Annotated in this window: 50 protein-coding genes (1 of these 50 cut by a window edge); 25 read left to right on the forward strand and 25 right to left on the reverse strand. The window is 70.0% G+C overall.

Annotated features, from left to right (window positions below; genetic code table 11):
- Positions 1-929: ATP-dependent metallopeptidase FtsH/Yme1/Tma family protein (locus HNQ07_RS21370; protein ID WP_184115613.1), on the forward strand; the 929-nt coding region annotated here is incomplete at its 5' end.
- A gap of 76 nt (positions 930-1,005) precedes the next feature.
- Here the strand turns inward: HNQ07_RS21370 and HNQ07_RS21375 are convergent.
- The 4 genes from HNQ07_RS21375 to HNQ07_RS21390 form a co-directional block, all read right to left on the reverse strand.
- On the reverse strand, positions 1,006-1,761 hold the full coding sequence (locus tag HNQ07_RS21375) for a DsbA family oxidoreductase (RefSeq protein WP_184115615.1): 756 nt from the start codon (positions 1,759-1,761) through the stop codon (positions 1,006-1,008).
- A 71-nt stretch (positions 1,762-1,832) separates the two neighbouring features.
- On the reverse strand, positions 1,833-2,222 hold the full coding sequence (locus tag HNQ07_RS21380) for an SH3 domain-containing protein (protein ID WP_229832286.1): 390 nt from the start codon (positions 2,220-2,222) through the stop codon (positions 1,833-1,835).
- A 175-nt stretch (positions 2,223-2,397) separates the two neighbouring features.
- Complete coding sequence (locus HNQ07_RS21385; protein ID WP_184115619.1) at positions 2,398-5,004, reverse strand: S8 family serine peptidase; 2,607 nt, start codon at positions 5,002-5,004, stop codon at positions 2,398-2,400.
- 346 nt (positions 5,005-5,350) lie between these two features.
- The gene (locus HNQ07_RS21390; RefSeq protein ID WP_184115621.1) at positions 5,351-6,268 is read right to left on the reverse strand and encodes a magnesium transporter CorA family protein; all 918 of its coding nucleotides are present in this window, start codon (positions 6,266-6,268) and stop codon (positions 5,351-5,353) included.
- A 59-nt stretch (positions 6,269-6,327) separates the two neighbouring features.
- On the opposite strand from HNQ07_RS21390, the gene crcB reads away from it, so the two are divergent.
- Positions 6,328-6,702 carry a fluoride efflux transporter CrcB gene (crcB, locus tag HNQ07_RS21395; RefSeq protein ID WP_184115623.1) on the forward strand — a complete coding sequence of 125 codons (375 nt, stop codon included), beginning with the start codon at positions 6,328-6,330 and terminating at the stop codon, positions 6,700-6,702.
- Positions 6,699-7,904, forward strand: coding sequence for an exodeoxyribonuclease VII large subunit (gene xseA, locus HNQ07_RS21400; protein WP_184115625.1), 1,206 nt, complete (start codon positions 6,699-6,701; stop codon positions 7,902-7,904). The genes crcB and xseA overlap by 4 nt, the downstream gene beginning before the upstream one ends.
- A 6-nt stretch (positions 7,905-7,910) precedes the next feature.
- Here the strand turns inward: xseA and HNQ07_RS21405 are convergent, their stop codons facing one another.
- Both HNQ07_RS21405 and HNQ07_RS21410 read right to left on the reverse strand, forming a co-directional pair.
- Positions 7,911-8,387, reverse strand: coding sequence for a hypothetical protein (locus HNQ07_RS21405; protein WP_184115627.1), 477 nt, complete (start codon positions 8,385-8,387; stop codon positions 7,911-7,913).
- On the reverse strand, positions 8,384-9,244 hold the full coding sequence (locus tag HNQ07_RS21410) for a sulfurtransferase (protein ID WP_184115629.1): 861 nt from the start codon (positions 9,242-9,244) through the stop codon (positions 8,384-8,386). Before HNQ07_RS21410 ends, HNQ07_RS21405 begins: the two co-directional genes overlap by 4 nt.
- Before the next feature lie 622 nt (positions 9,245-9,866).
- Between HNQ07_RS21410 and der the strand changes: the two genes are divergently transcribed.
- Positions 9,867-11,192 (forward strand): ribosome biogenesis GTPase Der, encoded by a 1,326-nt coding sequence (der, locus tag HNQ07_RS21415; RefSeq protein ID WP_184115631.1) that lies wholly within the window; start codon positions 9,867-9,869, stop codon positions 11,190-11,192.
- Between the two features lie 200 nt (positions 11,193-11,392).
- Here der and HNQ07_RS21420 read toward each other — a convergent pair whose 3' ends face one another.
- Complete coding sequence (locus tag HNQ07_RS21420; protein ID WP_184115741.1) at positions 11,393-12,280, reverse strand: LysR family transcriptional regulator; 888 nt, start codon at positions 12,278-12,280, stop codon at positions 11,393-11,395.
- Positions 12,281-12,332: 52 nt separating this feature from the next.
- On the opposite strand from HNQ07_RS21420, the gene yedA reads away from it, so the two are divergent.
- From yedA to aceF, 3 genes are all read left to right on the forward strand, one after another.
- On the forward strand, positions 12,333-13,250 hold the full coding sequence (yedA, locus tag HNQ07_RS21425; RefSeq protein WP_229832287.1) for a drug/metabolite exporter YedA: 918 nt from the start codon (positions 12,333-12,335) through the stop codon (positions 13,248-13,250).
- Positions 13,251-13,321: 71 nt separating this feature from the next.
- Positions 13,322-16,051, forward strand: a complete 2,730-nt coding sequence (aceE, locus tag HNQ07_RS21430; RefSeq protein ID WP_184115633.1) for a pyruvate dehydrogenase (acetyl-transferring), homodimeric type — start codon at positions 13,322-13,324, stop codon at positions 16,049-16,051.
- A 105-nt stretch (positions 16,052-16,156) separates the two neighbouring features.
- Positions 16,157-17,878 carry a dihydrolipoyllysine-residue acetyltransferase gene (aceF, locus tag HNQ07_RS21435; RefSeq protein ID WP_184115634.1) on the forward strand — a complete coding sequence of 574 codons (1,722 nt, stop codon included), beginning with the start codon at positions 16,157-16,159 and terminating at the stop codon, positions 17,876-17,878.
- Between the two features lie 56 nt (positions 17,879-17,934).
- Here aceF and lepB read toward each other — a convergent pair whose 3' ends face one another.
- The 3 genes from lepB to HNQ07_RS21450 are packed head-to-tail and all read right to left on the reverse strand — an operon-like array spanning position 17,935 to position 19,288.
- Positions 17,935-18,642, reverse strand: coding sequence for a signal peptidase I (lepB, locus tag HNQ07_RS21440; RefSeq protein ID WP_184115635.1), 708 nt, complete (start codon positions 18,640-18,642; stop codon positions 17,935-17,937).
- Positions 18,639-18,974 carry a hypothetical protein gene (locus tag HNQ07_RS21445; RefSeq protein ID WP_184115636.1) on the reverse strand — a complete coding sequence of 112 codons (336 nt, stop codon included), beginning with the start codon at positions 18,972-18,974 and terminating at the stop codon, positions 18,639-18,641. The genes lepB and HNQ07_RS21445 overlap by 4 nt, the downstream gene beginning before the upstream one ends.
- On the reverse strand, positions 18,971-19,288 hold the full coding sequence (locus HNQ07_RS21450; RefSeq protein ID WP_184115637.1) for a PadR family transcriptional regulator: 318 nt from the start codon (positions 19,286-19,288) through the stop codon (positions 18,971-18,973). Before HNQ07_RS21450 ends, HNQ07_RS21445 begins: the two co-directional genes overlap by 4 nt.
- A 155-nt stretch (positions 19,289-19,443) precedes the next feature.
- Here HNQ07_RS21450 and HNQ07_RS21455 point away from each other — a divergent pair, with 155 nt between their 5' ends.
- The gene (locus HNQ07_RS21455; protein ID WP_184115639.1) at positions 19,444-20,001 is read left to right on the forward strand and encodes an RNA ligase 1 family protein; all 558 of its coding nucleotides are present in this window, start codon (positions 19,444-19,446) and stop codon (positions 19,999-20,001) included.
- Positions 20,002-20,038: 37 nt separating this feature from the next.
- Entirely contained in the window at positions 20,039-20,542 is a 504-nt protein-coding gene (locus tag HNQ07_RS21460; RefSeq protein ID WP_184115641.1) for a DinB family protein, read from the forward strand.
- Here the strand turns inward: HNQ07_RS21460 and HNQ07_RS21465 are convergent.
- Together HNQ07_RS21465 and HNQ07_RS21470 are read right to left on the reverse strand one after the other, a co-directional pair.
- Positions 20,523-20,693: a hypothetical protein gene (locus HNQ07_RS21465; protein ID WP_184115643.1), complete on the reverse strand. Its 171-nt coding sequence runs from the start codon at positions 20,691-20,693 to the stop codon at positions 20,523-20,525. The two genes, HNQ07_RS21460 and HNQ07_RS21465, sit on opposite strands and share 20 nt — an antisense overlap.
- Positions 20,694-20,748: 55 nt before the next feature.
- Entirely contained in the window at positions 20,749-21,966 is a 1,218-nt protein-coding gene (locus tag HNQ07_RS21470) for a S8 family serine peptidase (RefSeq protein ID WP_184115645.1), read from the reverse strand.
- Positions 21,967-22,031: 65 nt separating this feature from the next.
- Here HNQ07_RS21470 and HNQ07_RS21475 point away from each other — a divergent pair, with 65 nt between their 5' ends.
- Together HNQ07_RS21475 and HNQ07_RS21480 are read left to right on the forward strand one after the other, a co-directional pair.
- Positions 22,032-22,811, forward strand: coding sequence for an SDR family NAD(P)-dependent oxidoreductase (locus HNQ07_RS21475; protein WP_184115647.1), 780 nt, complete (start codon positions 22,032-22,034; stop codon positions 22,809-22,811).
- A gap of 46 nt (positions 22,812-22,857) precedes the next feature.
- On the forward strand, positions 22,858-23,946 hold the full coding sequence (locus HNQ07_RS21480; RefSeq protein ID WP_184115649.1) for an App1 family protein phosphatidate phosphatase: 1,089 nt from the start codon (positions 22,858-22,860) through the stop codon (positions 23,944-23,946).
- Between the two features lie 68 nt (positions 23,947-24,014).
- Here HNQ07_RS21480 and rnr read toward each other — a convergent pair whose 3' ends face one another.
- Both rnr and HNQ07_RS21490 read right to left on the reverse strand, forming a co-directional pair.
- Positions 24,015-27,839, reverse strand: a complete 3,825-nt coding sequence (gene rnr / locus HNQ07_RS21485) for a ribonuclease R (protein ID WP_184115651.1) — start codon at positions 27,837-27,839, stop codon at positions 24,015-24,017.
- Between the two features lie 406 nt (positions 27,840-28,245).
- The gene (locus HNQ07_RS21490) at positions 28,246-29,010 is read right to left on the reverse strand and encodes an exodeoxyribonuclease III (protein WP_184115653.1); all 765 of its coding nucleotides are present in this window, start codon (positions 29,008-29,010) and stop codon (positions 28,246-28,248) included.
- Between the two features lie 119 nt (positions 29,011-29,129).
- On the opposite strand from HNQ07_RS21490, the gene HNQ07_RS21495 reads away from it, so the two are divergent.
- The 7 genes from HNQ07_RS21495 to HNQ07_RS21525 all read left to right on the forward strand — a co-directional run bounded on the left by HNQ07_RS21495 (position 29,130) and on the right by HNQ07_RS21525 (position 37,734).
- Positions 29,130-29,438, forward strand: a complete 309-nt coding sequence (locus HNQ07_RS21495; RefSeq protein ID WP_184115655.1) for a hypothetical protein — start codon at positions 29,130-29,132, stop codon at positions 29,436-29,438.
- Between the two features lie 302 nt (positions 29,439-29,740).
- On the forward strand, positions 29,741-31,282 hold the full coding sequence (locus HNQ07_RS21500; protein WP_184115657.1) for a hypothetical protein: 1,542 nt from the start codon (positions 29,741-29,743) through the stop codon (positions 31,280-31,282).
- Positions 31,283-31,551: 269 nt separating this feature from the next.
- On the forward strand, positions 31,552-33,486 hold the full coding sequence (locus HNQ07_RS21505; protein ID WP_184115660.1) for an RCC1 domain-containing protein: 1,935 nt from the start codon (positions 31,552-31,554) through the stop codon (positions 33,484-33,486).
- 53 nt (positions 33,487-33,539) lie between these two features.
- A complete protein-coding gene (locus HNQ07_RS21510; RefSeq protein ID WP_184115662.1) occupies positions 33,540-34,664 on the forward strand; it encodes a hypothetical protein in 1,125 nt (374 codons plus the stop codon).
- Positions 34,665-34,721: 57 nt separating this feature from the next.
- On the forward strand, positions 34,722-35,867 hold the full coding sequence (locus HNQ07_RS21515; protein ID WP_184115664.1) for a hypothetical protein: 1,146 nt from the start codon (positions 34,722-34,724) through the stop codon (positions 35,865-35,867).
- On the forward strand, positions 35,867-36,334 hold the full coding sequence (locus HNQ07_RS21520) for a hypothetical protein (protein ID WP_184115666.1): 468 nt from the start codon (positions 35,867-35,869) through the stop codon (positions 36,332-36,334). Before HNQ07_RS21515 ends, HNQ07_RS21520 begins: the two co-directional genes overlap by 1 nt.
- Positions 36,331-37,734: an Ig-like domain-containing protein gene (locus HNQ07_RS21525; RefSeq protein WP_184115668.1), complete on the forward strand. Its 1,404-nt coding sequence runs from the start codon at positions 36,331-36,333 to the stop codon at positions 37,732-37,734. Before HNQ07_RS21520 ends, HNQ07_RS21525 begins: the two co-directional genes overlap by 4 nt.
- A 46-nt stretch (positions 37,735-37,780) precedes the next feature.
- On the opposite strand, the gene HNQ07_RS21530 is transcribed toward HNQ07_RS21525, so the two are convergent.
- The 4 genes from HNQ07_RS21530 to efp form a co-directional block, all read right to left on the reverse strand.
- Entirely contained in the window at positions 37,781-38,371 is a 591-nt protein-coding gene (locus tag HNQ07_RS21530; protein ID WP_184115670.1) for a class I SAM-dependent methyltransferase, read from the reverse strand.
- A 106-nt stretch (positions 38,372-38,477) separates the two neighbouring features.
- On the reverse strand, positions 38,478-39,824 hold the full coding sequence (gene accC / locus HNQ07_RS21535; RefSeq protein ID WP_184115672.1) for an acetyl-CoA carboxylase biotin carboxylase subunit: 1,347 nt from the start codon (positions 39,822-39,824) through the stop codon (positions 38,478-38,480).
- Between the two features lie 92 nt (positions 39,825-39,916).
- On the reverse strand, positions 39,917-40,432 hold the full coding sequence (accB, locus tag HNQ07_RS21540; protein WP_184115674.1) for an acetyl-CoA carboxylase biotin carboxyl carrier protein: 516 nt from the start codon (positions 40,430-40,432) through the stop codon (positions 39,917-39,919).
- Between the two features lie 183 nt (positions 40,433-40,615).
- Positions 40,616-41,173: an elongation factor P gene (gene efp / locus HNQ07_RS21545; RefSeq protein ID WP_184115676.1), complete on the reverse strand. Its 558-nt coding sequence runs from the start codon at positions 41,171-41,173 to the stop codon at positions 40,616-40,618.
- Positions 41,174-41,399: 226 nt separating this feature from the next.
- Here efp and HNQ07_RS21550 point away from each other — a divergent pair, with 226 nt between their 5' ends.
- A complete protein-coding gene (locus tag HNQ07_RS21550) occupies positions 41,400-42,104 on the forward strand; it encodes a 50S ribosomal protein L25/general stress protein Ctc (RefSeq protein ID WP_184115678.1) in 705 nt (234 codons plus the stop codon).
- 48 nt (positions 42,105-42,152) lie between these two features.
- Here the strand turns inward: HNQ07_RS21550 and HNQ07_RS21555 are convergent, their stop codons facing one another.
- Positions 42,153-43,217 carry an aminopeptidase gene (locus HNQ07_RS21555; RefSeq protein ID WP_184115680.1) on the reverse strand — a complete coding sequence of 355 codons (1,065 nt, stop codon included), beginning with the start codon at positions 43,215-43,217 and terminating at the stop codon, positions 42,153-42,155.
- Positions 43,218-43,299: 82 nt separating this feature from the next.
- Here HNQ07_RS21555 and sthA point away from each other — a divergent pair, with 82 nt between their 5' ends.
- A complete protein-coding gene (gene sthA, locus HNQ07_RS21560; protein WP_184115682.1) occupies positions 43,300-44,805 on the forward strand; it encodes a Si-specific NAD(P)(+) transhydrogenase in 1,506 nt (501 codons plus the stop codon).
- A gap of 62 nt (positions 44,806-44,867) precedes the next feature.
- On the opposite strand, the gene HNQ07_RS21565 is transcribed toward sthA, so the two are convergent.
- From HNQ07_RS21565 to HNQ07_RS21580, 4 genes are all read right to left on the reverse strand, one after another.
- On the reverse strand, positions 44,868-48,245 hold the full coding sequence (locus HNQ07_RS21565; RefSeq protein ID WP_184115684.1) for an efflux RND transporter permease subunit: 3,378 nt from the start codon (positions 48,243-48,245) through the stop codon (positions 44,868-44,870).
- Positions 48,242-49,843: an efflux RND transporter periplasmic adaptor subunit gene (locus HNQ07_RS21570; protein WP_184115686.1), complete on the reverse strand. Its 1,602-nt coding sequence runs from the start codon at positions 49,841-49,843 to the stop codon at positions 48,242-48,244. The genes HNQ07_RS21565 and HNQ07_RS21570 overlap by 4 nt, the downstream gene beginning before the upstream one ends.
- Positions 49,844-50,056: 213 nt before the next feature.
- Complete coding sequence (locus HNQ07_RS21575) at positions 50,057-50,968, reverse strand: hypothetical protein (RefSeq protein ID WP_184115688.1); 912 nt, start codon at positions 50,966-50,968, stop codon at positions 50,057-50,059.
- A gap of 424 nt (positions 50,969-51,392) precedes the next feature.
- The gene (locus HNQ07_RS21580; protein ID WP_221275276.1) at positions 51,393-51,995 is read right to left on the reverse strand and encodes a TMEM175 family protein; all 603 of its coding nucleotides are present in this window, start codon (positions 51,993-51,995) and stop codon (positions 51,393-51,395) included.
- 74 nt (positions 51,996-52,069) lie between these two features.
- Here HNQ07_RS21580 and HNQ07_RS21585 point away from each other — a divergent pair, with 74 nt between their 5' ends.
- The 4 genes from HNQ07_RS21585 to HNQ07_RS21600 all read left to right on the forward strand — a co-directional run bounded on the left by HNQ07_RS21585 (position 52,070) and on the right by HNQ07_RS21600 (position 56,083).
- The gene (locus tag HNQ07_RS21585; protein ID WP_184115690.1) at positions 52,070-52,528 is read left to right on the forward strand and encodes a cupin domain-containing protein; all 459 of its coding nucleotides are present in this window, start codon (positions 52,070-52,072) and stop codon (positions 52,526-52,528) included.
- Entirely contained in the window at positions 52,525-53,118 is a 594-nt protein-coding gene (locus HNQ07_RS21590) for an HD domain-containing protein (RefSeq protein WP_184115692.1), read from the forward strand. The genes HNQ07_RS21585 and HNQ07_RS21590 overlap by 4 nt, the downstream gene beginning before the upstream one ends.
- 86 nt (positions 53,119-53,204) lie before the next feature.
- Positions 53,205-55,049, forward strand: a complete 1,845-nt coding sequence (locus HNQ07_RS21595; RefSeq protein WP_184115694.1) for a 2-oxoacid:acceptor oxidoreductase subunit alpha — start codon at positions 53,205-53,207, stop codon at positions 55,047-55,049.
- Entirely contained in the window at positions 55,046-56,083 is a 1,038-nt protein-coding gene (locus HNQ07_RS21600; RefSeq protein ID WP_184115696.1) for a 2-oxoacid:ferredoxin oxidoreductase subunit beta, read from the forward strand. Before HNQ07_RS21595 ends, HNQ07_RS21600 begins: the two co-directional genes overlap by 4 nt.
- A gap of 6 nt (positions 56,084-56,089) precedes the next feature.
- Here HNQ07_RS21600 and HNQ07_RS21605 read toward each other — a convergent pair whose 3' ends face one another.
- Positions 56,090-56,443, reverse strand: coding sequence for a VOC family protein (locus tag HNQ07_RS21605; RefSeq protein ID WP_184115698.1), 354 nt, complete (start codon positions 56,441-56,443; stop codon positions 56,090-56,092).
- Positions 56,444-56,587: 144 nt separating this feature from the next.
- On the opposite strand from HNQ07_RS21605, the gene HNQ07_RS21610 reads away from it, so the two are divergent.
- Complete coding sequence (locus HNQ07_RS21610; RefSeq protein ID WP_184115700.1) at positions 56,588-57,004, forward strand: pyridoxamine 5'-phosphate oxidase family protein; 417 nt, start codon at positions 56,588-56,590, stop codon at positions 57,002-57,004.
- Between the two features lie 3 nt (positions 57,005-57,007).
- On the opposite strand, the gene HNQ07_RS21615 is transcribed toward HNQ07_RS21610, so the two are convergent.
- Positions 57,008-57,061: the 3' portion of an ATP-grasp domain-containing protein gene (locus tag HNQ07_RS21615; protein ID WP_184115702.1), read on the reverse strand. 735 nt of this gene lie beyond the right edge of the window; 54 of the gene's 789 nt are visible here — the last part of the coding sequence; the start codon falls outside the window, past its right edge; it ends in the stop codon at positions 57,008-57,010.

Genomic DNA, 57,061 nt, shown 5'->3' on the forward strand with positions numbered 1-57,061 from the left:
CGGGACGGTTTGACCGGCAGGTGGTGGTGGACGCCCCCGACGTGCGGGGGCGCGAGATGATCCTGCGCATCCACGCCCGCAAGAAGCCGCTCGACACCAGCGTCGACCTCGGGGTGGTGGCGAGACGTACCGCTGGGATGGTGGGGGCGGATCTGGAGAACCTGCTGAACGAAGCGGCGCTGCTGGCGGCGCGGTCGGGGCGCAGCCGGATCACGGCGCGGGATGTGGATGAGGCCAGAGACCGGGTGCTGATGGGACCGGAACGGCGCTCGATGGTGGTGCGCGAAGCCGACCGCAAGGTCACCGCCTACCACGAGGTCGGCCATGCCCTCGCCGCTCAACTGTTACCCCACGCGGACAAGGCGCACAAGCTGACCATCGTGCCGCGTGGCCGCAGCCTGGGCAGCGCGCTGTACACGCCGGAAGACCGCATGCACCACACCCGCAGCGCCCTGCTCGACCGGATCTGCGTGGCGCTCGCCGGGCATGCGGCCGAGCACGTCGCGACCGGCCAGGTGACCACCGGCGCCGCGAATGACTTCCAGCAGGCCACGAACATCGCCCGGCGCATGATCACCGAGTGGGGCATGAGCGAGGGCGTGGGGCAGCTCGCGCTCGCTCAGGACGGTGGGAACTACCTCGGGTACGGACCGCAGCAGGGGGCGTACAGCGACCACACCGCCGCGCAGATCGACTCGGAACTGGACCGCATCCTGAATGGGCAGTATGGGCGCGCCGTAGAGCTGCTCAGCGAGCACGCACATATCCTGCACCGCCTGACCGACGAGCTGGTCGCCCGCGAATCCCTGAGCGGCGACGACGTGCAGACGGTGCTCGCGGGCGGCACCCTGCCCCCCCTGGAGGGTGCGGCCCGCAGCCCCGATGACGGCCCGGCACCCACCGGACGCCTCACGCCCGACCCGGCCTGACCTCCAGCCGCACACGAACAGCCGGGCCGGACGACCCAGGAATCCCCTGAAGTGTCCGGCCCGGCTCTGCTGCGTATCAGCGCGTGGTGGGGGTGGGCACCTCGCACGCGCCGTCCTCGCAGCTCGCGGCGGCGGGGGTGTCCAGGCGCACCAGCGGCGCCGGATGGGTCTCGGCCCACACCTGCTCCAGCGCGCCGCGCAGCACGTCAGCGCCCTGAGCGCCGCTCACGCCGTACTTGCCGCCCAGCACGAAGAATGGCACGCCGCCAATGCCCAGCGCGCGGGCCTGCGCCTCGTCCTGCCGCACGGCCGCCGCGTGGGTGCCGGCCTCCAGCGACGCGCGCACCTCGTCGCCGTCCAGCCCGACCTCCTGCGCGAGGCGTACCAGGGTGCCGATCTGTCCCACGTGCTCGCCCTCGCTGAGGTGGGCGCTGAGCAGGCGCTCATTCATGGCGCCCTGCACGCCGTGTTCGGCGGCGAGGTGGATCAGCTGGTGGGCCAGGAAGGTGTTGGTGCGCTGCGCGCCGTTCAGGTCGTAGGCCAGGCCGTCGCCAGCGGCCGTGGCGGTCACCTGGTCGATCATGCCCTGTGCCTCGGCCTCACTGCGGCCGTACTTGCCGGCCAGCACCCGCACCATGCTCTGCGGGGCGTCCAGCGGCGCCTGGGGGTCAAGTTCGAAGGCGTGCCACACGACCTCGACCTGCGTGGCCTGCGGGAAGTCCGCGAGGGCCGACTCCAGGCGGCGTTTGCCGATGTAGCACCACGGGCACGCGACGTCCGACCAGATGTCCACGCGCAGCTTGTCCGGGGAGGTGGGGGTCAGAGCGGTCATGCCCCCATTCTGCCCTGCTTTAAAAAACGAAGTGAGGAGTGGCCCACCATCCCGCGGCGTGGGCGCACTGTCTAGCGGTCGCCCTCATCGCAGGCGACGGCGTTGCGGTTCGAGTCCAGCCCCGACCGGAAGCCGGGCTGGCCGAGCTTGATCGGCGCCTTGCCCTGGGCACGCATGGCCGCGCAGCTCGCGTAAAACACGCCGGAGACCGGCGCGCTGCGCGTGAAGGACCGCAGCACCGAGCGCGACACGTAGCCGCCGCGCCCCTGGTACGACGTCCGGCACCACTGGCCCACGCATGCCACCGTCAGCAGCGTGCCCCCGGGCACGACCCGCAGGACGGACGCGGCGGTGCTGGGGCCACGGCGCAGGTTGACCGCCGTGGTCGTGTACGCGGTCGCGGCGTCGGCCACGCCCAGCCCGAGGCCGAGCAGCGTCAGGGCCAGGACGCCCTTCCTCATGAAGACTCTCATGGGGTCAGGGTGACACGGCCACCCTCGCAGGCCATGAGCCGCGCCTGAGAACATCATGTCCTGCCGGTTGCGTGTGTGCGTGTCGTCCGTCCCGGTCTGCTCGCGCCAGCACGGCGGCGGCCGCCCGGGAAGGGCGGCCGCCGGATTAATTAAGGTGCACGCTTTACTTGCTGGCGTTCACCGTGATTACCGGCGAGGTCCAGCGTTCCACGTGGGCGGCGTTGGCCTCATCTCCGAGTGCCTTGAGCGCCGAGATCTTCACGACGTACTGGCCGTTCGGGACGGGTTTGCGCTTGTCATGCGTGTTGCCGATTCCGTTGAAGCCGCGGCTCCAGCTGACCTGCCCGTCCCACGCGAAGGAGAAGAAGCCAGTGGGCGTGGAGTTGCGCGGCAGGTACTGGTCGGTGCTGGCGTTGAAGAACTGCGAGTTCACCGGCTGGCCGGTCTTGGCGTCCACCACGTCCAGCTTGATCCAGCGGGCGAAGTGGTCGAGGTGCAGCAGGAACTGCGGGTAGTCGGTGCCCTGCATGGTGAAGGTCGTGGGCGCGTTGAGCACGTCGTACGCGGTGCCGGCCGCGTTCAGGCGGGCCATGGTCTTCAGGCCGCTCAGGACCGTCAGGCTCTGGTAGTCGCCCTGGAAGCCCGCGTACGGCACGCGCAGGGTGACGCCGCCGTTCCCCGGCGTGAACGTGACATACCCGCCGTACACCGTCTTCGCCGCGCCGGTGGGCGTGATCGTCACGGTGACGCTGGCGCTGCCGCCGGCGGGCACGGTCACGGTAGGGGCGCCGAAGGTGGCGGTCGCGCCGGGCAGCTGGAAGGCCACTGCGTAGTTCCCGGCAGTGCCCAGCGCGCCCTGGTGGCCCAGGGTGTACGTGACGGCGCTCTGGCCGCGGTTCGAGATGGTCAGCGTCTGCGTCTTGCCGCCGCTGCCCTCGTTCTCCCCGAGGCTAAGCTTGCTGGGCGTGACGGTCGCGGTGGTGGTCACGGCGTTCACGACGTTCGCCATGCCGGCCCCCTGACGGTGCACGACGTCCAGGTACCCGGCCGAGGGGTTGCCGCTCCACGGTTTGGGCTGCGCGGTGTTCTGCAGCAGGCCGCGCATGTCGCCTGCGGCGATGGGCGTGCCCGCCTCGCGCTTGGCCTGGATGACCAGCGCCGAGATGCCCGCCACGTGCGGCGAGGCCATCGACGTGCCGCTCAGGATGGCGTAGCCGCTGGGTTCCAGGCTCAGCGGGTACGTGGAGCGGATCAGGCCGCCGGGCGCGCCGATGTCGGGCTTCAGGCCCAGTTCGGCGTCCAGGCCGTAGGAGCTGGAGGAATCGAGCAGGTTGCCGGTGGGGTTGGCGTAGCTGCCGCTGCTGGCCGTCCACGTGAGGGTCTCGCCGGCAGCCGCACGGGGCGCGAGGACCGCGCCGAGTTCCTTGCTGACTGTGACCACGGGGATGGTGATCGCTGGTGCCCCGGCAACGGTGCCGGCAAAGGGCCCGGTCGCGTTGTTGTAGATGATCACGGCCGCCGCCCCGGCGTTCTGGGCGTTCAGGGCCTTGACGTAGAAGGTGCAGGTGCCACGCGAGATCAGCACGGCCTTGCCGTTCAGGCTGCCGGCGGCCATGGGATCGCAGCCCTGGAGCGTTGGGGCCGGGGCGAGCGGCAGGGTGCCGCTGGTCGGGGCGGCGGGCGCGGCCGTGGCGTTCTGGTACCCGACCTTCGTGCCGTCCGGCGAGACGGTGAATTCGTTCAGGTACACGTGGGTGTTCATGAAGTTCGCCACCCCGATGACCTTGTCGCCCACACCGGGCGCGCCGGCCGCCCACACGCCGCCCGTGCCGCTGTTCCCGATGGACGCGGCGACGACCATGCCGGCGTCCACGAGGTTGCTGGCTGCGACGGCGCTGGGGTACTCGGGCCAGGAGTTGAAGGCCGCGCCGATGCTCATGTTCAGGACGTCCATGCCGTCACTCAGCGCGCGTTCCATGGCGGCGATCATGACGTCGGTGTCGGTGCTGCCGGCGCAGCCGAACACGCGGTACACGCCCAGCGAGGCGTCGGGCGCCACGCCCTTGAGGGCGCCGTTCGCGGCGGCGATCCCGGCGACGTGTGTGCCGTGCCCGGCGCAGTCGTCCACGTCGTCCTGACCGGGCACCGGCACGTCATGGCCGGGGGTGGCGGCGTCGTACGCATCGCCCACGAAGTCGTAGCTGGCGATCACGCGGTTCTGGAAGGCCGGGTGCTGCAGGTCGAGCCCGGTGTCCATGATGGCGATCTTCACGCCCTTGCCTGTCAGCCCGAGTTCGTTCTGCGCGACGTCCGCGCCGGTCTGGGCGATCGCGGTGGTCATGTCGGGCGTGTCCGCGCTGCGGGCACCGTCGGGCATCGGGACACTCAGCACCGGGTAGATCGCCCGGACGCCGTCCAGGTCGCGGAGTTTCGCGACATCGGCCGGATCGACATGCACCGATATGCCGTTCCACAGCCGCTCGAACTCTAGGCGGTCTTGCAGCTTGATGCCGAGCGCCCTGGCCTGCGCGCGGAAGGCCTGGCGTTCCTGCGCGATCTGCGCGCGGTCGCCGCCCTTGCTGGTCGGCTTGCCGCTGAATTCCACGAACCAGTTGCGCGCCGTCTCGTTGTCGGCGGCGCTGGCCGTACCGAGGGCGTTCAGAGTCGATGGGGCCTGGGCCGTGACGGGCGCGCGCTGCGTTCCGCACGCGGCGAGCGTCAGTGACAGCAGGGCAAGGGCGGAGTGGCGGATCAGTCCGGTCGATTTCATGAAGGCCTCCTGCGACGGCACAACGGCTGACGACCGCCCGGGTGCGGCGTCATCATCCCCTGGGAAAAAGGTCTGAGATGTCGGGGTGTTGTTCACAGGAAGATAAGGATCGCGTGAAATGTGAAGTGTGATCCAGTCTTGAATTGGCTTTCAACGCGGGACGTCCGCCACGACCCTGCCCCTCCACGGTGTGTTCACGTGTCGCATGCCGAACTCGCTGTCAGAACAGCGGGATCGCTTCCAGCAGGGAGCGTTTCCACCGCTGGAGGTTGCTACGTCCGGACGGGACGTCCTGAAAATCAGGACGTGGGCCTGCTGGATTCGCCCTACCGGGTCCGGCCCGCGCCTACCACCAGCCGCGGCGCTTGAAGTACAGCGCGAGCAGCCCACCGATCAGCAGGAAACTCGCCCACGCCAGGGCATATCCGTACGGCCACGCCAGCTCCGGCATGTGCTGGAAGTTCATGCCCCACACTCCAGCCAGGAAGGTCAGTGGCAGGAACACCACGCTCACGGCCGTCAGGGTGCGCATCACCTCATTCATGCGCTGGCTCTGCAGGTTCAGGTGGAGGTCGAGCAGGCTGGTCAGGAAATCCCGCAGGCCGTCCAGCCGCCCCGCCGCGCGCGTGAACGAGTCCTGGGCGTCACGGTAGCGCACCAGATCCTGCGGCGTGCACTCGGCGTGCCGGGCGAGCAGCGCCGTCGCCTCGCGCGCGTCGGATGCCAGACGCCGGGCATGCGCGAGCAGGTGCTTGAGCGTGAACACCGCGGCCACCGGGTTTTCGCGGGCATTCAGGAACACGCGCTCCTCCAGTGCGTCCAGTCGGCTCTCCAGGCCGTCGGCGAGCGCGAAGAAGGTATCCGCCGTGTGGTCGAGCAGCTCGTACGTGACCTCGTGCGGCGTGTTCACCGCCTCGCGCCCGGCCAGCGTCCACACGGCGTCCAGCGCGCGGGTGCCGGCGCTGCTGATGGTCAGCACCGCGTCCCGGAACACGAAGACGCTGACCCGTTCCGTGAAGTCGTCCGGCGCGTCCGGGTGCACGAACGACCGCAGCGTGACGAACTCGTGTTCCGGGTACTGCTCCGCGCGGCTCCAGTGCCCGCGTTCCAGGGCGTCTTCCAGCGCCAGGCGGTTGAGGGGAAACGCGGCGCGCAGGGCCGCGAGGTCATCCGCACTGGGATCGTGCGCGTCCACCCACACGCCGTGGGTCTCGCCGGCCCACTCCACGGCCCGGCCGGTGTCGAGTCGTTTGGCGCGGATCATGCGCGCATCGTAGGGCGCGCCGGTCACGGCCGGATGGGACGTGACCTATCCTGAACGCCATGAACGCGTGGGCGTGGGTGATGCTGGGCGGCGCGGTGGGCGCGGCGGCGCGCTACGGCACCCAGCTGGCCCTGGCCCCGCTGGTGCTGCGCGCGGGTGTTCCGGTGGCGGTGCTGCTGATCAACGTCGTGGGCTCGTTCCTACTGGGCCTGACCGTCGCGCTGGTCGGGCGCGGCGCGTGGCCCGAAACGGCCCGGCTGGCCTTCGGCACCGGCGTGCTGGGGGCCTTCACGACCTTCTCGACCTTCAGCGTGGACCTGGCCGACCTGCTCGGCGCCGGGCGCAGCGGCGCGGCCACGCTGTACGCGCTGCTGAGCGTGCTGCTGGGCGTCCTGGCCGCGGTCCTGGGCCGCACGCTGGGAGCGCGCGTGTGACCCGGCGCCGCCGCAAGGCCGAGACCACGCGCCCCCCCGAGCATTTCCTGGAACTCGCGGAGGTGCTCGACTACGTCGCGGCCGTGATCGCGCGCGGGGTACCGGGCGCGGTGTGGGTGCGTGCCGAGATCGCCTCGCTGACGGACCGCCGGCACCTGTACCTGGACCTCGTACAGCTGGGCGACGACGGCGAGGTCGCCCGCTGCCGCGCGACCGTGTGGGCGCGGGAACGCTTCGAGCTGGAGGGCAAGTTCCGCCGCGCCACCGGCGGCGCGCTGGAGGCCGGTCTGAAGGTGCTGCTGTTCTGCACGCCGGAATTCCACGCCCAGTACGGCTTCTCGCTGCACATCCTGGACATCGCGCCGGAGTTCACGCTGGGCGACGTCGCCGCCCGCTTAAGCGCCCTGCGCGACACGCTGGTGCAGGAGGGCGTGTACGGCCTGAACCGCTCGCTGCCCGCCCCCGCCGACTACGCCCGCGTGGCCGTGATCTCGCCGCAGGAGGCCGCCGGCCTGGGCGACTTTCGCCGCGAGACGGACGCGCTGGAGGCGGCTGGAGTCATTCAGTTCACGTACCTGGAAGCGACCTTCCAGGGCCGGGCGGCGTCGGCCAGCGTGACGCAGGCGGTCGCGCTGGCCCGTGGGCTGCACGCCGAGGCGCCGCTGGACGCGCTGGTCGTGATCCGCGGGGGCGGCGCCGTGACGGACCTCGCGTGGCTGAACGACCTGGACATCGCCCGCGCCCTGGCGACCTTCCCGGCTCCGGTCATCACCGGCCTGGGCCACGCGCGGGACGACACCCTGCCGGACGAGGTCGCGTTCGCGCGCACCGACACGCCCAGCAAGGCCGCCGCGCTGATCGTGCGGACCGTGGCCGCCGCCGCCGCGCAGGCCAGCGCTGACGCCCGCACCATCCGCGCGGTCGGCGCGCAGACGTACGTGGACGCGCAGGCCCGCGCCGAGTGGGCCAGGGAGCGAGCGCGGAACGGCGCCGCCCGGCTGGTGGAGCGTCAGCGCGCCGACGTGGACGCCCTGATGCGGCAGGCGCTGGGCCTGACGCCCGAACGCACCCTGGCCCGCGGCTACGCCCTGGTGCGCGACCACGCCGGGCACCCGATCACACGCGCTGCGCAGGTCGGGCCGGGCCAGACCCTGACACTGGCCTTCGGGGACGGCGTGGTGAGCGTCCGCGAGGACAGCTGACCAGCGTCACGACCGCGTGAGCGTGCACGTCCCGGTGTCGCCCAGCACGCCGCGCAGCGTGTCCAGCCGCGCCGACCACTTCAGGCCCTGCGCCAGCGTCATGAGGGCGGCCGGCGGCCCCTGCGCGAGCAGGCCCTCGGCGCTGCGCCAGCCCGGCCCGGCCGGCGCGACCACGCACGCGGTGACGGTCGCGTCTGGCCGGGTGCCCAGCGCCTCGGAACCGTCCACCAGCGCCACCAGCGTCTCACCGGGGCCGGCGAGCACGCCCGAGACGCCGCTCACGCGGCCGTCGGCCACGTACTCCCAGTGTCCGTCGGCGGCCAGGCGCCCGCTGCCCGCCAGCCGGTACGTCCGCTCCAGCGCCACGCCGCCGCGGGTCGTGCCGGTCAGCGTGAAGGCCTCGCCGGCCCGGAAGGGCTCGCGGGGCGGCGTGTACGCGCACGCGCACAGCAGCGCCGCAAGCAGCAGCGGGCGGCCCCTCACTCCTCGCCGGTCGCCACGGGACGGGCCTCGTCGCTGATCCAGTCGCTCCACGAGCCGGCGTACAGCCGGTTGTCCGGTCCCAGCGGCACGCCCGCGAGTTCCCGCGCGAGCAGATTCGGCGTGGCGCTCACTCCGCTGCCGCAGTACGTGACGGTCGGGGCGCTTCCGGCGTCCAGGCGCGCGGCCTGTGCGTCCGCCCCGCGCCAGCGGCCGTGCTCGTCCAGCGCGCCGCCCCACTCGCGGTTCACGGCGCCCGGAATGTGCCCGGCCTTCGCGTCGATGGGTTCGACCTCGCCCCGGTAGCGGTTCCCGGCGCGCGAGTCGATCAGCAGCGTGCCCTGTGACCGCGCCTGCACATCGGCGGCGGTGGCGACCATCCCGGACTGCACGTCCGGCGTGAAGGTCGTCGGGGTGGGGGCCGGCTCGTCCGTGCTGAGCGCGCCGCCCGCCGCCGTCCACGCGGGCCAGCCGCCGTCCAGCACGCTGACCTGCGCGTGCCCCAGCCAGCGCAGCAGCCACCATGCCCGCGCCGCATAGAAGCCCTGCCCGGTGCTGGGATCGTCGTAGCACACGACCACGCTGTCGTTGCCGATGCCCACGCTGCCCAGCCACTCTGCCAGCGTCGCCGGATCGGGCAGGGGGTGGCGCCCGCCCGCGCCGCCCTCCTGCAACGGGCCGCTCAGATCCGTCTCCAGGTCGGCGTACACCGCGCCGGGAATGTGGCCGCTCAGGTACGCGATGCGCCCGACCAGCGGATCGGACAGCGCGTAGCGGCAGTCCAGCACCCGCACATTCGCATCGTTCACGTGGTCGCGCAGCCACTCGGCGGAGGTGAGGGGAGAAGAGGGCGTCGTCATGACCGGCAGGCTACACCCGGCGCGCAGGACAGGGGCATGGAGACCAAAACGAAAAACCCGCCCTTCGCGGACGGTGATGGGAAGAGAATAGCGTGGTATGCAGGATCTGTCAACTTGATCCAGAACGTCCGGAAAACGCCGTCTGGGACGGAGCGGAGGAAAGCGCAGGTGGCGGAGTGATGCATGGCCGCAGGGAGGGCGCACGCCCGGAACACGGCAATAAAAAAGCCGCCTCGTTTGGCGGTGTTGAATTCAAGATAGCGCGGTATGCAGCCCCCGTCAACTCCATCCATGTCATCCAGAAAGGCGTGGTCTGGACGATGGAAACGTCTGCCCGGCGGAACGTCTGCTGCATACCTGGACGCCGAGTGTGCCGCGCGCCGCCACGACCACGTCCCGATCCTGTAGAATCGTCTGTCTATGCCTGCGACCTCAGCGTGAGGGCAGGTTTCGGCGGTTCCCCCTGACGCCGGGGTGAGCCGACACCGCAAGGAGCGTCCCTATATGCACCCGGACTCCAGTCTTCCGGCCCACATGGCCTGGGTGTGCCTCCAGACTTCCGTCCGGGCGCACTATCTCCGACTCGCTCCGCTCGCTGCCCTGGCGGGCGTGGAGGATTTTCATGCATAAAGTCGCCATTGTCGGCCGACCCAACGTCGGCAAGTCCAGCCTGTTTAACCGCCTGATCGGCCGCCGCGACGCGGTCGTGGCCGACTTCCCCGGCGTGACCCGCGACGCCAAGGAAGGACTGATGCTGCACCACAACCACCGCATCACCCTGATCGACACCGGCGGGCTGTGGAGCGGGGACGAGTGGGAGCAGGCCATCCGCGAGAAGGCCGAGTGGGCCATGGAGGGCGCGCAGGCCGTGATGTTCGTCCTCGATCCGCGCGAGGGTCTGTCGGCCGCCGACTACGAGGTGGCCGAGTGGCTGCGCCGCCTGGGCAAGCCCGTGATCGTCGTGGCGAACAAGATCGACAGCCCCAAGCACGACGTGTATATGGCCGAACTGTGGGGCCTGGGCTTCGGTGACCCGGTGCCGGTCAGCGCGGAGCACGCGCGCGGCCTGGACGACCTGCTCGACCGCGTGATGGAGCACCTGCCCGAGGACGACGAGGACGTGCCGGAAGTCGCGCCGATCCGCATCTCGCTGATCGGGCGGCCGAACGTGGGCAAGTCCAGCCTGCTGAACGCGATCACGCAGTCTGACCGCGCCATCGTGGCGGACCAGCCCGGGACCACCCGCGACTCGCTGGACGTCGAGTGGGATTACGGCGGGCAGCGCTTCGTGCTGGTGGACACCGCGGGGATCCGCAAGAAGCCCGACACGGCCATCGAGGACTACGCCATCCAGCGCTCGCAGGCCGCGATTGCGCGCAGCGACCTGATCTGGCTGGTCGTGAACGCCACGGAACTCGGCGACCACGAGCTGAAGCTCGCCAACCTGGCGTACGACAGCGGCAAGCCCGTGATCGTGGTGGTGAACAAGTGGGACCTGGTGCCCGACGAGGATCTGAAGCGCACCGAGAAGGACCTGAACCAGAAGCTCCACCACATCTCTTACGCGCCGCGCGTGTACACCAGCGCGATCAACGACTACGGCATCCATGAGATGCTGGCCGAGGCCATGAAACTCCACGAGAAGTGGCAGGGCCGCGTGCCCACCAGCGAACTCAACCGCTGGCTGGAGGTGTGGCAGATGCGCCAAGCGGTGCCGAACTTCCACGGCAAGAAGCTGAAGATGTACTTCATGACGCAGGTGGAGACCGCGCCGCCGACGTTCGCGATCTTCTGCAACCGCGCCGACTTCGTCACGCGGGCCTACGAGGGCTTCCTTCAGAACCGCATCCGCGAGGATCTGGATCTGGCCGGCATTCCCGTGCGCCTGAAGTGGAAGGAGAAGGGGCCGTATAAGCGCGGCCAGAAGGGCGAGGACGCGGACGCCTGACGGTAACCGGCCGGCGGCGGGTCTCCACACGGGGCCCGCCGCTTCGTGTTGCTCGACGGGTGTCACAGCGGTGCTCCGTTCCGCCTCCGGGCCAAATGCCGCCCATCACCTCCACGGAGGCGGCTGTCTATGGCGGTCACTCGCTCTGCTCGCCCCACATCAGGTGAAGGGAAACCCTTCACCTGATGTGGTTACCGCTGTCAGTGCTCCGCGAGCACCTCTCCGGCGACCGTGAGGAAGGCGCGGACGACCGGGCTGCGGCCCTCGCCGCGGCTCCACACGGCGACGATCTCGATGATCGGTGCGTCCTCGACGGGCCGGTACACCACGCCGGGTAAGCTGAGGCGCGAGAAGAACTCGATAGGCAGAAAGACGCCGATGCCCGCCGCGACCAGCGACAGCAGGGTGGGCACCTCGATGGCCTCCTGCACGACGTGCGGCGTGAAGCCGGCGGCGGCGCACCAGCGCATGACCTGATCGAAGTACGTGGCGCGGATCTGGCGCGGGAAGAACACGAAGGGCTCACCGCGCAGGTCGCCGATCTTCAGCTTGCGGCGGCGCGCCAGGGGGTGCGCGGCGGGCAGCGCGGCCACCAGCGGCTGGCGCCACAGCGCGCGGGAATCCAGGCTGGGGTCGCGCACCGGGAGCAGCATCAGGCCCACGTCGATCTGCCCGCCACGCAGCGCGGCCTCCTGCTCCTGGGCGGTCAGTTCGCGCAGATCCACGCTGACGTTCGGGTACAGCTCGCGGAATCTGCGCACGATTTCCGGCAGGCCGCCGAAGGCCAGCCCGCTGACGAAGCCGATGGTCAGCCGCCCGACCTCGCCCCGCGCGGCGCGGCGGGCGCGTTCCACCGTCTGCCCGGCCAGGGCCAGCGTGGCGCGCGCGCCGACCAGAAACTCCTGCCCGGCCGGCGTGAGCTGCACCCGGCGCGTGGTCCGCAGCACCAGCGGCACGCCCACCTCGTCCTCGAGGTTGCGGATGGAGTTCGACAGGGCCTGCTGCACCACGAACACCCGCTCGGCGGCGCGGCCGAAGTGTTCTTCCTCGGCCAGCGCGACGAAGTGACGCAGGTGCCTGAGTTCGATCATGGGTGCGTCCACGGTAGCAGGGGCGGGGGAGCCGCGTAGGATGGCGGGCGTGCTCACCCGGAACGCCGCCCCGCCCGCCGTGACCCCGACCGTGCTGGCCGCGCTGGCCGTGGTGTACGTGGTGTGGGGCAGCACGTACTACGCCATCAAGGTCGCCATCGGCAGCCTGCCGCCGCTGGGCATGCTGGGCCTGCGCTTTCTGCTGGCGGGCGCGCTGCTGTACGGCGTACTGCGGGTGCGCGGCATGGCCGGCCCCACCCTGCGGCAGTGGGGACGCTGCGCCGTGATCGGCACCCTGCTGCTGGGCGGCGGCACCGGCTTCGTGACCCTGGCCGAGCGGGACGCGAGTTCCAGCGTGGCCGCCCTGATGATCGCGGTATCGCCGCTGTTCGCGGCGGTGTTCGCCACGCTGTGGGGCGAGAAGACTGGCCGGCGCGAGTGGCTGGGCATCGGTGTGGGCCTGCTGGGCATCGTGCTGCTGAACCTGGGTGAGCTGCGGGCCACCCCGGGCGCGGCCGTCCTGCTGGTGCTCGCGCCGCTGTGCTGGACCTTCGGCAGCCAGTGGTCGCGCCACCTGCCGCTGCCCGCCGGCCTGATGAACAGCGCCGCGCAGATGCTCACGGGCGGCGCGGTGCTGGCCGTCCTGAGCGCCGTCACGGGCGAGCACTGGCGCGTGCCCACGGCGGGCAGCGTGTGGGCGCTGGCGTATCTGGTGGTGATCGGGGGCGTGCTGGCGTACTCGGCGTACACGTACCTCGTGGCGCACGCGCGCCCGGCGCTGGCGACCAGTTACGCCTACGTGAACCCGGTCGTGGCGATCCTGCTGGGCGTGCTGGTCGGGGGCGAACACGTGGGGCCGCTGGGCTGGGCAGCGCTGGGCGTGATCGTGGCTGGAGTGGTGCTGGTCGCGTGGCCGGTGGGGACTCCGGCACCGGCCGGCCGCCCCCACTCCGGCGCGGCCGACTGACCACTAGACGTGGTGAATCGCATGAGGAGACCCTGTTGGAAGTGGGCAATGCCGGGGCCTAGACTGCTTGCATGACCACATCTCCGCCGAACAGGCCGCCCCGTGCCGGTATGAACGCCCAGGATCGGCAGCAGCTCAATGAGGTCGAGAAGAAGGAATGGCTCGACTCGCTGGCGTACGTCTTTGCCGACGCCGGGGACAACCGGGCGGCGGAGCTGCTGGAGGAACTCGACCACTACGCGTATTTCCACGGCGCGCCCATCACGTTCAAGCAGAACACGCCGTACATCAACACCATCGACGCCGACCAGCAGCCCGAGTACCCTGGCGACGCCGAGCTTGAGCGTAAGATCCGCAACATCATCCGCTGGAACGCCGTGGTCATGGTCATCAAGGCGAACAAGAAGTCCGACGGAATCGGCGGGCACCTGTCCACCTACGCCAGCGCGGCCGAGCTGCTGGAGGTGGGCTTCAACCACTTCTTCCGCGGCCACGGCGCCGGGCAGGACCGCGACCTGATCTTCTACCAGGGCCATGCCAGCCCCGGCGTGTACGCCCGCTCTTTCCTGGAGGGCCGTTTCGACGAGGCGCGCATGAACCGCTTCCGGCGCGAACTTCAGCCGGACGGCGCGGGCCTGTCCAGCTACCCGCACCCGTGGCTGATGCCCGACTACTGGGAATTCCCGACCGTCAGCATGGGCCTGGGGCCGATTCAGGCGATCTACCAGGCGCGGTTCATCAAGTACCTGGAAAACCGCGAGCTCAAGCCCAAGGGCGACGCCAAGGTCTGGGCCTTCCTGGGCGACGGGGAGATGGACGAGCCGCAGAGCATCGGCGCGATCCGATTTGCCGCGTACGAGAACCTCGACAACCTGATCTTCGTGCTGAACGCGAACCTCCAGCGCCTCGACGGTCCGGTGCGCGCCAACTCCAAGGTGATCCAGGAGTTCGAGGCGCTGTTCCGGGGTGCGGGCTGGAACGTCATCAAGGTCATCTGGGACAGCAAGTGGGACGAGCTGCTGTCGCGCGACTACAACGGCCTGATCGTCAAGCGCTTCGAGCTGCTGGTGGACGGCGAGTCCCAGCGCTACGCGGCCTTCGGCGGCAAGGAGCTGCGCGAGAAGTTCTTCAACACGCCGGAACTCCAGGCCCTGATCGAGGGCTGGAGCGACGCTGAGCTGGAACTGCTGAACCGCGGCGGCCACGACATCAACAAGATCTACGCCGCGTACGCCTCGGCCACGGCGCACAAGGGCAGCCCGACCATCATCATCCCGCGCACCATCAAGGGCTACGGGCTGGGCGAGAGCGCCCAGGCGCGCAACGTGGCCCACCAGGTGAAGAAGCTGGACTTCCATACCCTCAAGGATCTGCGCGACCTGCTGGACCTGCCCCTGACCGACGAGCAGGTCGAGCACATGGAGTACTACCACCCCGGCCCGGACAGCCCGGAGGTGAAGTACGCGCTGGAACGCCGCGCGGCGCTGGGCGGCACGATTCCTGCGCGCAAGGTGGACTACCCGCACCCCACCATTCCCAACGGCGAGTTCTACGAGGAGTTCGCCAAGGGCAGCGGCGACCGCGCGGTGAGCACCACCATGGCCGCCGTGCAGATCATCTCCAAGCTGCTGCGCGACAAGGAGATCGGCAAGTTCGTGGTGCCCATCGTGCCCGACGAGGCCCGCACCTTCGGCATGGACGCTCTGGTGCCGCGCATTGGCATCTACTCGCCGCGCGGGCAGACGTACACGCCGGTCGACTCGGGCTCGCTGATGGCCTACAAGGAAAGCGTGAACGGCCAGATGCTGGAAGAAGGCATCACCGAGGACGGCGCGATGGCGTCGTGGATCGCCGCCGGCACCGCGTACGCGCACCACGGCGTGCCGACCATCCCATTCTTCGTGCTGTACTCGATGTTCGGCATGCAGCGGGTGGGCGACCTCGTGTGGGCTGCCGCGGACCAGCGCGCGCGCGGCTTCATCCTGGGCGCGACCGCCGGGCGGACCACCCTGGCCGGCGAGGGCCTCCAGCACCAGGACGGCAACAGCCACCTGCAGGCCTACGTGGTGCCGAACCTCAAGACCTACGACCCGGCCTTTGCGTACGAACTGGCCGTGATCATCGAGAGCGGTATCCAGCGCATGTACGTGGACGGCATCGACGAGTTCTACTACGTCACCATCGACAACGAGAACGAGGTGCAGCCGTCCATGCCGGATGACGGCCGCAGCCACGAGGAAATCCGCGAGGGCATCGTGCGCGGCATGTACCGCTACCAGAAGAGCGGCAACGCCAAGGCGAAACTCCGCGCGCAGATCCTCGCCAGCGGCCCGGCCATGGGCGCGGCGATGGAGGCCGTGCAGAAGCTGGAGGCCTACGGCGTCGCCGCCGACGTGTGGAGCGTGACCAGCTACAAGGAACTCCACCAGGACGCCCTGCTGACCCAGCGGCACAACATGCTGCACCCCACGGACGAGCCCCGCGTGGCATACGTGGCCCAGCAGCTCTCCAGGGACAACGCCCCCGGCGTGCTGATCAGCGTGAGCGACTACATGAAGCTCGGCGCAGACGGCCTGAACGGTCACCTCGACCGCAAGCTGTGGACGCTCGGCACCGACGGCTTCGGCCGCTCGGAAGCCCGCGAGGAACTCCGCGACTTCTTCGAGGTCGACACTAAGCACGTCGTCCTCGCCACCCTGTACGCCCTCCAGCGCGACGGCAAGATCAAGGGTGACGTGGTCGCGGCGGCCATTGCCGACCTGGGCATCGACCCGGAACGCGACGCGCCCGTCCTGCGCTGACGCGCAGATGTCAACATGTCGGACGGTTTACCCGCCGAACAGATCAACCCAGCGTCTAGACAGTCAGACTCTTAGACCGTCAGACCGTCTCCGAAGGAGAACCACATGGCCACGGAACTGAAACTGCCCGACGTGGGCGACAACATCGAGCAGGGAACGGTCGTGACCGTGCTCGTGAAACCCGGCGACACCGTCAAGGCGGGCGACCCGATCATCGAGATCGAGACGGACAAGGCGGTCGTGGAAGTCCCGGCCGAATCCGGCGGCACGGTGGACGCCGTGAGCGTGAAGGTGGGTGACACCGTGAAGGTCGGCGGCGTGATCGCCACCCTGACGGGTGGCGAGGGCGGCGGTGCCAGCGCGCCGGCCGCCGCGTCCGGCCCCGTGGACGACGCGGACGTGGGCACCAGCAAGGCCGTCGCGCAGCAGCAGCAGGACGCCCAGAAAGCGCAGGCCCAGGCTGCGCCCGCCGCCAGCCCGGCTCCGGCCGCCAGCGCGCCCGCGAGCAGCGGCGCGCAGATCACCCTGCCGGACGTAGGCGACAACATCGAGCAGGGCACCGTCGTGACCGTGCTGGTTGGCGTTGGCGACACCGTCAGCGAGGGCCAGCCCGTCATCGAGATCGAGACGGACAAGGCTGTCGTGGAGGTGCCGTCGAACGCGGGCGGCACTGTGCAGAGCGTGGCCGTGAAGGTGGGCGACACCGTGAAGGTCGGCGGCGTGATCGCCACCCTGGGCGGGGGCAGCGCGCCCGCTCCGGCGGCCCCGGCCGCGCCCGCTCCGGCCCAGGCGCCCGCGCCGGCAGCCCCGAGTAGCGCGGCTCCGGCGGCGACGCCCGACACCGCGCCCACCCAGGCCCCCGGTGCCCAGCGCCCCTACGACACCCAGACCTTCGACGGCCGCACGGTGGTGCCCGCCGCGCCGAGCGTCCGCCGCCTGGCCCGCGAGATCGGCGTGGACATCCACACGGTGCACGGCACCGGCATCGCCGGCCGGATCTCCGAGGAGGACGTGCGCCGCACCGGCGGCACCCCGACCGTGGCCCCGACCACGGCGGCGCCCGCGGCCGGTCAGGCCGCTGCTGCACCGGCGGTCGCTGCCGCGCCGCTGCCGAACTTCGAGAAGTGGGGCGCCGTCACCCGCGAGGACATGAGCGGCATCCGCAAGGCGACCGTGCGCTCCATGACCGCCAGCACGCTCATTCCGATGGTCACGCACTTCGACAAGGCCGACGTGACCCAGATGGAGGAGGTGCGCAGGCGCTTCGGCGCCCGCGTGGAGAAGGCCGGCGGCAAGCTGACCATGACGCACATCCTGATGAAGGTCGTGGCGAACGCCCTGCGCAAGTTCCCCAAATTCGGCGCGAGCCTCGATCTGGACGCGCAGCAGGTCATCTTCAAGGACTACGTGAACATCGGCGTGGCCGTGGACACGCCCGTGGGCCTGCTGGTGCCGGTCGTCAAGGACGCCGACCGCAAGAGCATCACGGAACTCGTGCTCGACCTGTCCGAGCTGGCCGCCCGGGCCCGCGACCGCAAGCTCAAGCCCGACGAGATGCAGGGCGCGACCTTCACGATCTCGAACCTGGGCGGCATCGGCGGGCACGCCTTCACGCCCATCGTGAACGCGCCGGAAGTCGCCATCCTGGGCGTGTCGCGCGGCGGCATGGAACCCGTGTGGAACAAGGACAAGGGCGAGTTTGAGCCGCGTAACATGTTGCCCCTGAGCCTCACCTACGACCACCGCCTGATCGACGGCGCCGACGCCGCAAGGTTCGTGCGCTTCATCTGCGAGAGCCTGGAAGATCCGTTCCTGATCTCGCTGTAAGAGCCGAGAGGAGAGAAACCCCCGTCCACGTGGCGGGGGTTGTGGCTTGGGTTCGTTCAGGGCAAGAGAAGCCGTGGAGTCCACTGCTCCGTGCCGCTCGTCCCTACGCGCTTCTCGGGGTGTTCTAGGCCGTCGCAGGCGGGTGTGACGTTTGTGGGCGCGGCCAACGGCCACACGCTGGCGACGGCGCGTCCGGCGATGTCGGCGGTGCTCACCGGACCGAACACGCGGCTGTCGAGGCTGCCGCCGGGGCTGCGGTTGTCGCCCATCACGAAGTACGTTCCGGCGGGCACGGTGACGGGCAGGGTGTTGGCAAGGTCGCTGGCCGTGTCGTGGCAGGCCGCGTCCCAGTACGCGGTGGTGCGGGGTTCGTTCAGTGGGCGGCCGTTCACGGTGACGGTGCCGCGCGTGACCTGCACGGTGTCGCCGGGCAGACCGACGATGCGCTTGACGAGGTACGGGCGGTATGCCCACGGGAGGCTGAGGCCGCGGTACGCGTGCGTCCATTCCTGGGTGGCGGTGCGGGGTGGTTTGAACACTACGATGTCGCCCCGGTGGTAGGTGCCCACGCCCAGGGTGTGCGCCCAGCCCTCGAGTTTCGGGACGAGGAGTTCCTCGCCGTGGTGCAGGCCAGGCAGCATGCTGACGCCATCGACGCGCACGGCGGTCGCTCCGAACTGCGTGAACAGCAGCGCGAACGCCAGCGGGGACAGCCACTCGCGCCACACGCGGGTCAAGCGGCTCGTCGTTTGGGTGGTGGTCATGGCTGCGCCAGATGCTGGGTGGGCGAAGTGGGATGGGTGCCCTGGATGGCGTAGGCGGCCCCGCCCAGTAGCCCGGCTGCCAGCAACCAGCGCAGCGCCAGCCCCAGCGTGTGAGTGCGCGCAAAGCGCACGGCGGCCGGGATTGCCGGGCCAGCTTGGCGCAGAGCGGCAGCCCAGGCGTCAGCCTCGGTGAGACCGTTCAGGCGGGCGTCTAGCATGGTCTGGTACAAGTTCCCGTGTAGTTCTGCCCGTACGTGCCGGGCGGCGGTGGGGGGCAGGAGCAGCGTCACGCGGCGCAGGTAACGCTGCACTTTGGGTGGTGGGGGTGTCACCACAGACTCCGTAGGGCCATGTCGAAGGAGCGGTACGAGTCGCGTTTCCGGGACAGTTCCGCGCGGCCCGCATCGGTCAGGGTGTACGTGCGAACCGGGGGACCACCGCGGGCTGGGGTCATCTCGGCAGCATGCAGAAACCCGGCCTTCTCCAGGCGGTGCAGGGCCGGGTACAGGCTGCCGGCGTTCAGGGTGATGCTGCCGTCCGTGAGCACACTGACGCGTTTGGCGATGTCCTGGCCGTAACCGCCCTCGCGTTCCAGGACGCTCAGGAGGATCAGGTCGAGATTGCCCTTGAACAGGTTGGGATCCATTGCTATCAGCATCTGATATCAGAATGTGAGCATGATGGGATGGCGGCAGGTAACTGCATCGGCGGGTGCGCCGTCCAGCGTCGGCGGGGTTCTCTGCTGACCAGATGGCGGATGTCTGCGCGCCGCGTCGCCGCTACCGTGATGCTGGTGGCATCATGCAGAAGATTCTCAGCCTGTACGCCCGCAACTACGACACGGATCGTCTGGTTCGAGACGAGGTGGTGTCCGGCTCTGAGTGGGTGCTCGCCGGCGAAGGCGTCGCTACGCGCAAGTGGGACGGCACGAGCTGCCTCGTTCGGGACGGTGAGCTGTGGAGACGCTACGACGCGAAGAACGGGCGCATGCCTCCCGCCGGGTTCGAAGCGGCGCAGGAGCCAGATCCGGTCACTGGGCATCACCCCGGCTGGGTGCCCGTCGGGGACGGCCCAGGCGATACCTTTCACCGAGAGGCCTGGGCCAGTGCGGGTGCGGCGCTGCCGGACGGGACGTACGAACTGATCGGCCCGAAAGTGCAGGGCAATCCGGAAGGCGTCCAGGCCCACCAGCTCGTTCGTCACGGCGCAGAGCGACTGAACGATGTCCCGCGCGACTTCGCCAGCCTGCGTGCCTACCTGGAAGCGAGGCCAGACATGGAGGGCATCGTGTGGCACCATCCGGACGGCCGAATGGTGAAACTCAAACGCAGGGACTTCTTCGGCAGCACCCGGCGCTGATGCCGGACAGGGCGGCCCCGCTGCTTACAATTCATCCATGAACCAGGATCTCCGGACCCTCTACCCCTGGGTGAAGTTCTCGCGCGAGCGGCTGTTCGCGTGGGCCGAGGCGCTGCCGGACGGCGTGTACACCCAGGACCACCCGGACTTCGCATACGGCAGCCTGCGGAACGTGCAGGCGCACATCGCCGGCTGTTACCTCGTGTGGGTGGGGCGGCGTGGGCTGAACGACACTCCACATCTGGACTCGGCGGCGATCCCGGACGTGGCCGCCATGCGCGAGGTCTTCGCGGGCGTGGACGCGGTGATGGAGCGCGCTTTCGGCGCCTTCACCACCCCGGACGAGGAGTTCGACCTGCCCCTGGGGAACGAGGTGCTGCGGGTCACGCAGCGGTGGCTGGTCATGCATCCCATCACGCACGAGTTCCATCACAAGGGCCAGATGCTCACGATGGGCCGTGTCCTGGGCCACCCCTACCCGGCCGGACCTGACACGGACCTGGGCGCGCCGGGCGACGTGACTACTTCCCGTTCCGGGTGAGCCGCCACAGCGTCACGCCGTTGGCGACCATCAGCAGCACGCACAGGATCGCCATGGGCCACTGCTGCTTCTGAACGAAGCGGATGGTCAGGATGCCCCAGCCGCAGACGAGGGCCGTGACCAGCCAGATGCGCCACGCGGGGGCGTTCAAGTCGGGAACCTCATGCGCCCAGCGTAGCGGCTCCGGGCCCGCACGACCGTGATGCTCACTTGCCCACGCTGGAGGCCAGGGCGAGCTTCACGGCCGCCTCGGCGTTCAGGGTGCCGCTGCCGCAGGTGTGGGTCGGCACGGGGTCGCACTGGCGGTTCGGGAAGGGCGTGGCGCTGCGCGTCAGGTACGAGCGCAGCAGCGCGGGGCTGAGCTTCGGGCGCACGCTCAGCAGCAGGCTGGCCACGCCCGTCACGTGCGGCGCGGCGAAGCTGGTGCCGTTGGGCGTGCGCTCCCCGCCGGGCCCGCTGACGCTGCTGGCGACGATGCCGTGGCCGCGTTCCCCGCCGGGCGCGGCGAGGGTGACGGTGCTGCCCCAGTTCGCGTAGTCGGGCCGCGCGCCCTGGGCGGACACGCTGGTGACGGTCACGACGTTGCGGCAGCCGGCGGGCGAGTAGCCGCGCGCGTCCGTGCCGTCGTTGGCGGCGCCGGCCACGACCAGGGCGCCGCGGGCGGTCACGGTGTCGATGGCCGCCTGGATGCGCGCGTCGCAGCCGGTCAGCGGAATGAAGTCCGCGTACAGGCTGAGGTTCAGCAGCCGCGCCGGGTTCGGGTTGGCGGGCACGCCGGGGACGCTGAGGCCGACCGCCCACTTCATGGCGTCCACGAGGTCCTGCGGGGCGATCATGCCGTCGGTGCCGGCCACGCGGACGTGCACGATCTTCGCCTGCGGGTTGACGCCGACCATGCCCTGGCCGTCGCGGCCGGCGGCGATGACGTTTGCCACGACCTCCGCGTGGTACGCGAACGGCCCGAGGCCGGTGGCGTCGGCGTCGCGGCCGTCGCCATCGCCGGAGCGGGCGGGGTCGCTCACGAAGTCGTAGCCGTTCACCACGCGCCCCGCCAGTTCCGGCGACGCCACGTACCCGGTGTCCAGCACCGCCACCGTCACCGGACCGCCGGGCGCTTTCTCCCACGCCTGCGGCAGCCGGATCACCGGCAGAGGCCACTGCCGGGCATACAGCGGATCGCTGGGCACCGATGGTGCGGAGGTCGTGGCCGGCGTGGGCGAGACGGGCTGGAGTTCCGGCGTGGCCGGGGTGGGCGCCACAGGCGCAATTTCCGGCCGCGCCGGGGCCGCCAGGGCGGGCGGCAGCGCGGGAATCGGCACGAGCTTGATGGCGTGTGTGGCCGCCGGGAGGGCCGTGCCCAGCAGCACGCCGGCCAGCAGCAGGGCGCGCGGAAGCCGGCGCCGCGTGGGGGAGAGCGGATCCATCGCCCCGCAGTCTGCCGCGCCCGCCTGACGGAGCTCTGAGGGGCGCTTGCGGATACCATCACGTCATGACCGCTTCCCTTCCCGCGCCGCGAGTGGTCGTGCTGACCGGTGCGTCCAGCGGCATCGGCCGGGCGACCGCGCGGGAACTCGCGGCGCGCGGGCACACGCTGGTGCTGGCCGCGCGCCGGGCCGCCGAACTGGACGCCCTGGCCCGCGACCTCGATCCCGGCGGCACGCGCGTGCTGGCCGTGCCGACCGACGTGACGCAGGGCGCCTCCCGCCGCGCGCTGATCGAGGCCGCCACCGCGCGCTTCGGGCACATCGACGTGCTGGTCAACAACGCCGGGATCACGGTGGAGCGCGGGTGGTGGTGGGACGACCCCGATCCGCTGCGGGTGCTGCGCGTGAATCTCGACGCGCCCATCGAACTCACGCGGCTGGTGCTGCCGGCCATGCGGGCCCGGCGCGCGGGGCATATCGTGAACATCGCGTCCGTGGCCGGGCTGGTCGCCACCAACGGGATGTACTCCGCGAGCAAGTTCGGTCTGCGCGGCTTCTCGCTGGCGCTGAGGCGCGAATTGCTCGGCACGGGGGTGCATGTCAGCGTGGTCTCGCCGGGCTTCGTGAAGAGCGAGATGACCGCCAGCGCCGGCCTGCCCATGCCCGGGCCAGACGTGGTGGCGCGCGCCGTGGCCGACGTGCTGGAGCGCCCGCGGCGCGAGGTGATCGTCCCGCGGGGGTACCGGGCCGCCGTGTGGTTCGACCGCCACGTCCCGGCGCTGAGCGACCGGCTCGTCCGGTATGGGCTGATCCGCCGGCGGTACCGGCACGCCAAGAAGACCTGAACGCGGGCGGGTCATGTGGTCGCTGGACGCTCCGTACACTGGAGGAGTGATTCCCGCCAAAGCCGCGTTCCGCGCCCTGCTGCCCGTGCTGGAACGTGGTGTGAGCGCGCTCGACCGCGCCGCCAGCGCGTTCCTGCAACCCCGCCGGGCCCGCGGCAAGCTGCTGCTCCAGCCGTACGTGGGCTGGGGCACGCCCGGCAGCGTGGAGGTGTCGGGCCGCGTGCTGCTGCCGCGCACCATGCGCCCCCCGCAGACCGGCGATCCCCGACTGCGCAACGTCCGCAATGCGCTGCGCCGCCTGTTCTCCCGCGAGGTCGGCGGCATCGGCGTGACCGGCACGCTGGGCGACGTCCAGGCCCGGGCGGTCAGTGACTTCGACGGCTACTTCACGCTGACCTTCACGCCCCGGGCCCCGCTGAGTCCCGGGTGGCACGAGGCGGCCCTGTGCCTGGACGGCCGCCAGGGCACCACGACGGCTCGCGTGCAGGTCGTCGCCGAGGCGCGCTTCGGGATTATCAGCGACCTGGACGACACGGTCATCCAGTCGGACGTGACCAGCGTGCCGCGCATGCTGCTGACGGTCCTGACCGGCAACGCCCGCACCCGCTCGCCGTTTCCCGGTGTGAGCGCCCTGTACCGCGCCCTGACGCACAGCGAGCAGGAACGCAACCCGATCTTCTACGTGTCCAGCAGTCCGTGGAATTTTTTCGATCTGCTGCTGCACTTCCTGAGTTACCGGCACATCCCGCTGGGGCCGCTGTTCCTGCGCAACTGGGGTGTGGACCTGCTCGCCGGGCACGGCAGCTACAAGCACACCGTGATCGAGCGCCTGCTGACCCGCTTTCCGCACCTGCCCTTCGTGCTGATCGGCGACAGCGGCGAGAAGGACCCGGAGATCTACGCGGAGGTCGTGCGCCGCTGGCCGCAGCGCATCCTGGGCGTGTACATCCGCGACGTGACCGCCGGGCACCGCGACCAGGGCATCATGGCCCTGCGCGACGAGGTGCGCCGCGCCGGCGTGGACCTCGTGCTGGCCGGTGACAGCCTGAACGCCGCCAGCCACGCCATGAGCCTGGGCCTGATCACCCCGGACGGCTACCGCGGCGTGCTGGAGAGCGTCACCCGCCCCGCGTAGGCTCAGACCACAGGAATGGGCCGGGAGTGTGCACTGCACTCCCGGCCCGTTCGTTCAGCTGCGGCTCCTCAGCCCTCGCCGCCGCCGTTCCCGCTGCGGCGACCGCGGCGCCGGCGCCGGCGCTTGCCGCCCTCATCGCCCGTGCCCGCTGCGCCCTGCGGCGCGGGGCTGGCCGCCTGGGCGCGCGGAGCCGCACTGGCCGGCGCCTGATTCCCGGAGCGGGCCGCGCCGCGCTCTTGCGCTCCACGGTCGTTGCCGCCGCGGGAGTAGCCCCGGCCGCGCTCCACGCCGGGCCGGTCCGGGCGGCCACCTCCCTGACGGCCGCCGCCCTGGGGTTCCTCGGGCGGCATGTTGTCCAGCGTCCAGTCGCCGAAGTACATGCGCTGCACCGTGATGTTCACGGGGCGCAGGTGCTCGTTGCGGGGGCGTTCCAGCGTGACCACGCGCCGCGCGCCGCGCCCGCCGCCAGGACGGCTGCTGCCGCCTTCCATCGACACGCCGCCGAAGGTGCGTGGGCGGCTGCTCTGGGCCTGGGCCGAGCCGCCGCGCCCGCCCTGCTGGCCGCGCTCCCGCGTGCCCTGCCGGGCCGGTGCCAGGGCGCTGCGGGCCGGTTCCGGGTCGTCCAGCGTGAACTTGCGCGGCTCGCTGACCGGCACGGTCTCCAGGCGCTTCTGCTTTTCCTGCTCGCGGTCCTCACGGCGGCGGGCGCGGACTTTCACGGGTGAATCCATACTGGTCTCCTGCGGCATGACCCCGGCTCTGTAGTCTGGGTCGGTCGGATCGGCCAGCGTCAGGTCGATCTGACGGGCCAGCGGTTTGACGGCCTGGATGGTGACATTCACGCCGTCGCCCAGGCGGTAGCTGCGGCCTTTACTCCGGCCACGCAGGATCTGCGCGTCTTCCAGGTACACGTAGTAGTCATCGTCCAGATGCGAGATGTGCAGCTTGCCTTCCACGCCATTTTCCAGCGCCACGTACAGCCCCGAGGCGGTCACGCCGCTCACGGTGCCGGGGAAGGACTCGCCGGTGTGCTCCTGCGCCCACTTGCACTGGTAGTACTTGGTCAGGTCGCGCTCGGCCTCGGCGGCGGTGCGCTCGCGGGCGCTGGTGTGGTCGGCCATGCCGGGAAGCTGGGCCCGCAACTCGGCCACCGCCCGGCTGCCGGCGCGCAGTTCCCCGCCCAGCACGCCGCGCAGCACGCGGTGCACCAGCAGGTCCGGGTAACGGCGGATGGGCGACGTGAAGTGCAGGTACTCCCCGAAGGCCAGCCCGAAGTGCCCCAGGTTCTCGGCGGCGTACTTCGCCTGCTGCATGCTCCGGAGCAGCAGCGTGTTCACGACGCTCTCGCGGTTCGTGCCGCGCACCTGCTTGAGCACCGCCTGGTACGCCTGCGGGGTGGGTTCCCCGCCCGGGAACGAGAAGCCCAGGCGCCCGATAGCGTTGGTGACGTCCTGGAAGCGTTGCAGCGTGGGTTCCTCGTGGATGCGGAACAGCGCGGGGACGCTGCGCTCGATCAGCTCGCGCGCCACGACCTTGTTCGCCAGCAGCATCAGGTCCTCGATCATGCCGCGCGCCGTCTCCTCGCGGATCGGGATGAGTTCCATCCTGCCGTCCGGGCCGACGTCCACCTTCACCTCGCGCAGCTTGAAGTCCAGCGACCCCTCACGCAGGCGCTTCTGGCGCAGCTTGGTGGTGATCTTGAGGAGCAGGTGCAGGTCGCCCTCGAGCATGCGCGCGTGCTCGGGCAGCGTGGCGGTCGCCTCCGAGTACGCCTGCACCTCGTCGTAGGTCAGCCTGGCCTTGGAGTTGATCACGCTGGGCGCGAGCTGCACCTTCAGGATCTCGCCCTCGGCCGACAGTTCCACCAGGGCCGTCATGGTCAGGCGGTCCTCGTTCGGCACCAGGCTGCACACGCCGTTACTCAGGTGCTCGGGCAGCATGGGCAGCACGCGGCCCGGCAGGTACACGCTGGTCGCGCGGGCGTACGCTTCCTCGTCCAGCGGCGTGCCGGCCTGCACGTAGTGGCTCACGTCCGCGATGTGCACGCCCACCACGAAATTGCCCTCCGGCGTGGGCTGGATGTGGATCGCGTCGTCGAAGTCCTTCGCGTCGCGGCCGTCCACCGTGAAGATGTTGAAGCTCCGCAGGTCCAGGCGGCCCACCAGGGCTTCCTCGGGTATCTGGGCGGGAATGGCGTTCGCCTGCGCCTCGACCTCGGGCGGGAACGCGCCGCGCAGGCCGAACTTCACGATCACGGCCTCGGTCTCGGTGACCGGGTCGTCCTCGGCGCCCAGCACGCGCACGACCTGCCCGAAGACCTCGTCCTCGCCGGTCGATTCCGGCCAGTACAGCTCGGTGACCACGCGCGCGCCGGCCTCCAGACCCTCCAGGCCCTCGGGCAGCACCAGGATGCGGTGCCGGGCGCGGTGGTCGTCGGGCTTCAGGATGGGGTGCCCGTGGTGGAATTCCAGCGTGCCGACGAGTTGCGTGTACGCGCGCTGCACGATCCGGACCACGCTGGCGCGCGGGGAGCCGTCACCCTTCTGGCCGCGGCGCGGCCCGCCCCGGTTGCCGGTGTCGCCGCGGCCCTCCATGCGCACGAGCACGATGTCGCCGTTCCACGCTTCCAGGGTCTGCTCGGCGGGGATGTAGAAGTCGTCCCCGCCGGAATCCGGCACCACGAAGCCGAAGCCCGCCGCCGACGCCTGGAAGCGGCCACGCACCAGGCTCATCGCCTCGGGCAGACCGTAGGTCTTCTTGCGGGTGCGGATCACCTGACCGTCCTCGGTCAGCTCGTCCAGCATGCGTTCCAGGTCGCGCCAGTCGCCGATGCGGTCGAGCATCTGCCGCGTGAAGGTGCGCTCCAGGTCGCGGACGTGCAGCGGACGGCCCAGCTTGCGCAGCTGCGCCAGCACCAGATCCCGCGCCGGATCGCTGTCCGGGGTGGACTCCGGCTCGGCCGGGGCCTCCGGGCTCGCCGCGCGGGCGGAACGGCCCTTGCGCTTGGCGGGGACCGGCGGCGCGGACTCCTCGCCGTCGTCGCCGGCCATGTCCACCAGCGGGCGCACATGCGCGTGGGCCACCACCTGCGCCGCTCCGGTGTCGGGCTCGGCGTGCACGGCCTCCACGCCGCCCAGCACCTCGGTCAGCGGGGCGTCCGGCAGCGCGCGTTTGCCGCGGCCTCCACGGCGCTTGGGCACCTCCAGGATCAGCGGCTCGGCGGGCGCCTCGGGCGTGACGACCGGCTCGGCGGTCACCACCGGCGCGGCGTCCGGCGTGACGGTGGCGGCCTTCCTCCGGCCGCGGCGTACCGGCACGACCGGGGCTTCGACCGGCGCGGCGTCCTCCGGCTCGGCTGGGGGGGTAACCGGCTGGGCCGCACGCGCTCCCCGGCCCCGGCGGGCGGGTGTGGCCGGGGTCAGCTCGGGCGCGGGCTCCGCCGTCACGGCGGTGTCGACGGTGGGGGCGACCTCGGTGACGTCGGCGGCGCGGGCGTCGTCGGGCACCTCCGGCTCCGGGGCCGTCTTCTTCGGGCGGCCCCGGCGGGCCACCGGTGCGGGTGCGACCGGCGCGGCCGCGTCCGCCGCCGCGGGCAGGGCGGCGGGGACGTCAGGCGTGGCGGCCTTCTTGCGGGTGGTGCGGGCGGGCCGGGCCGGCGCGGCCACGGTGGGCGCGGTTTCGGTGGCGCTCACGTCGGCCGGGGCGCTGACTTCCACGGGCACGGTCTTCTTGCGGGCGGGCGCCTTCGCCTTCGCGGGCGCTGTGGGGGTGGGTGCGGCGACCGGCGTCTGTGTGGCCCGGGGCCGCGCGCTCGACTTGGATTTGGCTGTCTTGGTGGACGGGGTGCGGGGCGACGTGGCCTCCGGCACCGTGTCCTGTTTTTTCTTAGGCATCAACGCACCTGGTCGTTCAGGACGCGCCCGTGAGGCTGGGCCTCGATTGGCACGCGGTCACCGGCTGTACGGGCCTGCTCGGCCGACGGGCACGGGGTGCCGCACGCATCCCCCTCACGGGAACTGGATGTTCGCTTCCTCGGGTCGCGCCCTGATTGCGGAGCCCTGTCGGGCCATCCGGGGCGCCGTCCTGTACCCGGCAGCACGGTCAGCATAACACGCGCACCTGACCGCACCGTGACGCCCGCTCCACGGCCACGCGCGCCTCCGCCAATCCTGCGGCATGGTTGGCGGCTTCGCGCTGGAGTATGGGCACCCGCAGACCACGGGCACCGCTGCTGGCCCGGCACTACGCAGCCGAGGACGTGCCCGGCGCCCTGCCCTTCTCCTCGACGTCTGGGCGGCGTCAGGGAAGCGTGATATGGCCGCTGAGCGGCGCGTGGTCGCTCAGGCGGGCGGCGCGGTCCACCGAGACCGCTCCCGGCGCCACGCCGGACGCGAGGAGGTAATCGATCCGCCAGCCCACGTCGTTGTCGTACGCGCCGCCGCGGTTACTCCACCACGTGTACTCGGCCCGTTCGCCCAGATGCGCGCGGTGCGTGTCCACCAGCCCCGCGTCCAGATGCGCGCTCATCCACTCGCGCTCCTGCGGCAGAAAGCCCGAGTTCTTGCGGTTGCCGCGCCAGTTCTTCAGGTCGATCTCGCGGTGCGCGATGTTGTAGTCGCCGCCCAGGACCACCGGCCGCCCCTGCGCGACCAGCGCGGAGACCCACGCGTGATAGTCGCCCAGCATCCGCTCCTTGAAGGTCTGACGCTCCTCGCCGCTGCTGCCGCTCGGCAGGTACACGCTCACGAAGCGCACGCCGCCCACCACCGCGCTGATCACGCGGCCCTCGGCGTCCATCTCGTCGTGCAGCATGCCCGCCTGCACGTCTTCCAGCTCGCGGCGGGCCAGGATCGCCACGCCGCTGTACCCCGCCCGGTGCGCCGGGAACCACGCGCTGTGGTAGCCCAGGTGCGCCAGGGCTTCCGGGTGCGGATCGGCCCGGACCTCCTGCAACAGCAGCACGTCCGGCGCTTCGCGCTCCACCCAGTCGGCGAGGCCCCGGCGCAGGGCGCTGCGGATGCCGTTCACGTTCAGGGTCGTGACCTTCAGCGAAGCAGACGTCATGGCTTCAGAGCATATCGGAACGGCCGCTCCAGCTTTTTTTTGTACCGGGTGCGTTGTTCAAGACACGTTCAGCCAAACCAAAACCCGGAGCTTCACGAAGAGCGTACCTTGACCTCACCATGGCAGACATCAAGTTCCTGAACGAATCCGACGGCGCGGAGTTCCGCATGACCCACCCGAAGGCTGAGCGTGTCCTGAAGGACATCGACCAGTGGGCGCAGGACAACGACTTCGACCACGTCGCCTTCTGGCGCGATCCCGAGGACGAGCACAAGCTGTGGGTGCAGCTCGGTGAGGACCGGTTGAACTACTGGATTCACGACTCGACCTTCACTGAAGGCAAGCACGAGACCGTCGAGATGCAGATGGACTACGCCCGTGGTGCCGCGCGCCGCAGCGCCGCCGGGTACGGTAAGTTCGACAAGTAGCGTTCTGTAGTGGGCCGGGCCGTGGGGGCGACCTCGCGGCCCACTTCTCATGCCCGGACCCGCCGCCCGATGAGGTCCAGACCACTCCACCCCCGATAGACTGGCCGGGAGACGTGTCCTGGACAGTTTTCACGTCGTCAGGGGAGAAAAAGGTGAGCCGCGCCAACTGACCTGCCAACCAGACTCACGGTTATGTCGGGTACTCGACATCCACTGTCCAGGAAGTCAGAAATCTGTTCATGAGTCATTCATAGGCTTCCCATGTGATCGCGTCCGGCTCGTGCTGGACGGAAGGAAGCTTCATGAAAAAGATTCTGCCCGTGTTCGCTGCCCTGTCCATCCCGATGATCCTCGCCTCCTGCGGCACCGCGTTCACCCCCGCTGCCACCGCCAGCAAGGGGCCGCTCGTGTCCCTGCGGTTGAATATGGGCCTGGGTGCCCAGGGCCTCCCCACCGGCGGCTTTGCAGTTGCCGGCGCTCACCTGAAGGTCAAGGTGGCCGACAGCGCCGGCCAGCCCGTGACCTTCACGGACGGCGTGTACGCTCCCGCCGGCAACGGCGACGCCTTCCTGACCCTGAACGCTGCCAACAACTTCGGCGCCACGGTCCTGCTGCCCAAGGGCCAGTACACCTTCGAGACCATCAGCAAGGACGGCCCGGACGAGCAGAACACCACCGGCACCCTGCTGGCCTACTCCAAGACCGCACTGACCACCGTGGACGCCAGCACGCCCAACGTCCGCCTGAGCGTGCACGCGGTCATGGACGCCCTGAACTCCGACCTGACCTTTGCGCTGCCCACCGAGGACGTGTACACCAACGACACCCTCGATCTGCGCCTGCACGTCCGCACCAGCGGCGTGGACGGCACGTCCTTCACCGTGCCCACCAGCGACTTCAGCGTCGGCAACTACAGCGCCACGAATGGCACCCTGAACACCAGCACGGCCAGCAAACTCGGCGTGAGCGTCCTTGCCACCGGCCTGAGCAGCGACCCCAGCGTGACCGTCAGCGTGCCCGTGACCGGCTGGGTGCGCGACGGCGACGCAGAAACGGCGTCGGTGCAGACGCAGACCGTGACCTTCACCCACAAGGTGATCAGCGGCGTGGTGACCATCGACGTGATGCCGCCCAGCGCCACCGTGGCGCCCCTGAAGGCGAACCTGAACGCGAACGTGACGGTGATGGGCACGGCCGGGGATGACCGTGCGGTGACGGAAGCGCGCCTGTACGACGGCACGACGCTGGTGGCGAGCACGGACGCCAGCGAGCAGGGCGAGGCGGTCTCGACCCTGAGCTTCCCCGACGGTGAAGGGAACTGGACGGCCCAGTGGACGCCCATGACTGCCGGCGACCACACGCTGACGCTGATTGTGAATGACGCGGCGGGCAACGAGACGCGGGTGGACCAGTCGGTGACGGTGGCGGCGCAGGTCATCGGGCCGGAAGTGGTGTTCAACTCGGCAACGAGTGGCACGCACTACACCCTGCAGCCGGGCGAGACCAAGACGTTTCGCAGCGCGCCGAGCCTGAACATCGACGGGTACAACGGGTACTACGCGGTCGTCCAGCAGTACATCTTTGACGCGGGCTGGTGGGACGATAGCAACTCCGACTGCTACTCCGGCACGACCTTCGAGTTCAGCGCGGTCGATGCGGCCACGGGCCAGCCGGTGAGTGTAAATCAACAGTACGCGAGTTGCTATGTCGGCGAGCACTACAGCCGGTACTACGGCTCGCCGTCGGGGGATGCCCAGGCAGAGCGCCCGATGATCTTCACGGTGAAGAACGTGTCGAACGTGCCTCGTGACGTCGTCACTTACCTGTATGAAGTCATGTATTGATGACGTTGGCTGGTATGTAGGGCCAGAAATTACCGCCTATTAAACAACTGCGCTCCTCGTGGGCATTGGGAGCGCAGTTGTTGCTTATGTGCCCACGATATGAATTTTGGGCTGCCGCATTTTAATGAGGCGGCATTTAAGTATTTAAGTATGACCGAAAATGAGAAAAACCCCGCGTTCCTAGGGTAAAACGTCAGAAAGCTGTCCAGATGAACTTCCTAGACTCTTGACACAGACAAGTCCGCTCCATGTTGGACGAAGGAAGGCCCATGAAATCCATTCCAGTTCTCGCCGCCCTCTCGCTTCCCCTCCTGCTCGCCGCGTGTGGGCAGAACGCCGCCCCCACGGCCGCCGCGTCCAGCGGCAGCACCACGGCGCTCACCCTCCGCGCGCCCTTCGCCGGCATCAAAGCGCAGGGTGTGCCCTCGGACGGCAGCGGCGCCAGCACGGTCACGACCATCCGCGTGAAGGTCCGGGACGCCAACGGCCAGCTGGTGCACTTCGACGGCCAGAACGTCTTCCGGGCAGACGGTGCCCAGGACGTCGTGACCCTCACGAGCGCCGCGCCCAGCGCCACGGTGCTGCTGCCCAAGGGCACCTATTCCTTCGAGAGCGCCGGCACCTCGGCGGGCGGCACGTTCCTTGCCTACGGGATGAACGCCGGCGTGGACCTCAGCGCCCCCGTGAACAGCGCGGTCGTCCTGGGCGTGCATGCCCTGGCGGACCAGACCACCACCACCTTTGCCGACAAGATGGGCTGGACGGCCGTCGTGACCCAGGACATCCTGGACGTGCGCCTGAACGTGCTGAACGTGGATGGCACGCTGGTGCCCAGCAGTGACTACGACGCGCCCACGTACCAGATCGTGGACGCAAACGGCCAGCCCGTGAGTGGCGAGGCCACCGTGCTGGGCGGCAGCAAGCTGGGTGCCCGCGTGCAGGCCATCGGCACCACTGCCACCACGGACCTGTACGTCAAGGCCACCACGCAGGCGTGGCAGGCCACGGGTCCGGACACCGCCGCCAAGTCCGTCTTCACCAAGACCTTCCGGATCGCCTTCGCCAAGACCGGCCTGGCCGTCGACATGCAGGCGCCCAAGGTCAGCTTTGGCGGGACGGGGGCATCTGTGACTGCCGGGCAGGCGATCACGCTGAGTGGCACGGCCAGCGACGACTCCGGCAATGTGGCCAGCATCCGCGTGTACAACGGTATCGAACTGATCGGCAGCACCGATTCCACCGAGTTCGGCACGAACGGCGTGGGCGAGGTCAGCTTTGCCAGCGGCGCGTGGACGCTGAACTGGACCCCCAGCCGCAGCGGCACGCCCGACATCACCGTGGTTGCCGCCGACAAGGCTGGAAACGAGGGCCGGCCGGTGGTGCTGAAGTTCGGCAAGACCTTCCGTGCTGCAGGTATCTGGTCGAGCGTCGCCGTGAAGCAGGACGGCACGGTCGCGGCGTGGGGCGATTCTGGCAATGGTGAAAGCAACGTTCCTGCTGGTCTGAACAGTGTCGTTAGCGTGGCCAACAGCTGGTATCACGAACTGGCCCTCAAGAGCGACGGGACCGTGGTGGGGTGGGGTGCGAACTGGTCTGGCCAGACGAACGTGCCCGCCGGCCTGAACAACGTGATCGCCGTTGCGACCGGCTACTCCCACAGCCTGGCCCTGAAGAGCGACGGCACTGTGGTCCAGTGGGGCGACATGGATCCTGTACCGGCCGGGTTGGATCATGTGGTGTCGATCGCTGCCCACTACTACAGCAGCCTGGCCCTGAAGAGCGACGGCACCGTGGTGCAGTGGGGCTGGAACATCTGCGCTCCCGTCCCTGACGGCCTGAGCAATGTCGTGGCCATCGCTGCCAGCGAATGCAGCGCCCTTGCGCTGAAGAGTGACGGCACGGTGGTGGCGTGGGGTGGGAATGGCTACGGTCAGGACACTATTCCGGCGGGCCTGAACAATGTGGTCGCCATTGCTTCAGGGTATGGCCACAACCTGGCCCTGAAGAGCGACGGGACCGTGGTGGGGTGGGGTGCGAACTGGTCTGGCCAGACGGACGTGCCCGCCAACCTGAACAACGTGGTCGCTATCTCAGGGGGCTATGAGCACAGCCTGGCCCTGAAGAGCGACGGTTCCATCGTGGGCTGGGGCAGCAACGGTAACGGCCAGCTCAACATCCCCGCCGGCCCCTACCGCCTGCCCTGAGCGCGGGCCGGTCCGCTGCGCCGACGTCCTTTCCACAGACCCCTGGAGTTTCCATGCGCCATGCCCACCTTGCCCTGACTGCCGCCACCCTGGCCCTGACCCTCGCGGCCTGCGGTCACTCCACCACGCCCTCTCCGTCGGCCAGCGCCGACTTCGTGACCCTGAGCCTGCGGGCGCCCTTTGCGCCCGTTACCTCCCAGGGTCTGCCCGGCGCAGACGGCCGCAGCCCCGTCGATCACCTGAAGGTGAAGGTGTACGACGCCCAGCAGAAGGCGGTGACGTTCGACGGCCAGAACGTGTACCAGCAGGGGGGTCCGCAGGCGTTCCTGACCCTCGATGCCGCGCACCCCAGCGCCACGGCGCTGCTGCCCAAGGGCACGTACTCCTTCGAGAACGTCGGTACGGCCGGTGCGGGCGGCACCTTTCTCGCGTATGGCCGCAACGACGATCAGGACCTGAGTGCCGACAGCCCCAGCGTGACCCTCGACCTGCACGCCCTGATCGATCCGGACACGCTGGCCCTGAACACGTACCTGCCGGTCAAGTACGCCTTCACGCAGGACGTGCTCGACCTGCGCCTGCAGGCCCGGACGCCGGTGGCCGGCGAAGCCAGCCTGCCCGTGCCGACGAACGATTACGAAGTCACGTACGCGGCGTCGCTGGCCGAAGTCCTGGGCAGCAGTCCGCTGGGCGCGCGGGTGAAGGTGCTCGGTCAGACAGGCGCCGCGACCATCGACACGACCGCCACGGTGAGCGGCTGGATGGCCGACGGCGCCGAGACGGCCAGCTGGCGCAGCGTGCCGGTCACCGCGCACGTGGCCCTGGGCAGCAGCTCCATCGGCGCGGATGTGGGGGCGCCGACGGCCAGCGTCGACGTGCCGGCGGGTGCTACGGCCGGACTCGCCGGAGTCCTGACCGGCGCAGCCAGTGACGCCGAGACCGGTATCGCCGCGGTACGCGTATTCGACGGGTCCACCCTGATCGGCAGCACCGACAGCGCCGACGGCGTGTCCGCAGTGACCTTCGCGCTGGACGGCGAGCTGAGCACCAGCGACCACTGGACCCTGTCCTGGACGCCGAGCACGGCTGGCCCGCACGACCTGACGGTGGTCGTGGAGGACATGCGCGGCAACGAAACCTGGAAGCAGCAGACCGTCACGGTCGGCCAGTTCGACTGACCCTCCGCCCAGGCCGTCTTTCCCGCGTCCTTCCCTGACCTGTCCCAGAGGCTAGCCATGACCCACAGATCCGCGTTCCTCCTGACCCTGACCTTCGCCCTCGCGGCCTGCTCGCAGGCCCCGCAGGCGCCCCATGCTGCGGCCACGCCGGCCGCGTCCAGCCTCACGGCCGTCACCCTGAGCGTGCCCCTGCGCGGCGCGCTGACCCGCCAGGGCCTGCCGACCGCCGACAGCGGTGCCAGCCTCGTTGACACCCTGAAGGTGAAGATCAAGGACGCCAGCGGCACGCCCGTGACCTTCGACGGCCAGAACGTGTACCAGGCCGGCGGCGCGCAGGACAGCATCCTGCTGACCAAGGCGTCCAGCAGCGTGCAGGTGCTGCTGCCCGTTGGCACGTACACCTTCGAGACGGCCGGCACGGCCAGCACGGGAGAATTCCTCGCGTACGGCCTGAGTGCCCCGCAGGCGGTGACGCGCGACAGCCAGAGCGTTGATCTGGCGCTGCACACGCTGCTCGATCCGTCGGCCGTGAAGGTGGCGTTCGCCGCGAGCAGCATCCAGCCGGGCGACGCACTGGACGCCCGCGTGACCGTTCTCACCCATGACCTCGGTGGCGTGCGCGTGAACGTGCCCACCGGCGACTACAGCGTGTCGTACCGCGCCGAGGGGGGCAGCGTCGTGGCCCAGAGCAAACTGGGGGCCCGCGTGCAGAACGCCACGGCCGCCCCCGGCGGCCTCGGTGTGGTGGCCGACGTGCAGGGCTGGGTGGCCACGGGACCGGACACGGCCGCCCTGGACACCGTCACCGTGGGTGATAGCGTGCCCGTTGCCACCACCCTGACGGCCGGCCTGTACGAGGAGAACGATCCCGCCATCCAGTACACGGGTGCGTGGACGCGCAACGACAACCATCCGCCCTCGCACGGCGGCACGGACGAGTACACGTCCACCTCCGGCGACAGCGTGCTGTTTGCGTTCCAGGGTACTGGCCTGTCGGTCTATGTGAACCGGTATCCCGGTGCGGGCGTGTACGCCATCTACCTGGACGGCGAGTACGTGACCGACTTCAACGCCTACAACAGCGTGGAGGCGGCGCAGTCCGAGATGTACCGCCTGGATACCCTCGATCCGGCCGTGTCCCATACCGTGAAGCTGGTGTGCGTGTCGCCGAACTGCGTGCTCGACTACGTGGAAGTCCGCTGATGCGCCGCCACGTGATCCTGGCCGGGGCGCTGCTGGCGCTGGGCGGCATGGCCGGCGCGCACCCTGTCGAGGTCGGTGCCAGCGTGGGCCTGCCCCGTGCGGACATCGTGCCCGTGGACCTGAGCGTGACCTCGCCGCTGCTCAATGCCGGCGACGCGACGGTGTGGGGCCGTGCGGACGTCACCTTCGGGCTGGGCACCACCCTGACGCCCGCGTTCGGTGCGTCGCTGATCGCGCAGCCGGCCGAGCGCTACGGCGCGTTCCGGCCCTTCGTCGGGGCGGGCGCCACCACCATCTCCTCGACCTCGGGTCTGGAACTGCGTCCGGTCGTGCTGGCCGGCCTGCAGACCCGCTTTGACCGCCTTGGCGTGCGCCTCGACGGCGCCATGATCTTCACGGACTACGGCCCGCGCGTGAACGCCGCGCTGGGCCTGACCTACCGCTTCGACCTCGGAGGCTCCAAATGAACCGGCTCCCCCTCACCTTCGTGCTGCTGGGCGGCCTGCTCGCCTCCTGCGGCGGCACCGGCTCCGGCAGCGTGAGCATCATCGGCGTGGACCCCAGGGGTGAACTGACGGTGGACGTGAGCGGCCTGCCGTCGGGCGCCGCCGCCGACGTCACAGTGCAGAGCAAGTTCGGCAGCGTGGACCTGACCGGCGGCCAGGTGCTCCGGGACCTGCCACTGGGCACGTACTCGGTCAGCGCGCGGACCGTCATGGCCGACGGCGCGCCGTACCTGGCCGTGGTCACGCCCGAGCAGACCACCTTCACCGAGAAGACGCTCCGCGCCACCGTGAAGGTGCAGTACGACCTGCCCCTCGTCGGCGCGCTGACGCTGAACGTCGCCGGCGTGCCGGCCGGTCAGAGCACCATGCTGCACCTGAATGGCCCGGACGGCTTCACCAAGACCCTGCCCGGCGTGGCCACCCAGACGCTGGAGGACCTCGCTCCCGGCACCTACACCCTGACGGCCGACGCGATCCGCGACCAGGACTTCACATACCCGGCCGCCATCCAGCCCACGACCATCACGGTGCAGCGTGGGCGCACCGCCGTGGGCAACGTCAGCTTCGCCCGCGACCCGCGCTACGGCAACCTGGGCCTGCGCGTGCTGGGCCTGCCGGACGGCGTGACCGGCGTGGTCACCGCCCAGATGGCCGGCGGCGCGCCGCGCACCCGCAGCGGCTCCGGCCTCCTGACGGACCTGCCGGTCGGCACCTACGCCCTGACGCCCGCCGACGCCCACACCAGCGGCCTGACATACCGCGCGCCCGGCAGCTCGGTCGCCGTGCCGTCCGCCTCGACCGCCTTCGCGGACGTCACGTACGCGCCCATCACCGGCCGCCTGCGCGTTGTGGTGAACAGCCCCGTGCCGGTGCCCGCCGGCGTGGTCAGCGTGACCGGCACGGCCCAGGCCAGCGTGGGCGTGACCGCCACCACCACCCTCGACGACCTCGTGCCCGGCGACTACGCCGTGCAGGCCGCGACCTTCCAGGCGGGCGGCTGGACGTACGTGTCCACCGTCACGCCCGGGACGGCCAGTGTGGTGGCCGGGAACACGGCCGGCGCGACCGTCACGTACCTGCCGCTGGTCACGCAGCCGGGGCTGAAGCGCGACTTCACCCCGCCGGCCCTGACCCTGGACGGCCTGGACGGCGACGTGCTGTACGGCACCGCCAGCGACGCCGAAGGCAGCGTGACGGTGCAGGTCTATGTGGGCACTGAGCACCTGGGCGACGTGACTCCGGTGAACGGTCAGTGGAGCCTGACGTGGCCCGCCAGCCAGAGCGGCGCCACCGATGTGACCGTGATCGCCACCGACGCCAGCGGCAACAGCAGCCGCGTGACCGGCACCTTCGGCCGCTGAATCTGCCTTGCGCGGGCCGCCGGACGTGTTGGTCCGGCGGCCCGCGTCAGTGCCGGTCGACTGTCACGACCCGCAGGTGCAGCGTGTCCTGCACGGGAAAGTGTGCTGTGGTCGCTGTGAAGGCCAGCCCGTACGACTGTGTCAGTGCCCGCGCATCCGCTGCGGTGACCGTCACCGGGAGGCGGATGTCCAGGAAGGCGTCCGCTGCGTCCACTTCACTCGTCGGCTCCACCTGGCCCAGCGCGCGCCACGTTGCATGCAGGTGCTCGGGTCCGTGGGCCGCCACGACCAGCCGTCCACCCGGCCGCAGCACCCGCCACGCCTCGGCCAGCGCGGCGTCTGGCTGGCCCACGTGAGCCAGCGTCCGCACCATCACCACCACGTCGAAATTCGCATCCGGGAAGGGGAGGGCGTGCGCACCGGCATGGCGCACGCCCTCGCCGCCTGCTGGATCGAGCCCCTCCAAGCGCCCCGTGTGTCCCCGCGCCCGCAGCAGCCGGAGCAGACGCCCATCCCCCGCACCCACGTCCAGGACGTCCAGCGTAGGGGAGAGCTTCAGCGCGTCCAGCAGCGGCCCCTCCGGCCACGGCTGACCGCACAGGCGGGAGAGGAGGGCGTCACGACGGGCGAGGATCATGTGGCCTCGGCCAGGGAGCGGACATAATGCACGGACCCAACCTACACGCTGCCTGTGACAAGTAAAAACCGCCCCCTGAGGAGCGGTCTGTGGCTTGATGCCCGGCTTACGCTTCCGGCGCGACCATCCTCGTTTTCAGGAAGTTGGTCATGACGGCCCCGCGCTTGTAGTAGGGGTTGTCCATGATCTTCACGTACAGGGAAATGGTGGTCTTCGGCCCCTGGATCACGGTCTCTTCCAGCGCGCGTTTCATGCGGGCGATGGCCTTGTCGCGGCTGTCGTGCCACACGATCAGCTTGCCGATCAGCGAGTCGTAGTGCGGTGGAATCGAGTACCCGCTGTAGGTGTGGGTGTCCACCCGCACGCCGGGCCCGCCCGCAAAGTGCACGTCGTCGATCTTGCCGGCAGCCGGCCGGAAGTCCTTGTCGGGGTCCTCGGCGTTGATGCGGCACTCGATGGCGTGTCCGCGCAGCACGACGTCCTCCTGCTGGAGGTTCAGGCCCTCGCCGGCGGCGATCTCGATCTGCATCCGCACCAGGTCGAGGCTGCTAATCATCTCCGACACGCAGTGCTCGACCTGAATCCGGGTATTCATCTCCATGAAGTAGTAGTTCCCCTCACGGTCGAGGATGAATTCCAGCGTGCCCGCCCCGGCGTAGTTCACGTGCTTGGCGAGGCGCACGCCAGCCGCCAGGATCTCCTGACGCAGCGATTCGGGCAGGGTGCTGGGCGCTTCCTCGATGAGTTTCTGGTTGCGGCGCTGGATCGAGCAGTCGCGCTCCCCGATGTGGATGACGTGCCCCAGGCCGTCGCCCATGACCTGCACTTCCACGTGCCGGAACTCTTCCAGGAACTTTTCCATGATCAGGGCCGGGTCGCCGAAGTACAGCTTGGCTTCCTCCTGCGCCTGCGCGAAGCCCTTGGCGAGTTCGTCCTGCGTGCGGATGACCTTCTGGCCGCGTCCGCCGCCGCCGGCGCTGGCCTTGAGCAGCACCGGGTAGCCGATCTGCTTGGCCGCCAGCAGGGCGGCGCTGGTGTCCGCGAGCACGCCGGTGCCGGGCACGGTGGGCACCTGGCTCTGCGCGGCGATGTCGCGCCCGCCGGCCTTGGAGCCCAGCGCGCGCATGCTCTCGGGCGTGGGGCCGATGAAGACGATGCCGTGCTCGCGGCACATCTCCGCGAAGTCCGGGTTCTCGGCCATGAAACCGTAGCCGGGGTGGATCGCCTCCGCGCCGGTCATCAGGGCGGCGGCCAGGATGTTCTGGATGTTCAGGTACGACTGGTTGGAGGCCGGCGGCCCCACGCACACCGACTCGTCTGCGAGCAGCACCGGCAGGCTCTTCTCGTCGGCGGTGGAGTACACCACGACGGTCTTGATGCCCATCTCGCGCGCGGTGCGGATGACGCGCAGGGCGATCTCGCCACGGTTGGCGATCAGGATCTTCTTGAACATGGACTTGCCTCCGGCAAGGGTCTGAAGTCGAACGTCCCGAACGTCTGAACACACACCTCTGGTTGACGTTCAGACGCCCTGACCCCCAGACCTCATTCGATGATGAACAGCGTTTGGCCGTACTCGACGGGTTCGGCGTTCTTCACCAGAATCTCGCGCACCACGCCGCCCGTTTCGGCCTCGATCTCATTCATGAGCTTCATGGCCTCGATGATGCACAGCACCTGCCCGGCGCTGACGGTGTCGCCGACCTTCACATACGCGGGCGCGTCGGGGCTGCTGGCACTGTAGAAGGTGCCAACGATGGGCGCCTTGACCGGCGTGCCCTTGCTGGCCGCCGGGGCGCTGGTCGGGGCGGCCGCGGCCTCGGTGGCGGTGGGGGCCGGACCTGCGGTGGTCGCGGGCGCGCTGGCCGGGGCGTCCGCGAGCTGCGGGGCCGGGGCGCTGGGCGCTGCGAAGGGCGCGGGGCCGCTGGCCGCGGGCGCGGCGAGGGCCGCCTGCGGGCCGCGTTTGAGCTGCAGGTCGAAGCTGCCGGTACGCAGGGCGAATTCGCGGACGTCGGCGTTGGTCAGGGCAGCGAGGATCTGTTTGAGGTCGTCTGGGTTCATGGCCCCTCCTGGGGTGGCGGCTCGGGACGCGCCGGACTGAGACTGTGGTGCTGCGCTCCATCATGCCGTGCGCGGCGCCGGGCGGGGTGTCACCGCACGCTGGACTGCACCGAGTCTACCGTCCGCTCTGGGCACGCGAACGCCGCCCCGGGCGGGTGCCGGGGCGGCGGGCATGGCACGCGTTTACGCGCGGCTGAGGTACTGGCCGGTGCGGGTGTCGACCTTCACGCTGGTCTCCTGTTCCACGAACAGGGGCACCTGCACGACCGCGCCGGTTTCCAGGGTGGCGGGCTTGGTGCCGCCCGAGACCGTGTCGCCGCGCACGCCGGGGTCGGTCTGCACGATCTTCAGGATCACCTGGTTGGGCAGGGTGATGCTCAGGGCCTTGTCACCGTACATGGCGACTTCGACCTCGGTGTTTTCCTTCATGTACTTCGCGGCGTCGCTGACCAGGGCCGGGCCCAGGTGTACCTGCTCGAAGGTGTCCATGTCCATGAACACGAAGTCCTCGCCGTCCTTGTAGAGGTACTGCATCTTCTTGCCCTCGACGTAGATGTCCTGCAACTTCTCGCCGGAGTTGAAGGTGCGGTCGACGATGGCGCCGGATTCCATGTTGCGGAACTTCGTGACGACCTTCGCGCCGCCGCGTCCCATCTTCAGGTGAGAGTAGTCCAGGCATTCCCACAGCCCGCCGTCCATCTCGACTTTCGTACCGTTGCGCAGTTCAGTCACGCTGATCATGATGTGCTCCTTTGTTCCGTCCGGGCGCGCTCGCCTGCCCACAGCAGCGCGGAGCAGGGGCGCGGCCCGACACCGCGCAGGAGTCTAGCAGACGCCCGGCCGGGTCTTCCACCCACCGCGCGCGGTTTGCTATGATGCTGCGGTTGCACGTCCGCCCCCGCCCCCGGAGACACGCCCGGCGCGCGGCGAGAGCAGGGCGGCGAAGAATCGCAAGGAGACACTGAACATGGAACTGAACGCAACGCCCCGCACCAGCCGGCAGAAGCTGGCCGAAGGCCTGATCCCCGCCGTCGCCTACAACAAGGACAAGAACGTCTCCTTCGCGCTCGACCGCAAGGCCTTTGACCGCGCCTTCCGTCAGCAGAGCACCACCGGCCTGTTCGACATCGCCCTGGAGGGCGGCGAGACCTTCCCGGCACTGGTCAAGACCGTCCAGATGGACAAGCGCAAGCGCACGCCCATCCACGTGGACTTCTACATGGTCACGTACGGCGAGCCCATCGAGGTGTCTGTGCCGGTGCACACCCAGGGCAAGAGCCAGGGCGAGATCCAGGGCGGTCTGGTGGACGTCGTGGTGCACAACCTGAACGTGATCGCGCCGGGGCCCCGCCGCATTCCGCAGGAACTCGTCGTGGACGTCACCAAGCTGAACATCGGTGACCACGTCACGGCCGCCGATGTCAAGCTGCCCGAAGGCGTGAAGCTCGCCGCCGACGCCGATCTGGTCGTGATCAGCGTGCTGCCGCCGCGCATGACCGCCGAGGAAGCCGCCGCCGAGACGCAGGCTGCCCAGGTGGCCGGCATGGTCGCCGCCGGCGAGATTTCCGAGGAAGCCGCCGAGGCCGTCCTGGAAGGCGACGCCAGCCTGGACGAGGTCAAGGCCGACGCCACCGAGGACAGCGCCGAGTCCGACGAGTCCAAGGACAGCTGAGTCCAGCCCACACGCGCGGGCCGTTCCCACCCGGGGGCGGCCCGTTCGCTATGGTCCGCGCAGGCACGCCGCCCGTTCCGGTTGCGGCCGTTTCGCGCACACCGTCGCTGCCGCAATGAACGCCGGAATGTCATTGCCCACCCGTGCGAGCAGCGCCTGGAAATCCGGCACCATCGTCGCGTAGGCGGCCACCGCGCCCAGAGTCGCGTTGTTCACGCCGCGCGCGAAGAAGTCGTCGTAGCCCGCGTAGCCGCCCCAGTTCGCCTTCAGGGCCGCGTACCGGCTGTTCAGCGCCGTCAGGATGGCGGCCTTGCGTGGGCGCATCTCGGCCTCCGGCAGCGTCTGGGCGTACAGCGCCTCCAGCTCGTGCCGGGCGTCCAGCAGCAGCGTCTGGAAGCCGGCGGCGCGCTCCTGGGCCAGCGTGTCCTGCCCGCGCAGCTCCGGCGTGCCGTGCGCGGCCAGCCAGCGGCGCGTGCCCTCCTCCTCGATGGTGGTGGCGTACGACTCGTTGAAGACGGTGTCGCCCGGCACGTACAGGCTGGGGTGCGACAGCTCATGGATCACGGTGCGGATCAGCGTGGCGTCCGGGTACAGCAGCATGGTGGAGAGCAGCGGGTCCTTGAGGTACCCCAGCGTCGAGTACGCGCTGACGCCGCCCACGTTCACGTCGCGCCCGGCCGCGCGGCGCTGCTGCGCGTAGGCCTGCGCGCCCGCCTCCGAGAAGTAGCCGCGGTAGCCCACGCAGCCCGCGATGGGAAAGCACGACGTGTCGAGCGCCGTGCTGAACTCCGGCGCCGAGAACACGTTCCACACCACGTAGGGTCGGCCCACGTCCACGTACTTCAGGAAACTGCCGTGGTCCGGCAGGCCCAGGCCGCCCGCGCTGGTCGGCGCGACCGCGTAGGCGCGCACGTCCGCCGCGAGCTGGAGCTTGCGCCGCACCCCCGTGGGCGTGGCCGGGTCTGCCAGCACGTCCGCAACCGGGCGCGCCCGGCGCAGCAGGTCGAGCTGCCCGCCCGCCGCCTGCCACAGATACCCGACCTCGCCGCAGCCGGCCAGGAGCACCGTCAGGGTGGCGACGCCGGCCAGGGCCGCCCATGTTCGAAAACGCATACGTCCAATCCTAGGCGGCCCGGCGTGGTGGTAGCGTGAAGGCCACTGCTTCTTTCCCCCATGTGCGTGTTCCGAGGTGCCCATGACCCATGCAGACGTTCCGGCGGACTACACCCACGACCTGCTGGTGATCGGCTCCGGGCCGGGCGGACAGCGAGCGGCGATCCAGGCCGCCAAGCTGGGCAAGAAAGTGGCGGTGATCGAGCGCAAGACCGTGGTGGGCGGCGTGTGCATCAACACCGGCACCATTCCCTCCAAGACCTTCCGCGAGGCGATCATGCACCTCAGTGGGTACAACGAGCGCGGGCTGTACGGCGCGTCGTACATGGTCAAGGAAGACCTGGGCATGGACGACCTGCTGCACCGCACGACCAGCGTGATCACGCACGAACTGGACGTGATCCGCTCGCAGCTGCACCGCAACCGCGTGGAGGTGATCGCCGCCGAGGCGAGCTTCACGGGGCCGCACACCCTGCGCCTGCGCGACGTGCGCGCCGGTAAGGGCGGCGAGACGTGGCGCGAGGTCTCGGCCCGGCACATCGTCGTGGCGGTGGGCACGCGGGCAGCGCGCGATCCCAAGATTCCCTTCGACGGCAAGCGCATCCTGATCAGCGACGACATCCTCGATCTGAGCACGTTGCCGCGCACGGTCACGGTGATCGGCGGCGGCGTGATCGGCTGCGAGTACGCCAGCATGTTCGCCGCGCTGGGCGTGCGCGTCACGCTGATCGACAAGCGGCCGCGGCTGCTGGAGTTCATCGACCACGAGATCACGGACATCCTGACGTACCAACTGCGCCAGAACCGCATGACGCTGCGCCTGGGCGAGGGCGTGCGCGACGTGACCGCGCTGCCCGGCGCGGACGGCCGCACCGGCAGCGTGAAGGTCACGCTCGCCAGCGGCAAGGAGATCACCACCGACATGGTGCTGTATTCCATCGGCCGGGTCGGCGCGACCGACCGCCTGAACCTGGAGGCGGCGGGCCTGAGCGCCGACGGGCGCGGTCGCATCGAGGTCAACGAGCACTACCAGACCTCGCAGCCGCACATCTACGCGGTGGGCGACGTGATCGGCTTTCCCAGTCTGGCGTCGGTCAGCATGGAGCAGGGCCGGCTGGCCGCATGCCACGCCTACGACATCCCTACCCAGAGCGTGCCGGAACTGTTCCCGTACGGCATCTACACCATTCCCGAGATCAGCACGGTCGGCAAGTCCGAGGAAGAACTGACCCAGGCGGGCGTGCCCTACGAGATCGGCAAGGCCCAGTACCGCGAGATCGCGCGCGGCCAGATCATCGGGGACGAGCAGGGCACCCTGAAGCTGATCTTCCACCTGGAGACGCGCGTGCTGCTGGGCGTGCACATCATCGGCAGCGGCGCCAGCGAACTCATCCACATCGGTCAGGCGGTGATGTCCTTCGGCGGCACCGTGGACTACTTCGTGAACACGGTCTTCAATTACCCCACCCTGGCCGAGTGCTACAAGACCGCCGCCTTCGACGGCATCAACCGCCTGGGCAGCGTGCCGGTGCTGGAACCTAAACTGGAGCCCGCCCCGGAAGTGGGCGTGGTGATCCCGGCGGACTGAGCGCTGAGAACAGGAAAGCGCCCTCCCGCACGATGGGGAGGGCGCCTTGATCGTGCGCGCGGTCAGTCGCCGGCCGGCACCCCGCGCAGGCTAAAGGCCTGCGGCGCGCGGCGAATCCCCGTCAGCCGGGCGCGGGGCTGCACCTGGGGCGCGCGGCGGCGTTCGAAGAGGTAGAACGCGGCGGGCACCACGTAGAAGGTCATCAGGGCGCTGACGCTGATGCCGCCGACGATCACGATGGACAGGCTGCGCCCGAACTCGCTGCCGCTCCCGGTGTTCAGCAGCAGCGGAATGCTGATCACCAGCACCGTCAGGGTGGTCATCACGATGGGGCGGAAGCGCAGGCGCGAGGCCTCGATCAGGGCGTCACGCAGCGGCAGCACGCGCATCTGCTCGACCACGAACTCCAGGTACAGGATGGCGTTCTTGGCGCTCAGCCCGATCAGAAGCAGGAAGCCCAGTACCCCGAAGATGTCCAGCGTGCTGCCGCTCAGGAACATCATCCAGTACGCGCCGGCCACCGCGAAGGGCACGGGCAGCAGCAGGTACAGCGGGTAGCGGAACGAGTTGAACTGCGCGCCCATCACCAGGTACACCAGCAGCAGCGACAGCCCGAAGGCCTGCACGCCGATGGTCCCGAGCTGTGAGCCCAGCGCGAAGGCGCTGTTCGTGTCGGCCTTCCCGACCGTGACGAGGTTGTCGATCACGCCGGCCCGGGTCAGGTCCTGGGTGTACTGTTCCTGCTGCTGCGTGGAGCTGAGGGTGCTGGCCGGATCGGGCTCGACCGTCAGGGTCAGCGAGTACAGGCGGTTGGTGCGCTGCAGGCTGGTGGGCGCGCTGGCCTGCACGATGCTGCCGAGCTGCCCGACCGGCACGGCGCTGCCCAGGGTGTTCGAGTACACCGGCAGCGACAGCAGGGACTGGTCGTCCTGCAGCACGGTCGGGTCGAGTTCCACCGTGACCGGGTACGTGACGCCGCCGATCTCGACGCTGCCGCCACTGCTGCCGCTGCCGTAGGTGCCCAGCGCCCCCGCGACCGTGCTGGCGCTCAGGCCGGCGTTCGCCAGCAGCGAGGGGTTCGGCACGAACTGGTTTTCCAGGGTGGTGTTGTCCAGGCTGGAGCTGGCGCTCAGCACGGTGGGGTCGGCCTCCAGGGTGTTCACGGCCAGGGCGGCGCGCGATTTCAGGAGGTCGAAGTTGCTGGCGACCAGCGTGACACTCTGGCTGTTGCCCTGCCCACGGAAGCCGCCGCCGCTGAACAGGTTGGCGCGCACGTCCGGCTGATCCGGGTAGAGGTTGCGCAGCGCCTGCTGGTACGTGGCGGTCAGGACGGCCGTGGCGGGCCGCTCGCTTTTTGGCTTCATGGTGATGTTCAGGTTGGTGTTGCTGGACCCGACATTTGCCTGCACGCTCTGCACTTCCGGGCGCGACAGGAAGTAGGACTCCAGGCGGTTGCTGAGTTCATTGCGCTTGGCCAGCGACAGGCCGCTGGGCAGCCGCAGCCCGGCGCGCAGCGTGCCGGAGTCCGTGGCGGGCGTGAAGGTGAAGGTCATGCGCGGCACGACCAGCCACACCGTCAGGCCCAGGAACGCCGCCGCGATCAGCAGCACGCCCACGCTGGCGTGCAGGGCGCCGTCCAGGCTGCGGGCGTAGGCGTCGCGCACGAACGACAGGCCGCGGTCTGTAATACCGTGCAGGGTGGTGGTCAGCGCCTCGCCCACCGCGAGCAGGGCGCCCCACACGTACCACACGGCCATCAGTAGGGCGGGCAGCAGGAGCAGGGCCAGCAGCCACGCCCGGTTCGGCACCTGTGTCCACAGCAGCGCGGCGGCAGCCACCGCCAGCACCCAGAACCACCACGTCCGCGGTGCGGTCAGCCCGAAGCGCACGGCCTGCGGCACGCGGGCAAACGCGCGCGGCACGTCTCGCCAGCCCAGCGGCTCGGCATCCGGCGTGTACGCCATGCGCACCGTCAGGAACAGCAGAGCTTCCAGCCACGACATCAGCACGGCCGCCGCGAGGCCCAGCGCGAACTGCCGGACGTACTCGCCGACGATGCCGCCCATGAAACTGACCGGAATCAGCACGGCCAGCAGCGACAGCGACGCCGCCGCGACGGCGCTGAACACCTCGGACGCGCCCTTGAGCACGGCCTGCACGCGGTCATAGCCCAGCGCGCGGTAGCGTTCCACGTTCTCCGCGACCACGATCGAGTCGTCCACCACGATGCCGATCGCCACGATCAGCGCGAGTAGCGACACCTGGTTGAAGGTGAAGCCCAGCAGGCCGTACAGGATGGGCGCGGCGGCCAGCGAGATCGGAATCGCGGCGATCACCGTGAAGGCGGTGTTCAGGCGGCCCAGGAACAGCAGCGCCACCACCGCGACCACCAGCGCCGTGATCCACAGCTCGTGCGTGGTGGACTCGATGCTCGCGCGGATCGGGCCGGTCGTGTCGTTGCTGAACGTGACGGTGTACCCGGCCGGGAGCGTGGTGCCGGCGATCAGCGCCTTCACGCCGTCCACGACCGCCACGGCGTTGCTGCCCGACGACTGCTGGATGGACACCAGCACCACCGGCAGGCCGTTCACGCGCGTGACGCTGCTGGTGGTGGTGCTGTCGCGCACGGTCGCCACGTCCGACACCCGCACGCCCCTGGCGGCGTCGAGCAGCACGTTCTGGATGTCCTGCACGCCCGTGAGCTTCGCGTTGGTGGTGTACGTGGTCGAGTTGCCGTCCCGCGTGATCGTGCCGATGGACGAGCTGACGTTGCTGGCGCTGATCGCGCTGGACACCGCCTGCGGCGTGAGGCCGTACGCGCTCAGGCGGTTGGGGTCGAGCTGCACCTGAATCTCGCGCTGCGACCCGCCGCTGAGCGTCACGTCGGCCACGCCGTCCACGCGCTGCAACGTGGGCACGAGCTGGGTGTCCACGTAGTCGTACACGTCCGCGAGGCTGGCGGTGCCGCCCGCCACCCCGAATTCCAGGACCGCCTGGGCGTTCGGGTTGAAGGTCCGCACCGACGGCGAGCCCGCCCCGCTCGGCAACTGGCGCGACGCGCCGGACACCAGCGACGCCACCTGGTTCGCGGCGGCGTTCTGGTCAGTGCCGTCCGCGAGCTGGAGGGTCACGCGGCTGCTGCCGGTGCTACTTGTGCTGCTCAGGGTGGTGACGTTCGGCACCTGTGCCACGGCGCTCTCGATCACCTGCGTGACCGAGTCGTCCACCGTGGCCGGGCTGGCGCCGGAATACGACGTGCTGACCGTCACCACCGGAATGGTGGTGCTGGGCAGCAGGTCCACGCCCAGCGAGCGCATGGAGATGAAGCCGAACACGACCACGCCGATGAACAGCCCGATGGCCAGCACGTAGCGGGTGACCGAGAAGCCCACCAGTGGGTTCACGCCGGAGAACATGCCCTTCCCGACCCTGCGGATCACGGCAGGCCTCCGGGAGGCGGGCCGCCCGCCGGGTTGGTCGCGCTGCTGCCCGCCGCCGCGCCGCCGGTGCTGACACCCGCGCCGTCCAGCAGGCCGGTGGGCGGCTGCGTGACCACCTGCGCTCCGGACGCAATGCCGCTCACGGCGGACTGCGTGCCAGCCTGCCCCAGCACCGTCACGGCCTTCAGGGTGGCCCTGCCGCCCGCGACCGTGAACACATACGTCTGGTCACCGTCCGCCTGGAGCGCGGTGCTCGGCACCAGCACGCCGGTCGCCACCTTCGCGGTGTACACCACCGAACCCACGCTGCCCAGCGCAGGCACGCTCTGCCCCGTGAAGCGCGCCGTCAGGGGCACGCTGCCGTTGGTGGGCGCCCCGGGGTTCTGGGCGACCTTTAGCGGATAGCTCTGCGTGCCGCTGCGGAAACTCAGCACCGTGCCGGGCGTCAGGGTGGCGGCCTCGGTGGCGGGGACGTTCACGTTCACCTGCCGTTGAGCGCTCACCAGCGTGAACGCCTCGCCGTTCGCGGTCAGGTACTCGCCGGGCGCGACGTTCAGCGCCGTGATCTGCCCCGCGAACGGCGCCGTGACCCGCGCCGCGTCCGCCGCTGCCTGCGCCTGGGTCAGGGTCAGCTGCGCCTTCTGCACCGTCAGCTGCGCCTCGGTGACGCCCTGTGCGCCGGAGCGCTCGTTCTCCGCGAGATTGGCCCGCGCGGTCGTGAGGGTCGTCTGCGCCTGCGCCACCGCCGCCTGCTGCGCCGTGACCTCGCTGCGCGCCACCGCGCCGATCGCCAGGAGCTGCTGCTGGGAGTTCAGGGTGGCCTGCGCGTTCGTCAGCGACAGCTGCGCCGCCGTGACCTGGGCCTGGAGCCCCGCCCGCGCGCCCACCGTGCTCGCCTGCTGGCCCCGCAGCTGCACCCGCGCCGAGTCCAGCGCATTCTGCGCGCTCTGCACCGCGCTGTTCAGGTCCGTGTTGCTGAGGGTCACGACCGTCTGCCCAGCCTTCACCGACGCGCCCACGGCCGCCGCGACCGCCGTGACTGTGCCGGACGTACGCGCCGTGACCGTGGTCGTCTGCGCCGCCGCGACCGTGCCGGTCAGGGTGCGCGACGTGCTGAGCGTGCCGGTCGTGGCCGCCGTGACCTGCACCGGCGTGACGACCGTGGAGGTCACCGCGCCCGTGGGAGCGGCCCCGGCTGTTCTCGCGCCCGCTGCTCCGGAGCGTGTCGCATCGGCGGCCGCGCTATCGGTGGCCGCGCCGCCCGTGCGTGAGGGGCTTCCAGTGTCAGACGCCGTGCCAGATGAGCGGCCGGAACGGGACGTGCCCGGCTGACCCGAGCCGGTCTGCCCGCCAGCGCTCTGCCCGGCGCCGGCCGGCCCCGCCCCGAAGGAGCCGCCGCCGGTGCGTGGCGTGCCCGCGGAGCCGCTGTCCGCGTGGCCCAGCCGGTAGCCGACGAACCCCGCGCCGCCCAGCAGCAGCGGCACGAACAGCCAGCCCCACGGAAACGGACGCCGCGCCGTGGGCGGGGGAGCAGTGGACGTCGTCGCCCGGCGGGGAGGAGGTGGCGGGGGCGTGCCGGATGTCGAGACCTGTTCCATGCCGCCCATGGAACACGCCGATCTCGAATGTCCGGAGAAGGCCCGGACACGCACGCTTCAGCTCTGGCGTCCCAAAAATGCCGTCCAGAACGTCTCTGAAGGCACTGACCCGTCTATTCACGGAACCTGCAACATGAGGCCAGGCTCAAGGGAACGACAACGGACGGACGGCCAGCCCCCTGGGGAGCTGGCCGCCGTCACGTGGGAGGGGGTTCAGGGCTGGCTGGGCGGCGTGGGGACCGGATCGGTGGAGGGGGCCGGATCGCTGGGCGCCGCCGGGTCAGCCGGCGTGGTCTCCCCACCCGACGTGTCGGGTGCGGTGTCGCTGGGCGTGTCCGGAGTGGTTGGCGCGGCGTCTGGTTCGGCAGGAGCAGCGTCCTCGGCCGGGGCGCTGTCAGGGGCGGCGGGCGTGGTCGCCGGGGCGGCCTCTGCGGGGGCGGGGGCCGTGTCGGCGGACAGGTCACGGGCGACTGCCACGACCGTCAGGCCCAGCGTCTCGGTCACGCGCACATCCACCGTCTCGCCACCTTTCTGGAGGGTGACGGTCTGGGTGGCCGCGTCCCCGCCCGTGGCCGGAGTGCTGGCCTCGCCGGCGCTGGCTGGCGCCTCGGTGTAGCCGTCGGCCTTCAGGCCGTCCACGGTCCGGCCCAGGGCATTCTCGACGCTGCCCGCGTAGATCACGGCCTGCCCCAGTACGGTGGGCACGGTCCTGAGCACTCGCTCGCCCTCCAGCGCCGGCAGGGTGGCGGTGGTCGCCGTGGTCGCCGGTGCAGCCGACGTGTCGGGTGCGGCCGGAGCGGCATCTGTCGGCGCTGTCTCGGTTGGGGTGTCGGTGGGCGCAGTGTCCGCCGGAGCCGACTCGGTCGGGGCGGCGTCGGCGGGAGCTGTGTCCACTGGAGCCGTGTCCGCCGGGGGCGTCGTCTCGGCGGGTGCAGTGTCCGTGGGCGCGCTGGGCGCCGTCACGGGCGGATCGGTGGCCGGCGGCGCCACGGGGGCGGGCGTGGCCGGCAGGCCCAGCGCGGGCGGCTCGGCGGTCTGGGCGAGGGCGGCGGGAACCACGGCGCAGGTGCCCAGCAGGGCGCCCAGGGTCAGCGTGCGGATGGAGAGCAGGGAGCGATTCATCATCGTCCTCCAGGGAAGCCCATGCGGCGCGGGAGCCGCGAACGGGCGGGTCATGGCGGGCACACGGCGCCCACCGGCGGGAAAGGTCAGGGAATCGCGCCCACGGCGGGCGGCCCACGGTCACCCCAGAGGGGTCGGCAGCGGGGCGTTCCCCGCCGACGTGATCCACCGTACGGGCCGCACCTGTGGACTCCCGGCGGGAACGCTCAGTGCCGGCTCCACCGTGTCCTCGCCCAGCACGCACGAAGCGTTCACGGGCCTCAGCGCCCTGACACGCCGCGTTCACCCGGTTCGCCGGCAAGGCGCATCACGCCGGCCCGGCCCGTCCGGCGCGTTATCACACGGGCCAGGACGCCGGGTGAAGGTCAGCGCTCACGTGTGGAGGTCGGTGGACCCGCGCTCCACGTCCCTCACCTCCTGCGGGTCCTCACCCTTCGGGCGCGCCGTGTTCCAGAACCCGCTCGATCCGGCGGTCCGGGATCAGCCACATCAGGGCCACGGCGACCAGGGCCGCGCCGGAGACCCACACGCCCCACCCGCCCAGCAGCGGCGCGACGATGGCGATCACGTACCCGGCCAGCGAGAGGTTGCCCTTCATGTCGGTGCCCACGGCGTCGGCCAGCAGGTGATTCTGCTCGCCCGCCGCAATGATCGTCCGCACCAAAATGGTGTAGGCCGCGCCCGCCATGATCGCCACGACGCCGTACGCGGTCATGGGTTCGCGCGCGAAGTGCGTTTCGCCCGCCCAGCCGGACACGAAGGGGAACAGCGACAGCCAGAACAGCAGGTGCAGGTTGGCCCACAGCACCGCGCCCGTCACGCGCCGCACGGTGTGCATCAGGTGGTGGTGGTTGTTCCAGTAGATGCCCACGTAGATGAAGCTGATCACGTACGCGGCCACCTTCGGCCACAGCTGCGCGATCTCGCCCCACTCGTGGCCCTCGGGCACCCGCAGTTCCAGCACCATGATCGTGATGATGATGGCCAGCACTCCGTCGCTGAACGCCTCCATGCGTGATTTCGTCATCATGCGCGTGCCCCCTGCTGTCCAGCATAGGGGGCGGGCGCGCGGCCCCACCATTCGGCCAGGCCGTACGCTGGAGCATGCCCGCCGAAGAGCTGCTCCTCGCGCCGAACGGCCGCGTGCCCAACAGTGCCCTGCCCGTCCGTGTCTACCGCGCCGCGCTGAAGGACAGGTCACCGGAGCGAATCGGGGCGCACCTGGCCGCACGTGAGTGGACGAACAGCTGGCAGAACGGCATCTATCCGTACCACCACTACCACTCGACCGCCCACGAGGTGCTGGTGATCGCGCGCGGGCACGTGACCGTCACGCTGGGCGGCGAGGGCGGCCCACACCTGGCGCTGGCGGCCGGAGACGTGCTCCTGCTTCCCGCCGGCACGGGGCACCGGCGCGACAGCGGCAGCGACGACTTGCTGGTGGTGGGCGCGTACGCGGGCGGCCGGGCGTGGGACACCTGCCGCCCCGAGCAGACGGACCCGGACGCGGCGCGGGAGCGGACCGCGCGGGTGCCGCTGTGGACGCACGAGCCCGCCGGATGACCACCCTGGCGGATCACGTCGCGTTCCTGCTCGCCTGCGACCGCCTGAAGGCCGTGACGCGCAGCACATACCTGCACGACGGCAGTCGCCCCGAAAACAGCGCCGAGCACTCGTGGCACGCCGCGCTGATGGCCGTGACGCTCGCGGAGCACGCGCCCGCCGGCACCGACGTGAACCGCGTGGTCCGGCTGCTGCTGGTCCATGACCTCGTGGAGATCCACGCGGGCAACCTGCACTTCGCCGCGCCCGAGGCCGAGCACGCCGCGCAGGCGCAGGCCGAGGAGCAGGCCGCACACGCGCTGTACGGCCTGCTGCCCGAGGCCCAGCGTGCCGAGTTCCACGCCCTGCGCGCCGAGTTCGAGGCCCGCGCCACCCCCGAAGCCCGCTTCGCCCGCGCGCTGGACGCGCTCCAGCCCGTGCTGCTCACGTGGGGCGGGGACGGCCTGGGCTGCGCCGCGCGGGAGCCTGACCTCACGGCAGCGCGTGTGCTGCGGCTCAAGGAGGGCGCGCTACGGGACTTTCCGGCGCTGTGGACGCTGGCGCAGGACGTCGTGGCGCGGGCGGTGGCGTCCGGCACCCTGCCGGCGTGACGGGAGTAGATTCGGAGCACCACACGTCCACGCGTCCGGTCCGGGGTCTGCCCGGCGTCCACCCTCCATTCGAGTGAGGTTTCCAGATGACGCAACCCGCACCACGGCCCGCCGCTCCCGTCCGCCCGGTCGTCAACGACTTCACCATCAACGTGGCGACCGTGAACGGCAGCGGCTCGCAGACCTCGAACGCCACGCTGGTCGACGCGCTGTTCCACATGGGCATCCCGGTGAACGCGAAGAACATCTTCCCCAGCAACATCAAGGGCCTGCCGACGTGGTACTCGATCCGCGTGAGCGGTGACGGCTACACCGCCCGGCGCGACCACGCCGAGGTGCTGGTGGCCTTCAACGCCAAGACCCTCGACCAGGACCTGCGCGAGCTGCCCACGGGCGGCGTGATGTTCTACCCGGACCACCTGAAGCCCAGCGCGCCGCGCGACGACGTGAGCATGTACCCGCTGCCCGTGAACGCCATCATGAAAGAGCAGAACGTGGACGCGAAGTTCCGCGACCGCATGATGAACATGGTGTACGTGGGCGCGCTGGCCCAGGTGCTCGGCATCGAGATGGACGCCATCCTGGACTACCTGAACCGCAACTTCGCCGGCAAGGCGAAGGTCGTGGCGAGCAACTACGACATCGCCCGCGCGGCCTTCGAGTGGTGCGCGGCGAACGTGGTGAAGACCGATCCGTATTCCGTGCAGCGCATGAATGCCACCACTGGAAAAATTCTGATCGACGGCAACACCGCCGGAGCGCTGGGCGCCATCTACGGCGGCTGTACGGTCGTCGCGTGGTACCCGATCACGCCCGCCACCAGCCTTGCGGAAGGGCTGATCGAGTGGATGCCCAAGCTGCGCCGCGATCCGCACAGCGGCGCGAACACCTTCGCCATCGTGCAGTCCGAGGACGAGCTCGCCGCGATCGGGATGCTGGTCGGCGCGGGCTGGGCCGGTGCGCGGGCCATGACCAGCACGTCCGGCCCCGGCATCTCGCTGATGGCCGAGTTCGCCGGGTACGCTTACTTCACGGAAATTCCGCTGGTCGTGTGGAACATCCAGCGCATGGGTCCCAGCACCGGCCTGCCCACCCGCGTGTCGCAGGGCGACCTGCTGAGCACGTACTACCTGTCGCACGGGGACACGAAACACGTCGTGCTGCTGCCCGGCACGCCCGCCGAGTGCTTCGAGTTCGGCTGGCGCGCCTTCGACCTGGCCGAGGCCCTCCAGACGCCGGTGTTCGTGAACAGCGACCTCGACCTGGGCATGAATATCTGGATGTCCGAGCCCTTCGCGTACCCCGACCGGCCCATCCACCGCGGCAAGGTGCTACGTGCCGAGGACATCGTGGCGCTGGGCGGCAGCTTTGCCCGCTACCGCGATGAGGACGGCACCGGCGTCGGCCCGCGCACCCTGCCCGGCACGGACGCGCTGGGCGGCGCGTACTTCACGCGCGGCACCGGCCACACCGACGCCGCCACCTACAGCGAGCACCCGGAGGAATGGCTGAAGAACCTCCGCCGCCTCGACCGCAAGCACGAGCACGCCCGCAGCGTGGTGCCTGCCCCCGTGATCAGCGGCGGCGGCGCGCGGACCGGGCTGATCAACATGGGCAGCACCGAGCCCGGCATTGTCGAGGCCCGTGCCCTGCTCGACCGCGCCGGCCTGCGCACCGACGCCCTGCGCGTGCGTGCCCTGCCGTTCTGTCAGGACGTCCGCGCCTTCATCGAGGAACACGAGGAGGTCGTGGTGGTCGAGATGAACCAGCAGGGCCAGCTCGCCATTCTGCTGCGCACCGAGTACCCGGAGTTCGCCACGCGCATCCACTCGGTCGCCCACTGCGATGGCCTGCCACTCAGCGCGGCGTTCATCGCGGCCCGCGTGCAGGACGCCCTGACCGCCCCCCAGCCCGAGGAGGTGCCCGCATGACCGCGCCCGCCCGTCCGCCCGCCCTGAACAGCGCCGGCCTGAGCAAGACCGACTACAAGGGCCTGCCGAGCACGCTGTGTCCCGGCTGCGGGCACGACTCGATTTCCAGCCGCATCATCGACGCGGCCTTCCAGCTCGGCCTGCGGCCCCACAGCGTCATGAAACTCTCGGGCATCGGGTGCTCCAGCAAGAGCCCCGCGTACTTCCTGAACGCCGCGCACGGCATCAACACCGTCCACGGCCGGATGCCCAGCGTGGCGACCGGGGCCATGCTCGCGCAGCGCTGGCACACCGCCATCGGCGTGTCCGGCGACGGCGACACCGGCTCCATCGGCATCGGGCAGTTCAAGCACCTCGTGCGGCGCAACGTGCCCATGGTGTACATCATCGAGAACAACGGCGTGTACGGGCTGACCAAGGGGCAGTTCTCCGCCACCGCCGACGAGGGCCAGCACCTCAAATACATCGGCACCAACGAACTGCCGCCTCTGGATCTGTGTGCCGAGGCGATCATCGCCGGGGCCGGCTTCGTCGCGCGCTCCTTCGCCGGGGACGCCAAGCAGGTCACGGAACTCCTGAAGGCCGCCATCGCGTTCCGTGGCATGGCCGTGCTGGACATCGTGTCGCCGTGCGTGACCTTCAACAACCACGACGACAGCACCAAGAGCTACGCCTACGGCAAGGAACACGAGGTGCCGCTGCACGACATCACCTTCATTCCCGACTACGCCGAGATCATGGTGGACTACGACCCTGGCGACGTGATCAGCGTGCAACTCCACGACGGCGCCACCGTGCAGCTCCGCAAACTGGGCCGCGACTACGACCCCGCCAGCCGCCTGGGCGCCCTGGCCCTGCTGGAGAACTCCAAACACACCGGGGAACTCGTGACCGGCCTGCTGTACCTCGACCAGCGCCGCCCGACGCTGCCCGAAGCGCTGCACCTGCCGGAGCTGCCGCTGGCCCTGCTGCCCGAGGACCTGATCCGGCCGAGCCGGGAGAGTCTGGAAGGAGTGATGGCGGGGTTTGCGTGAGCCGCCCTACCCGAGAAACGACTCCACCTCGACCACGAAGCCGCCGGGCGCATTGAAGTAGAACGTCAGGCGGCCGTGGTTCTGCTGCGGTTCCGGCACGGCGTACCCGCCCGCCAGCAGCCGCTCACGCATGGCGTGCACCTGCTCGGGCGTGTCCTGCATGAATCCGATGTGGAAGGACTTCGGGTAATCCACGTCCTTCGCGCGGAACATCGACAGCAGGAAGCCGTCCTCGCCGTGCAGGAAGGCCATGTGTTCGTTGACGGGCATGTCCGAGCGGGAGAAGCCGAAATAGGTCTCGAACATCGCCACACAGGCGGGCACGTCGGTCACGCTGAGGTTGAGGTGGTTCAGGCGCATTTTCCCGTCATACCGCGCGCCCGGCCGGCATTCTGCACGCGGGCACGCAAAGGGCGCGAGAGTGAAGGCCGGCTCCACGTCACGTCCTGACATGGTGAAACCGGGCCGCACCACGCGCGTGGACACGCTCCGTACCATCGCCACATGGCTGACAAGACGCTGGCTCAACTGGCGAAGAAGATGCGGGGCCTCGACCTGTGCATGCTGACCACCGTGACGAGCTACGGACGCCTCGCGTCCCGCCCCATGAGCAATAACGGTGAGGTCGAGTACGACGGCACCAGCTACTTCTACACCTGGGCCGACTCGCGCGCGGCCCGCGATATCGAGAAGAACAAGCATGTGCAGCTGAACTTCCGCGCCGAGAAGTCGTTCCTGTTCGTCGCCGTGCAGGGTGAAGCGACGCTGACGGATGACCGAAGCGCCATGCAGGAGCACTGGCACAAGGAACTGGAACAGTGGTTTAAGGACGGTCTGGACACGCCGGGCCTGACCATGATCGAGGTCAAGGCCAAGCGCGTGAACTGGTGGGGCGAGGACGACGGAGAGATCGAGCTGTAAAGGCTACGGACGGTCTTTCCACACAGCTCCGAATTCCTCGGCCGTCCAGCCGACCAG

Origin of the sequence: Deinococcus metalli, assembly GCF_014201805.1 — a bacterium.
GTDB classification, from domain to species: domain Bacteria; phylum Deinococcota; class Deinococci; order Deinococcales; family Deinococcaceae; genus Deinococcus; species Deinococcus metalli.

Coding starts and splice junctions, on each gene's coding strand:
- aceF (WP_184115634.1), top strand. CDS start 16,157: ATGGCCACGGAACTGAAACTGCCCGACGTGGGCGACAACATCGAGCAG.
- lepB (WP_184115635.1), bottom strand. CDS start 18,642: ATGACCACCACCCAAACGACGAGCCGCTTGACCCGCGTGTGGCGCGAG.
- HNQ07_RS21450 (WP_184115637.1), bottom strand. CDS start 19,288: ATGGATCCCAACCTGTTCAAGGGCAATCTCGACCTGATCCTCCTGAGC.
- HNQ07_RS21555 (WP_184115680.1), bottom strand. CDS start 43,217: ATGCGTTTTCGAACATGGGCGGCCCTGGCCGGCGTCGCCACCCTGACG.
- HNQ07_RS21610 (WP_184115700.1), top strand. CDS start 56,588: ATGGCTGACAAGACGCTGGCTCAACTGGCGAAGAAGATGCGGGGCCTC.
- aceE (WP_184115633.1), top strand. CDS start 13,322: ATGACCACATCTCCGCCGAACAGGCCGCCCCGTGCCGGTATGAACGCC.
- HNQ07_RS21595 (WP_184115694.1), top strand. CDS start 53,205: ATGACGCAACCCGCACCACGGCCCGCCGCTCCCGTCCGCCCGGTCGTC.
- HNQ07_RS21500 (WP_184115657.1), top strand. CDS start 29,741: ATGAAAAAGATTCTGCCCGTGTTCGCTGCCCTGTCCATCCCGATGATC.
- HNQ07_RS21470 (WP_184115645.1), bottom strand. CDS start 21,966: ATGGATCCGCTCTCCCCCACGCGGCGCCGGCTTCCGCGCGCCCTGCTG.
- accB (WP_184115674.1), bottom strand. CDS start 40,432: ATGAACCCAGACGACCTCAAACAGATCCTCGCTGCCCTGACCAACGCC.
- HNQ07_RS21510 (WP_184115662.1), top strand. CDS start 33,540: ATGCGCCATGCCCACCTTGCCCTGACTGCCGCCACCCTGGCCCTGACC.
- HNQ07_RS21410 (WP_184115629.1), bottom strand. CDS start 9,244: ATGACGACGCCCTCTTCTCCCCTCACCTCCGCCGAGTGGCTGCGCGAC.
- der (WP_184115631.1), top strand. CDS start 9,867: ATGCATAAAGTCGCCATTGTCGGCCGACCCAACGTCGGCAAGTCCAGC.
- HNQ07_RS21375 (WP_184115615.1), bottom strand. CDS start 1,761: ATGACCGCTCTGACCCCCACCTCCCCGGACAAGCTGCGCGTGGACATC.
- sthA (WP_184115682.1), top strand. CDS start 43,300: ATGACCCATGCAGACGTTCCGGCGGACTACACCCACGACCTGCTGGTG.
- HNQ07_RS21475 (WP_184115647.1), top strand. CDS start 22,032: ATGACCGCTTCCCTTCCCGCGCCGCGAGTGGTCGTGCTGACCGGTGCG.
- HNQ07_RS21600 (WP_184115696.1), top strand. CDS start 55,046: ATGACCGCGCCCGCCCGTCCGCCCGCCCTGAACAGCGCCGGCCTGAGC.
- crcB (WP_184115623.1), top strand. CDS start 6,328: ATGAACGCGTGGGCGTGGGTGATGCTGGGCGGCGCGGTGGGCGCGGCG.
- HNQ07_RS21580 (WP_221275276.1), bottom strand. CDS start 51,995: ATGATGACGAAATCACGCATGGAGGCGTTCAGCGACGGAGTGCTGGCC.
- HNQ07_RS21515 (WP_184115664.1), top strand. CDS start 34,722: ATGACCCACAGATCCGCGTTCCTCCTGACCCTGACCTTCGCCCTCGCG.
- HNQ07_RS21570 (WP_184115686.1), bottom strand. CDS start 49,843: ATGGAACAGGTCTCGACATCCGGCACGCCCCCGCCACCTCCTCCCCGC.
- HNQ07_RS21455 (WP_184115639.1), top strand. CDS start 19,444: ATGCAGAAGATTCTCAGCCTGTACGCCCGCAACTACGACACGGATCGT.
- HNQ07_RS21550 (WP_184115678.1), top strand. CDS start 41,400: ATGGAACTGAACGCAACGCCCCGCACCAGCCGGCAGAAGCTGGCCGAA.
- HNQ07_RS21605 (WP_184115698.1), bottom strand. CDS start 56,443: ATGCGCCTGAACCACCTCAACCTCAGCGTGACCGACGTGCCCGCCTGT.
- HNQ07_RS21505 (WP_184115660.1), top strand. CDS start 31,552: ATGAAATCCATTCCAGTTCTCGCCGCCCTCTCGCTTCCCCTCCTGCTC.
- accC (WP_184115672.1), bottom strand. CDS start 39,824: ATGTTCAAGAAGATCCTGATCGCCAACCGTGGCGAGATCGCCCTGCGC.
- rnr (WP_184115651.1), bottom strand. CDS start 27,839: ATGCCTAAGAAAAAACAGGACACGGTGCCGGAGGCCACGTCGCCCCGC.
- efp (WP_184115676.1), bottom strand. CDS start 41,173: ATGATCAGCGTGACTGAACTGCGCAACGGTACGAAAGTCGAGATGGAC.
- HNQ07_RS21525 (WP_184115668.1), top strand. CDS start 36,331: ATGAACCGGCTCCCCCTCACCTTCGTGCTGCTGGGCGGCCTGCTCGCC.
- HNQ07_RS21575 (WP_184115688.1), bottom strand. CDS start 50,968: ATGATGAATCGCTCCCTGCTCTCCATCCGCACGCTGACCCTGGGCGCC.
- HNQ07_RS21380 (WP_229832286.1), bottom strand. CDS start 2,222: ATGAGGAAGGGCGTCCTGGCCCTGACGCTGCTCGGCCTCGGGCTGGGC.
- HNQ07_RS21520 (WP_184115666.1), top strand. CDS start 35,867: ATGCGCCGCCACGTGATCCTGGCCGGGGCGCTGCTGGCGCTGGGCGGC.
- HNQ07_RS21590 (WP_184115692.1), top strand. CDS start 52,525: ATGACCACCCTGGCGGATCACGTCGCGTTCCTGCTCGCCTGCGACCGC.
- HNQ07_RS21385 (WP_184115619.1), bottom strand. CDS start 5,004: ATGAAATCGACCGGACTGATCCGCCACTCCGCCCTTGCCCTGCTGTCA.
- HNQ07_RS21490 (WP_184115653.1), bottom strand. CDS start 29,010: ATGACGTCTGCTTCGCTGAAGGTCACGACCCTGAACGTGAACGGCATC.
- HNQ07_RS21495 (WP_184115655.1), top strand. CDS start 29,130: ATGGCAGACATCAAGTTCCTGAACGAATCCGACGGCGCGGAGTTCCGC.
- HNQ07_RS21390 (WP_184115621.1), bottom strand. CDS start 6,268: ATGATCCGCGCCAAACGACTCGACACCGGCCGGGCCGTGGAGTGGGCC.
- HNQ07_RS21460 (WP_184115641.1), top strand. CDS start 20,039: ATGAACCAGGATCTCCGGACCCTCTACCCCTGGGTGAAGTTCTCGCGC.
- HNQ07_RS21530 (WP_184115670.1), bottom strand. CDS start 38,371: ATGATCCTCGCCCGTCGTGACGCCCTCCTCTCCCGCCTGTGCGGTCAG.
- HNQ07_RS21585 (WP_184115690.1), top strand. CDS start 52,070: ATGCCCGCCGAAGAGCTGCTCCTCGCGCCGAACGGCCGCGTGCCCAAC.